This is a genomic window from Haliscomenobacter sp. (genome assembly GCF_040403615.1).
GTDB lineage: Bacteria > Bacteroidota > Bacteroidia > Chitinophagales > Saprospiraceae > Haliscomenobacter.
Genome location: NZ_JBBAKG010000034.1, coordinates 1 through 57671, shown reverse-complemented (window position 1 = coordinate 57671; position 57671 = coordinate 1). Strand labels below are relative to the sequence as shown.

General features: G+C 46.8%; 48 protein-coding genes and 1 rRNA gene (1 of these 49 running past the window's edge). 32 read left to right on the top strand and 17 right to left on the bottom strand.

All coding sequences use genetic code 11. The features are described 5' to 3' along the window. On the top strand, positions 1-190 hold the 3' portion of the coding sequence (locus ABW391_RS12985; protein WP_353482316.1) for an HAD family hydrolase. It extends 104 nt beyond the left edge of the window; only the last 190 of its 294 coding nucleotides appear in the window; its start codon lies off the left edge, out of view; its stop codon occupies positions 188-190. A 7-nt stretch (positions 191-197) separates the two neighbouring features. On the opposite strand, the gene ABW391_RS12980 is transcribed toward ABW391_RS12985, so the two are convergent. The 3 genes from ABW391_RS12980 to ABW391_RS12970 form a co-directional block, all read right to left on the bottom strand. Continuing rightward, on the bottom strand, positions 198-4535 hold the full coding sequence (locus tag ABW391_RS12980; protein ID WP_353482304.1) for a PKD domain-containing protein: 4338 nt from the start codon (positions 4533-4535) through the stop codon (positions 198-200). Positions 4536-4743: 208 nt separating this feature from the next. Continuing rightward, positions 4744-5292, bottom strand: coding sequence for an LPS export ABC transporter periplasmic protein LptC (gene lptC, locus ABW391_RS12975; protein ID WP_353482303.1), 549 nt, complete (start codon positions 5290-5292; stop codon positions 4744-4746). 36 nt (positions 5293-5328) lie between these two features. After that, entirely contained in the window at positions 5329-8325 is a 2997-nt protein-coding gene (locus ABW391_RS12970; RefSeq protein ID WP_353482302.1) for a T9SS type B sorting domain-containing protein, read from the bottom strand. A 134-nt stretch (positions 8326-8459) separates the two neighbouring features. Between ABW391_RS12970 and ABW391_RS12965 the strand changes: the two genes are divergently transcribed. The 5 genes from ABW391_RS12965 (at position 8460) to ABW391_RS12945 (ending at position 12095) form a co-directional block, all read left to right on the top strand. Next, a complete protein-coding gene (locus ABW391_RS12965) occupies positions 8460-9173 on the top strand; it encodes a CDP-alcohol phosphatidyltransferase family protein (RefSeq protein ID WP_353482301.1) in 714 nt (237 codons plus the stop codon). Continuing rightward, positions 9170-9421: a phosphoribosylformylglycinamidine synthase subunit PurS gene (gene purS, locus ABW391_RS12960; protein ID WP_353482300.1), complete on the top strand. Its 252-nt coding sequence runs from the start codon at positions 9170-9172 to the stop codon at positions 9419-9421. The genes ABW391_RS12965 and purS overlap by 4 nt, the downstream gene beginning before the upstream one ends. Before the next feature lie 97 nt (positions 9422-9518). Beyond that, positions 9519-10217 carry a 16S rRNA (cytidine(1402)-2'-O)-methyltransferase gene (gene rsmI, locus ABW391_RS12955; protein WP_353482299.1) on the top strand — a complete coding sequence of 233 codons (699 nt, stop codon included), beginning with the start codon at positions 9519-9521 and terminating at the stop codon, positions 10215-10217. Beyond that, on the top strand, positions 10207-11211 hold the full coding sequence (locus ABW391_RS12950) for a M28 family peptidase (protein WP_353482298.1): 1005 nt from the start codon (positions 10207-10209) through the stop codon (positions 11209-11211). Before rsmI ends, ABW391_RS12950 begins: the two co-directional genes overlap by 11 nt. 74 nt (positions 11212-11285) lie before the next feature. Continuing rightward, positions 11286-12095: an alpha/beta fold hydrolase gene (locus ABW391_RS12945; RefSeq protein WP_353482297.1), complete on the top strand. Its 810-nt coding sequence runs from the start codon at positions 11286-11288 to the stop codon at positions 12093-12095. On the opposite strand, the gene ABW391_RS12940 is transcribed toward ABW391_RS12945, so the two are convergent. The 3 genes from ABW391_RS12940 to ABW391_RS12930 form a co-directional block, all read right to left on the bottom strand. Further along, entirely contained in the window at positions 12079-13530 is a 1452-nt protein-coding gene (locus ABW391_RS12940; RefSeq protein ID WP_353482296.1) for an outer membrane beta-barrel protein, read from the bottom strand. The two genes, ABW391_RS12945 and ABW391_RS12940, sit on opposite strands and share 17 nt — an antisense overlap. Next, a complete protein-coding gene (locus tag ABW391_RS12935) occupies positions 13511-14086 on the bottom strand; it encodes an RNA polymerase sigma factor (RefSeq protein WP_353482295.1) in 576 nt (191 codons plus the stop codon). Before ABW391_RS12935 ends, ABW391_RS12940 begins: the two co-directional genes overlap by 20 nt. 253 nt (positions 14087-14339) lie before the next feature. Continuing rightward, complete coding sequence (locus tag ABW391_RS12930; RefSeq protein WP_353482294.1) at positions 14340-15701, bottom strand: TrpB-like pyridoxal phosphate-dependent enzyme; 1362 nt, start codon at positions 15699-15701, stop codon at positions 14340-14342. 200 nt (positions 15702-15901) lie between these two features. Between ABW391_RS12930 and ABW391_RS12925 the strand changes: the two genes are divergently transcribed. Both ABW391_RS12925 and ABW391_RS12920 read left to right on the top strand, forming a co-directional pair. Further along, complete coding sequence (locus ABW391_RS12925) at positions 15902-16174, top strand: sll1863 family stress response protein (protein ID WP_353482293.1); 273 nt, start codon at positions 15902-15904, stop codon at positions 16172-16174. A gap of 76 nt (positions 16175-16250) precedes the next feature. Continuing rightward, complete coding sequence (locus ABW391_RS12920; protein WP_353482315.1) at positions 16251-17552, top strand: M16 family metallopeptidase; 1302 nt, start codon at positions 16251-16253, stop codon at positions 17550-17552. 85 nt (positions 17553-17637) lie between these two features. Here the strand turns inward: ABW391_RS12920 and ABW391_RS12915 are convergent, their stop codons facing one another. Further along, on the bottom strand, positions 17638-18996 hold the full coding sequence (locus tag ABW391_RS12915; protein ID WP_353482292.1) for a peroxiredoxin family protein: 1359 nt from the start codon (positions 18994-18996) through the stop codon (positions 17638-17640). Positions 18997-19049: 53 nt separating this feature from the next. Between ABW391_RS12915 and ABW391_RS12910 the strand changes: the two genes are divergently transcribed. From ABW391_RS12910 to ABW391_RS12895, 4 genes are all read left to right on the top strand, one after another. Next, positions 19050-20813: a ShlB/FhaC/HecB family hemolysin secretion/activation protein gene (locus tag ABW391_RS12910; protein ID WP_353482291.1), complete on the top strand. Its 1764-nt coding sequence runs from the start codon at positions 19050-19052 to the stop codon at positions 20811-20813. A 266-nt stretch (positions 20814-21079) separates the two neighbouring features. Beyond that, entirely contained in the window at positions 21080-22336 is a 1257-nt protein-coding gene (locus ABW391_RS12905; RefSeq protein ID WP_353482290.1) for an MFS transporter, read from the top strand. 83 nt (positions 22337-22419) lie between these two features. Next, the gene (gene hemW / locus ABW391_RS12900; RefSeq protein WP_353482289.1) at positions 22420-23562 is read left to right on the top strand and encodes a radical SAM family heme chaperone HemW; all 1143 of its coding nucleotides are present in this window, start codon (positions 22420-22422) and stop codon (positions 23560-23562) included. Positions 23563-23756: 194 nt separating this feature from the next. Beyond that, the gene (locus ABW391_RS12895; RefSeq protein ID WP_353482288.1) at positions 23757-24821 is read left to right on the top strand and encodes a fatty acid desaturase; all 1065 of its coding nucleotides are present in this window, start codon (positions 23757-23759) and stop codon (positions 24819-24821) included. Positions 24822-24913: 92 nt separating this feature from the next. On the opposite strand, the gene ppgK is transcribed toward ABW391_RS12895, so the two are convergent. From ppgK to ABW391_RS12870, 5 genes are all read right to left on the bottom strand, one after another. Beyond that, the gene (ppgK, locus tag ABW391_RS12890; protein WP_353482287.1) at positions 24914-25651 is read right to left on the bottom strand and encodes a polyphosphate--glucose phosphotransferase; all 738 of its coding nucleotides are present in this window, start codon (positions 25649-25651) and stop codon (positions 24914-24916) included. Between the two features lie 67 nt (positions 25652-25718). Next, the gene (locus ABW391_RS12885) at positions 25719-26606 is read right to left on the bottom strand and encodes a peptidylprolyl isomerase (protein ID WP_353482286.1); all 888 of its coding nucleotides are present in this window, start codon (positions 26604-26606) and stop codon (positions 25719-25721) included. A 14-nt stretch (positions 26607-26620) separates the two neighbouring features. Further along, a complete protein-coding gene (locus ABW391_RS12880; RefSeq protein ID WP_353482285.1) occupies positions 26621-26986 on the bottom strand; it encodes a hypothetical protein in 366 nt (121 codons plus the stop codon). A gap of 38 nt (positions 26987-27024) precedes the next feature. Further along, entirely contained in the window at positions 27025-28269 is a 1245-nt protein-coding gene (locus tag ABW391_RS12875) for an FtsX-like permease family protein (RefSeq protein WP_353482284.1), read from the bottom strand. Positions 28270-28355: 86 nt separating this feature from the next. Further along, positions 28356-28931, bottom strand: a complete 576-nt coding sequence (locus ABW391_RS12870; RefSeq protein WP_353482283.1) for a DUF3109 family protein — start codon at positions 28929-28931, stop codon at positions 28356-28358. Between the two features lie 384 nt (positions 28932-29315). Here ABW391_RS12870 and ABW391_RS12865 point away from each other — a divergent pair, with 384 nt between their 5' ends. Together ABW391_RS12865 and gcvH are read left to right on the top strand one after the other, a co-directional pair. After that, positions 29316-30629: a citrate (Si)-synthase gene (locus tag ABW391_RS12865; RefSeq protein WP_353482282.1), complete on the top strand. Its 1314-nt coding sequence runs from the start codon at positions 29316-29318 to the stop codon at positions 30627-30629. Between the two features lie 55 nt (positions 30630-30684). Continuing rightward, positions 30685-31065 carry a glycine cleavage system protein GcvH gene (gene gcvH, locus ABW391_RS12860; RefSeq protein ID WP_353482281.1) on the top strand — a complete coding sequence of 127 codons (381 nt, stop codon included), beginning with the start codon at positions 30685-30687 and terminating at the stop codon, positions 31063-31065. A 57-nt stretch (positions 31066-31122) separates the two neighbouring features. Here gcvH and ABW391_RS12855 read toward each other — a convergent pair whose 3' ends face one another. From ABW391_RS12855 to lpxK, 5 genes are all read right to left on the bottom strand, one after another. After that, positions 31123-31944: a DUF4349 domain-containing protein gene (locus tag ABW391_RS12855; protein ID WP_353482280.1), complete on the bottom strand. Its 822-nt coding sequence runs from the start codon at positions 31942-31944 to the stop codon at positions 31123-31125. A 126-nt stretch (positions 31945-32070) separates the two neighbouring features. Next, positions 32071-32685: an RNA polymerase sigma factor gene (locus ABW391_RS12850; protein WP_353482279.1), complete on the bottom strand. Its 615-nt coding sequence runs from the start codon at positions 32683-32685 to the stop codon at positions 32071-32073. Beyond that, positions 32673-33752, bottom strand: a complete 1080-nt coding sequence (locus ABW391_RS12845) for a glycosyltransferase (RefSeq protein ID WP_353482278.1) — start codon at positions 33750-33752, stop codon at positions 32673-32675. Before ABW391_RS12845 ends, ABW391_RS12850 begins: the two co-directional genes overlap by 13 nt. 49 nt (positions 33753-33801) lie before the next feature. After that, the gene (locus ABW391_RS12840) at positions 33802-35109 is read right to left on the bottom strand and encodes a 1-acyl-sn-glycerol-3-phosphate acyltransferase (protein ID WP_353482277.1); all 1308 of its coding nucleotides are present in this window, start codon (positions 35107-35109) and stop codon (positions 33802-33804) included. A 44-nt stretch (positions 35110-35153) separates the two neighbouring features. Continuing rightward, positions 35154-36221, bottom strand: a complete 1068-nt coding sequence (lpxK, locus tag ABW391_RS12835; protein ID WP_353482276.1) for a tetraacyldisaccharide 4'-kinase — start codon at positions 36219-36221, stop codon at positions 35154-35156. A gap of 162 nt (positions 36222-36383) precedes the next feature. Here lpxK and ABW391_RS12830 point away from each other — a divergent pair, with 162 nt between their 5' ends. From ABW391_RS12830 to ABW391_RS12745, 18 genes are all read left to right on the top strand, one after another. After that, positions 36384-36788 carry a hypothetical protein gene (locus ABW391_RS12830; protein WP_353482275.1) on the top strand — a complete coding sequence of 135 codons (405 nt, stop codon included), beginning with the start codon at positions 36384-36386 and terminating at the stop codon, positions 36786-36788. Beyond that, positions 36781-37218, top strand: a complete 438-nt coding sequence (locus ABW391_RS12825) for an HNH endonuclease (protein ID WP_353482274.1) — start codon at positions 36781-36783, stop codon at positions 37216-37218. Before ABW391_RS12830 ends, ABW391_RS12825 begins: the two co-directional genes overlap by 8 nt. After that, complete coding sequence (locus ABW391_RS12820; protein WP_353482273.1) at positions 37215-38873, top strand: M1 family metallopeptidase; 1659 nt, start codon at positions 37215-37217, stop codon at positions 38871-38873. The genes ABW391_RS12825 and ABW391_RS12820 overlap by 4 nt, the downstream gene beginning before the upstream one ends. A gap of 42 nt (positions 38874-38915) precedes the next feature. Further along, on the top strand, positions 38916-39968 hold the full coding sequence (locus ABW391_RS12815; RefSeq protein ID WP_353482272.1) for a sugar phosphate isomerase/epimerase family protein: 1053 nt from the start codon (positions 38916-38918) through the stop codon (positions 39966-39968). Positions 39969-40109: 141 nt separating this feature from the next. Continuing rightward, on the top strand, positions 40110-41294 hold the full coding sequence (locus ABW391_RS12810; RefSeq protein WP_353482271.1) for an ATP-binding protein: 1185 nt from the start codon (positions 40110-40112) through the stop codon (positions 41292-41294). Between the two features lie 168 nt (positions 41295-41462). Beyond that, complete coding sequence (locus tag ABW391_RS12805; protein WP_353482270.1) at positions 41463-42038, top strand: RNA polymerase sigma factor; 576 nt, start codon at positions 41463-41465, stop codon at positions 42036-42038. Between the two features lie 11 nt (positions 42039-42049). Next, positions 42050-42349, top strand: a complete 300-nt coding sequence (locus ABW391_RS12800) for a hypothetical protein (protein ID WP_353482269.1) — start codon at positions 42050-42052, stop codon at positions 42347-42349. 2 nt (positions 42350-42351) lie between these two features. Further along, positions 42352-42807, top strand: a complete 456-nt coding sequence (locus tag ABW391_RS12795; RefSeq protein ID WP_353482268.1) for a hypothetical protein — start codon at positions 42352-42354, stop codon at positions 42805-42807. Positions 42808-43059: 252 nt separating this feature from the next. Continuing rightward, positions 43060-44457 (top strand): 3-isopropylmalate dehydratase large subunit, encoded by a 1398-nt coding sequence (leuC, locus tag ABW391_RS12790; RefSeq protein ID WP_353482267.1) that lies wholly within the window; start codon positions 43060-43062, stop codon positions 44455-44457. A 151-nt stretch (positions 44458-44608) separates the two neighbouring features. Continuing rightward, positions 44609-45202: a 3-isopropylmalate dehydratase small subunit gene (gene leuD / locus ABW391_RS12785; RefSeq protein WP_353482266.1), complete on the top strand. Its 594-nt coding sequence runs from the start codon at positions 44609-44611 to the stop codon at positions 45200-45202. Positions 45203-45349: 147 nt separating this feature from the next. Beyond that, positions 45350-46873 carry a hydroxymethylglutaryl-CoA lyase-like TIM-barrel protein gene (locus tag ABW391_RS12780; protein ID WP_353482265.1) on the top strand — a complete coding sequence of 508 codons (1524 nt, stop codon included), beginning with the start codon at positions 45350-45352 and terminating at the stop codon, positions 46871-46873. Between the two features lie 3 nt (positions 46874-46876). Continuing rightward, positions 46877-47947, top strand: a complete 1071-nt coding sequence (gene leuB, locus ABW391_RS12775) for a 3-isopropylmalate dehydrogenase (RefSeq protein ID WP_353482264.1) — start codon at positions 46877-46879, stop codon at positions 47945-47947. Between the two features lie 217 nt (positions 47948-48164). After that, a complete protein-coding gene (locus ABW391_RS12770; protein WP_353482263.1) occupies positions 48165-49262 on the top strand; it encodes a DUF4856 domain-containing protein in 1098 nt (365 codons plus the stop codon). A gap of 126 nt (positions 49263-49388) precedes the next feature. Then, on the top strand, positions 49389-50477 hold the full coding sequence (locus tag ABW391_RS12765; protein WP_353482262.1) for an imelysin family protein: 1089 nt from the start codon (positions 49389-49391) through the stop codon (positions 50475-50477). Further along, positions 50464-51810 carry an HTTM domain-containing protein gene (locus ABW391_RS12760; protein ID WP_353482261.1) on the top strand — a complete coding sequence of 449 codons (1347 nt, stop codon included), beginning with the start codon at positions 50464-50466 and terminating at the stop codon, positions 51808-51810. Before ABW391_RS12765 ends, ABW391_RS12760 begins: the two co-directional genes overlap by 14 nt. A 2-nt stretch (positions 51811-51812) precedes the next feature. Further along, positions 51813-54224 carry a TonB-dependent receptor domain-containing protein gene (locus ABW391_RS12755; protein ID WP_353482260.1) on the top strand — a complete coding sequence of 804 codons (2412 nt, stop codon included), beginning with the start codon at positions 51813-51815 and terminating at the stop codon, positions 54222-54224. Positions 54225-54374: 150 nt separating this feature from the next. Beyond that, entirely contained in the window at positions 54375-55565 is a 1191-nt protein-coding gene (locus ABW391_RS12750; RefSeq protein WP_353482259.1) for an RsmB/NOP family class I SAM-dependent RNA methyltransferase, read from the top strand. 1045 nt (positions 55566-56610) lie between these two features. Next, a 16S ribosomal RNA gene (locus ABW391_RS12745) occupies positions 56611-57671 on the top strand; the annotation flags it as partial.

Here is a 57671-nt window from a genome sequence, read left to right as displayed (position 1 = left end):
ATATGCCCTAAAGCAAAGCAAGGCTCGCCCGGGCGAAAGTATCATGATCGGAGACAATCAGGAAGCAGACATCCAGGGAGCTACTAATGCAGGCATGGATACGGTTTTTGTCAACCATATCCATGCAGTACCACAGGTGCAGTCGACCTTCATGATCCATCACCTGCAAGAGTTGGAGGAGATTTTTTAGCCCCACCTTACCGCACCAGCGTCACCTCCCCTTTGTATTGTTTTCTTCGGCCTCCCAGTTGTTCAATCTCGATCCAATAGACATACACACCAGGAATGGGCACTTGCCCATCGATGCGGCCATCCCAGCCGCTGAGGTTGTCCATGTCGAAATTGTCCCGTTGAAACACCATTTCACCCCAACGGGTGTAAATCCGGAAGGTCAAAATTTTGGTAGCGCTGAGGGGGCCGCCATAAATGGAGAAAAAGTCGTTGAGTCCATCCCCATTGGGGGAAAAAGCATTGGGAATGAACACCCCACAATCATCGGAAGTGATGGCATCAAAAAGAAACAAGGTATCGCTGCAAATCCCTTCGTACGAGGCAATCAGTTTGATGTCGTATGCGCCCGTGTCGTACACCGTACCAGGGTTTTCCAGGGTAGAGGTTTTTCCATCGCCAAAATTCCATTCCCAGCGGTTGGAATTTCGGGAGAGGTTTTGAAAAATCACCGTAAACGGCGCACAACCCGTTGAGTCGCCATTGATGGAAAAATTGGCCTCTGGTTTGGAGCGGATCAACAAGGGTTTGGTGATGGTGTTTTCACAACCATTGGGGAAGTCTTTGATCGTTAAACTGACCTTGGTGCTGAGGCCTCCTTTTTGAAAAATGTGCTGTGGAGAGTATGTGACCGAATCGATGGTGCCATCGCCAAAATCCCAGCGAAAGGCTGCCCGTTCATTGGAGCGGTTGATGAAAGTAGTTGCCTGTAGCTGGCAAGCATACCGATCCGTAGCAAAATTGACGTCGGGCAGCGGTTGTACGTAAATTTTTCGACTCAGCGAGTCGTACCCACAACCCGTCAGGGCTATCAGGGTGACGGTTAGGGTGGTATCCGGGATGCGATAAACATAGGTCGGATTCCGCTCCTGAGATGCTCCGCCATCGCCAAATTTCCAAAACACCCTGCGGGGCAATGGCGCGGAAGCATCGTTGAATTTAATGGATTTGTTGGGGCAAACGTTGAAATCATCCAGGTTGAAAAAAGCCCGCACTCCTGGCGAGGTTACAGTCAACGGGAAGGTATCATTGGAAACGCCGCAAACGTTTTTTACTTGCAATTTGATGAGGTATACAATAGTGGAGGTGTCTGCGCCATAATTTTGAACATAGATATCCCGGCAGGTGGTATCGATCACCCCGTTGTCAAAATCCCAGACGCAAGCGTCCGGAGATCCGGTAGAACGATTGGTAATGGTAGCAATCACTGGCGAACACTGATTGCTCAATGAATCCAATCCAATCCGCGCTACGGGCAAAGGGAATATAGTGATTTCATTTTGATCAGTAGTGGTGCCACACTGGTTTTTGATGCTCAGGGTGACTTTGTAGCGCAAAAAAATGCTGGTGTCGTTGGCATAAACGTAGCTGGAATCCGGCAGGTATTTCGCCAAGGAGTCACTAGTCGTTCGGCCAAAATTCCAGGAATAACTCAGTCCATTCCGCTGGGCCGCATCGGGTTTGAAAGAAACTTTAAGCGGCGGACAGCCCTCCAACGCACTGGGGGTAAACGATGCCGGCGGCGGCGGGGCAACCACCGTAAATTGCTGGCTCATGGTATCCGAACAAGCGCCGATAAACGCAATTTGCGTGATGCGCTGTTCGCCTTCCGGGATAAACTGGAAGGGCGGAGGATCCAGTGGAATAGTGCCCAACAACCAGCGCGAGCGTTCTGCTTTGGTGCCAGTTAGTTCGATTTGCACGAGGCCATTTGAACAAATATTGCCCTGGGCTTTAAATCCAGCTTGAGGACGGGTGATCCGCACATAAGCAGCGTCGGTACTGTTGCAACCTATGGCATTCAAGACGGTATATATCACTTGTATCGAGTCACGTGGCGTACTCAATTTGCGGGCATCAAAGCTGCTGCCGGTTATACAGCCAGGGCATTCTGTCGAACTCCAGGTTCCGCCCAAAGGCAAGCCTTTCAGCTGGGTAGCCGAGTTGAAACATACATCCACACCTTGGGCATCCAAACTCACTTGTTGTACGTCGATGACAACCGAATCTCGCTGGGCGCAAGTGCCTGATCCATTGCGGTAAACCATTTTGAAAGAACCCGCTTCGCTGGGGGTAAACGTGAATCCACCTGGCGTTGCATTGATAAACTTGCTGTTCTGCCAGCTTCCGCCCAGCGCCGAAACATTGATGGGGAAAACCGCAGAATTTTGACAAACCGATGTATCGCGACCAGGGATAGTGATTTTTAAGGGGCTGGGAGTGCGTACAAAAAAAGTATCTCGTTTAATTTGCGTCCCGCATACATCCGTCAAGGTCGCTTCTACGACGTATGCGGTATTGCTGGATCCCAAATCCAGGGGAAAATTTGTAGCCCTCAAACCGTTAACAGTGTACAGTGCGCCAGGAATGATCGGAGTGGGGGTGTACCGAATTAGGTTGCATTCATCGGTTTGCGTATTCAGGCTGAGCACAACTCGGGCATTCACTACAAAGGTAGCGGTGTCGCTGCGCTCGCAACTCCCATCCCCGCGTACATAAACGATGGGGAAAGTACCCGCCCTGACTGGATCAAAAGCAAACCCATTGCCCAGCTTGATCACGTTGCTGCCTTTGAAGGTACCTCCCAGGGGTAGGGCAGACAAGGTTCGAGCAGAATCTCCGGCGCAAAGTTGGGTAATCGGTAAAAGAGGTTGAGTAATGCCCACCGGCAGTGCCCCCGTTACTACGAAGGTATCTCTGGCTTCTTGTTTGCCACAGGTATTCTCAAAAGTGGCGATCACGTTGTACACATCCCGATTGGTACTCACGGTAATCGGAACCGGAAAATTATTTCGCGGATTTCCATTTAAACTGTAACGGGCATTGGCAATCAAGGGAATAGGGGTGTAACTGAAATCCAAACATTCGTCGGTTTGCGGCTTGATGCTCAGTCGAACGTTTTCTTCTACGGTTACTTTGATGGTATCCCGGCGTTCGCAATTGCCATTGCCACGCACATAAATCAGTGGAAAAACACCAGGCCCACTAGGCGTGAAACTCGTTGCGAATCCTTGCCTGCTGAGGTTGTTGCCCACCCAGTTGCCACCAATTGGTCCTGCTCTGAGTAGAATGGCGCTGGTTTTTTCACAAACGGTGGTGTCTTTGCCCGGAAAAGAAATGGCCACTGGTTCGGGTTGCAATACAAAAAAAGTATCCATCCGCATCTGGTTGCCACATTCATTGTTGAGGGTAGATTCCACAATGTAGGGTGCAGGGGTTGCCGGAAGGGTAGATGGAAAATTGGCAGCAGCTACTGAAATGCCATTGATGGTGTAAGTGGCTTTGAGGTTGAGTGGATTGGGGGTATAATTGAGCGAAATACAGCCATCCTCCTGTGGTTTAAATGGGAGGAGTGCTTCGGCAGATTTGGCTTCGATGGTCAATGTCTTGGTACTCGGTTTGTTACAGGCATTGTCTGAGGTAAGGGTAACGGTATACACGCCTGGCTCGAAAATATCAAGGCGACTGGTTGCCCTTCGGCTGCTGTTGTTCACCCAGTTGGTTCTGCCAGGTCCCGATACTGCCCAGGTGTACAGGGTGGTATTTAGGGTGCCGGTACTGGAAAGCCGTACCACGCTGCCACGCGATAAACAAACCACATACCGATCAGGCCCAACTTCAATTGCGCCCGAATCGACTCTGGCCAGTGCAAGGGGTTCGCCCAAAACTCGGATCGATTCTTCGGTAGATACGGTTCCACAGGCGTTTTTGGCGGTTAATTTTACCGTTTTATTGCCCAAATCCAGGTAAGTATATTTTGGACTGCGTTCTGTACTGGTATTGCCATCGCCAAAATCCCAGAGGTATTCCATTTTTTGATCATTGCTCGGACAGGTCTGGTTGTTGAACGCGATTTCATTGCCAGTACAAACAACATTGGTGGTATTGATCAAAATATCGGGCCGTGGAGGCATCTGGTAGGTGATGGATTTGCCTACATTTTCGAGTTCACCATTGGAATAGCCCGCAAAAACGCTAATGGGCAAAGAAAACCCGCACAAATCGCTGGTGATGCACTTGTAGGTACACTCTTTAAGGTATTTGCTGGTGTTGTATTTGTGCTTTAGGATTAAAGGTTCTCCTTTCAAAATACTAATCGGTGCGGTGCCGTCACCCCAGTCCAGGCTGATTTCTTTTAGGTCCAGGCTTTGGTTGGGGGTGATCTGAATTTCTACAATGCTGTCGGCAATGCAGCGCCGCTCAGTGCCATTGAGTACCGTGACCTGAACGGTCTTGGTTTGAGCTTGTAGTTTTATAAAAGTACACAGCAACAAACATACGCATGCAAAAAGTAGTCTAGGTGACATGATGATCCATGGGTTTTGGAGGCACGAGGGTGCGAAATGTGAATAGGGGAATGCAAGACTAAATTATTTTTTGGGTATCAGTAGCTGTAACGCAAAGAAAGCACATTTTTTTATTTCGTATAATTGGGAAGTACGGTGTTTTGGTAATTTTTTAGTTAAAAGATCGATTTGGAACAAAAAAAGGCAGGTTTATGATAGGATACGGTCTCTACTGCTTCACTTCCAGGCTTCCATCCACCGCATTGAATTTGATGTTGGTAAAATCCTGATTGGCCGTAAACCCATGACTCCGGATGGTATCCTTAGGGGTGGTGACCACCACAAAGCGGTTGGTAGAAATTTGCTGCTCGCGTTCATTCCAGGTCAATTCCGGGGATTCCAGTTTTTTCCCATCCACACTTTGCCATACCACACTATCCCGCACCAGGGTGATGCCTTTGTATTCGTATCGAACTGCATATTTTGCGGTGAGCGTCCCCGCTAAAGCACCGAAAGTATTGAAAAAATTGACCTTAATGCCTTGGATAAATTCCTGACGTGGATCATCGCTGACCAGATGGCGCAACATTACTGGCCCCCGGATGCGCACGCGTATCAAAGCTGAATCGCTGTACAACATGTCAACATCCTGAATTTTTTCAATCGCAATGTCGGACTTTGAAAATACCTCCACCGCATCCTCCTTGCCTTTGCAATTTTGCAAAAGCAGGAACGCCAATCCGAAAAGAAACAATGCCTTGCAAAATGTCTTGAGCATAATTGTAAAAGCTTATCAGGAGGCAAAAATAAACAATTACCGCACCAATGTCACATCCCCTTTGAACAACAAAATTTCATCGTCGATGAATTCAATTTCGGCAACGTAAACATAAACACCACCAGGCATAAGTTGATCTCGGTAAATGCCATTCCATCCCAGGGATTCCTGTCCCAAGGGTAGATCCTTTGCGTCGAACATTTGTTCTCCCCAGCGGTCAAAAATTTGCAATCGGCGGATTTTTCGGGCTGCAGGCCCTCCGTAAAGCGTAAAGAAATCGTTCTTCCCATCCTGGTTGGGGGTGAAAGCATTGGGAGGATAAATTGGACGATTCTTAATCACGGTTACCAACAATTCATCGGTAGCCTTACAACCTACTGGATCGGTTACTTCGATTTTAAAGCGTACCGTGCGCAAAGGCCCTGCCACTGTGGTTTGACAGGTAGAGCAGTTGACCAAATCGGCAGGTGACCATTGGTATTTGACCGATGCATTATTTGGCGAAGCAAAAAGGGTTATTTTTTGACCCAAATTAATGGATTGATCCAAACCTGCATCAACCAATAATGGGAAGGGTTGTGTAATGGTTACGTCCTGAGATGCGGTACATCCTCCGGCATCTTCAACCGCAATAGTGTATCTCGTTGCCCGTAATCCAATAAATTTGTTGTCGCTTTGAAACGAACTTCCATTGATGCCGTATTTGTAGGGTGGCCGACCGCCAGCACCCAATAAACTGATCACTCCCGTCTCCTCTCCAAAACAAATGACATTGGAAGCTTGGATGTCACCAATGGTGAGCAAGGGCGGATCTACCAGAGTAGCCAATGTATCCCGAATGCAACCTTTCGAATCAGTCAAGGTAACCCGGTAAACACCCGCAGGTACATCTGACCGAAATGGCGCAATCGAGCCGTTGTCCCACAGGTAGGTGTAATCTCCAGACCCTCCTGAACCCACAATGTCAACCGATCCATCTTTTGCACCAAAACAATTGGGATCGTTGTTGTCAATCGTCAATCCCAGGCGGGGAAAATCTTCAACAGAAAAATTGAATTCCCCTTTGCACAAATTCTGATCCCTTACAAATACCCGGTAAGTACCTGCCCGGATGTTGCGCAAGGAATTTGCTCCCCGAAAGCCTTGGCCGTCGTTCCAATCGTATTGATAAGGTCCTTTTCCATTGCCCAAATTGACCACAATGGAGCCATTGGGCAATCCAAAGCAGGTTGGACGGGTTATGGCATCAATTTTGGGATCCAGAAGCAAGGTAAGTTCACTGACTTTGAGCAAGGTGTCTTTTTCACAACCATTTTGATCGCGCCAGCGCAAGGTATAATCACCTGTAGGGATGTTTCGCAAGAAAGGGTCTGCACTCAAAGGGCTGTTGTTCCAGCTGTATCGATACGGAGCTGTTCCCCCGATAAGCTGCACGCTAAGTTCGCCATCCCGGCCTCCATTGCAGGTGGCTTGCTTTCCTTGGGCACTGATTTTAAATGGCGCAGGGCCATTGACAGTGAAAGATAGGGTCGTATCACAAGTGGCCTGATCGGTGATTTTTACAGCATAATTACCAGGGCTGAGGTTGGACAAATCTTCGGTGCGCGTGCCATTGTTCCAGGCAAAAACATAAGGGCCATAACTGTTGCTTACCCCCACATCAATCGACCCTGTTTTGGAATTGGGGCAATTTTCATCAATCGACTTGCCGTTGAGCGAAAAATGGTCGCCGCAACATTTGACCTCAACCTCTTTGATCATGGTTACCTGGCATCCGTCGGTACTGGTTACATTGAGCACGATATTTTTTTTGCCAGGTCGGTTAAACTGGGCTTTATGGGGACCTTTGCCAGATATAAGTCCACTGTTGGTGGAAGTTGCGCCAAAAAACCATTCCCACTTGGTCAATCCACCATTGAAACTGGACGCATCGGTAAAACTGATCTCCTGGCCAATACAAGCGGGGCTGATGTCGAAATTAAAATCGACTTTGGGGCCTACAAAAGTACCTGTACCTGAAAAATTGATGGTGTAACCGGAGCCAGACTGGCTAAAGTTGTTGACCACCAGCGCATACGCTTTGCCTTTTTCCATGGCTAAGGCAGATACAAAGTTGTTGTTGGTTGGATCGCAACCGCAATATTCATTTTCGCCATTTTCTCCGGTTTTGAGTCCCGTTGGGCCGGTGCACCGGATCCAGTCGCTTAGGGGTTGGCCCACGTTTTCACCTGCTGACATACACCGAATCGTCCTTTTTCCACCGCAACTATTGACTCCATTTGGCAATTCAAAAACCATAAAATCGATGTCATCGTTAGGGTTTAAGGGGTTGATGGAAAAAGCCAGGGTACCTGCCACATCACAAGTCCATTTGAACCAGTTGGATTGGGATTCAGAAGGATCGCAACCCGGTCTTCCGCACAAACCATTGATTTCATTAGGATCTCTTCCTTCCCCGCGCACAAAGGGAACGGTTATTGCCCGTTTGTCGCAGAGGATATTGCCTGTACCGCAGTCGCTACTGGGTACCTGGGTGGCGTTGAAGTTGTTGATGCACAACTGGAAAGTTCCATTGTTGTTGGAACGTGAGCTGAGTCGGATGTAATACCGCTGACCCACCACGATTCGCGAAGTAAGAATTTGGATGGTATGGCGGCTATTGGCATCTGAAGCACAGGCATTGATTTCCCTCAAACTTCCACAACTACCTGTGTACAAAGCAAATTGAGGTGAACGCAAGGTTCCTCCTGGATTGATACGGGTAGCGCCAGAAATACTGACACTTACATCAGAAGCAACCGCATCAAATGCAAACCAAATATCGTTGGGAATATTTGCCGAAGGCATACACAATGGGGTGGCCAATCCAACGGTTGGTGTAGCGCCTACCGTGGTGAATTGGGCTACTCGTGAACACCAGCCATTGACCGTATCCAACACGATGGCGTTGGCACAATCGTCATTGATTGGTCTTTGGGCATAAAGTTTACACAATGCAAAAAAGCAAAAGAATAGAATAAATGTTTGTCTCATAGCCTGTCAGTTTGGGCCTCTCAATTTAAAAAAATTACCTAGCTCCTACAAATAACGCCATAAACCAGATTTATATCACCTTAATTGGAAAGAGGATGATATTTTTGTGGTTTTAATGACAAAATTAATACTCCATGCTTCGCCATTTACCCAATGCCATTACGTTGTTGAACCTGTTTTGTGGCGCCTGCGCAAGCCTTTGTCTCCTCTACGGACGTTTGGAATGGGCCATTGGGTTGGTTGCGCTGGGTGCATTAGCCGATTTATTGGATGGGATGGTTGCCCGCTGGCTGAAGGTGCACTCCGAATTGGGCAAGCAATTGGATTCATTGGCGGACATGGTTTCTTTTGGCTTGGTGCCGGGATTGATTCTCTATGTGCTGATTGCGAATGCATTGAATGGAGAATGGCCACATGATTTGGAAATCAGGGCATTGCCCGCTTTTTTAATTACCCTGTTTTCTGCCTTGCGTTTGGGTAAATTTAACCTGGACGACCGCCAAACCGATGGGTTTCTGGGCTTGCCTACTCCGGGATGTACCCTTTTTATGATTGGCTTATTGGGATTGCATCTTGCTCCTGAAGCGCATTTCAATTTTATTTTGCAACCTGTTGCGCTTTATGCCATTACCATTCTGTTCTCAATACTGATGGTGGTAGAAATTCCCATGTTCAGTTTTAAATTCAAATCCTTACAATGGACAGGGAATGAGATAAGAATTATCTTTGCGGCGATTGCAGGATTGTTAGTGCTGGTTTGGCAAATAAAAAGCTTGTCGGCAATAGTGCTTTTGTATATCTTGACATCTTTTTTCATCTATTTCTCTAAGCGTAAACCATTGTCATGAAATTTGTTGCAGAAATTGACATTATGCCCCATAAAGAATTGCTCGACCCTCAGGGTAAAGCTGTGGCCAATAACTTGAAGAACATCGACATCCACGAGGTATCGGATGTACGCATTGGCAAACACATTACCATCAGTCTCGAAGCGGAAACGGAAGATGCTGCCCGCGAAATCGTAGACAATGCCTGCCGCAAGCTCCTAGCCAACCTGATTATGGAATCCTTTTCGTTTGAATTGAAGTCGGAATAGGTTTTGAACTTTGGGTTGTACACCATTTTCACAGCCTTGTGTACAACTGTGTGCAACCCAAAATCTGCAACCCAAAATCTAAAACCTAAAGTATAAAATGGTCATTTACCTCGTTCCCACCCCCATCGGCAATCTTGAAGACATAACCCTGCGTGCCATTCGGGTGTTGAAAGAGGTTGATCTGATTCTTGCAGAAGACACCCGAACTTCCCGTAAATTATTGGACCACCTCGGAATCACGACCCCTCTTTGGGCGCATCATGCCCACAATGAGCATACGGCTATCAGCAGCGTATTGCGAGAAATTCAGGGGGGCAAAAAAATCGCTTTGATCTCTGATGCGGGTACTCCGGGGATTTCTGATCCAGGTTTTTTGCTGGTGCGGGAATGTGTGCGCAATGGCGTTCGGGTAGAATGTTTGCCTGGAGCTACTGCCTTGATTCCGGCATTGGTTTTATCGGGTTTGCCTTGCGATCGCTTCCATTTTGAAGGTTTTTTACCACACAAGAAAGGCCGTCAAACCCGCGTTCAATACTTGGCCACGTTGCCCAATACTTTTGCTTTGTACGAATCTCCGCATCGGATTGTCAAATGCCTGGAGCAATTGATTGCTTTTTGTGGGGAAGAGCGAACTGCCTGTGTGGTACGCGAATTGAGCAAATTGCACGAAGAGGCACATCGAGGTACCTTGGCCTCCATAATTGCGTTTTTTAAACAGCATCCCGAAAAAGTGAAGGGAGAAATTGTAGTTGTTGTAGCCGGTAAAGATGACAAAAATGAAAAAGATGAAGAATAAGTTGGCCGTAATGGGTGTACTGCTGTGTGCTCTGGCTCTGGTGTTTACCTTTTGCAAAAATGAACCTAAAACACCAGTGGTTGACGAAAAACCAGTAGAAGCGGCAAAGATTCCTGCCTTCAATCGGGATTCTGCTTTTGCATTCGTAGCGGAGCAAACCGAATTTGGACCCCGTACCCCCAATTCTCCAGCCCACGAAGCGTGCAAAAACTGGCTTTCCGCTGAACTCAAAAGTTATGGACTGGAAGTCATTGAGCAAAATTTTCAAGCCAAAGCTTATACGGGTACGTTGCTCAATAGTACCAACATCATTGGTCAGTACAAACCCAATCTAAGCCGACGCATTTTGTTGGCCGCACACTGGGATTCGCGCCCAATAGCCGATGCGCCTGGATCACCTAAGGCCGACAAAACAAAACCCGTGATGGGCGCCGACGATGGCGCAAGCGGAGTCGGCATTTTGCTGGAGGTAGCACGCCAGTTGCAAGCCAATCCAGTGGATATAGGTGTAGACATCGTGTTTTTTGACGCCGAAGACTTTGGGGATTACAATTCCAATGGGGATACCTGGTGCCTTGGGTCACAGCATTGGTCAAAAAACTTGCATTACAAAAAAGACATTCGCCCGGAATACGGCATTCTGCTGGATATGGTGGGGGCTTCTGCTGCTCGTTTTGGTTTTGATGACATTTCTTATCAGCGTGCTCCAGAGGTACTTCAAAAAGTATGGGGGCTGGCCAAAGACATGGGCTATGGTCAATATTTTGTGGAAGAAGGCGTAGGAGGCATCACCGATGACCACGCCTATGTGAACTCCATAGCGGGCATCAAAATGATCGACATCATCAACAAACCTTTGGGAAGCCAATCCGGCTTCGTTGATCATTGGCATACCACCGATGATACCATTGATAAAATTGACCGTTTTACGCTAAGGGCAGTAGGGCAGGTACTCTTGGCGGTCATTTACCGGGAATACAACGGCGAATTGTAAGCTTTTTAATGGGATGGAAAGCGTTCTTTTTTAACCGTTCCTAAGAATCAGAAAAAGCGTTCTATTTTTCGGGGATGCAAAAACATGTACTTCATCTTCCTGGCGGCGATTTGCAATACCATCAATTTGGTACTGGATCTCATTTGTGGATCGCTTTCCATGGTTTTGCACGGGATGGAAGCAGCTATGCTAATTTGTCTGCCTATTTACCTGACGATGCTTGTTTGCTTGCATTTGACCTCCCCTGGCATGGAGGAACGGATTGGAAAAGAGCCGTTTTTACGCTTGAAGACCTCGTACAAGCAATCGATCAAGTCCTGGCTTTGAAACAACAAACCCGTTATACCGCAATAGGTTTTAGCTTTGGGGCACGCCTGTGCCTGGCTTTGGCTACCACGGAAGTTCCCAGATGGAAAAGATTGATCTTGTTGGCGCCAGATGTGCCTTATCGTGGCTGGTATTCTTTTTTTGATCGAATCCCACTGTGGTTCAAAAAACAAGGAGTGAAACTTTTTGCATTTGCGGCAAGCCTCCTTAAAGTTGCCAAATTTCTAAACAAATGGAACATCGTGGATGCATTCAGTTACCGTTTTTTGCGTTTGCATCTACAATCTGCGGCATCTCAAAAGAGATTGACAGGCATTTGGCTTTCTGCTGCCACATTTCCCACTTTGGACAAGGCGATTAAAAACTTGAATACACAACCTCAATTGCCCATTCAATTGATTACAGGTGAGCAGGATTCGGTGATTCCACCAGCGGCCTTTGCGCATTTGGCGCAACAAATTCCTCATTTGCAATGGACAAATATTTCTGAAACGGATCACGACCTGCTCAGTTCAACTGCACTTGGCAGATGGGCAACTACTATTCGAGAATCCTGATCCGAATTCCCGTCCACAAAGACAGCGTACTGATCCGGTCGTGACTTGGTCCAAATCCATCCGAAAAATGGCCTAAGGAATGTTGGTAAGTAGGTTGGATAAACAAACTCCAGCGATCAGACATAAAATGCTCTATCCCCAAGCCGAGGTTTCCGGTCACGTAGCCATTTTCTTTGATCGAGCCGCCGTCCAAAATTCCTTCTGACGTATTGTCAAATGGAATATTGCGCATTTCGGGTTTTTGTGGCGTAGAAGGAGAAGATGTAGTGGTGATAAAATAGGAAGCCGACGCTGCAATTTGCAAGGATGCACCCATTACTGCATACAAACGGGTACGCTTGTGCAAGAAAAAGTTATAACGGGCGTGAAAAGGAATATTGATGATGTCAAGAGAAACCTGATTGAATGAAGTTGCGGTATAACCCTGATCGAGATTGCCTCGATATTTCACAATCTGCCGAGGATTGTAGGGCTTCGCTGCGTAGATCAGCCCCGTTCCCAATTCCCAACGCCCACGTTCAGCCGAAAAAAGAATTCCACCACTGTAGCCCATGGCATAGCGATCAAATGCTTTGGTACGGTTTTCGGTACTCGGCGGAGTCATGATTCGGTTGTAATCCGGGCCACCAAACATGGCTGCACTCAAGATGGTTTTTTTGCGGAAAGGCTTGAGCGCGTTGGCCTCAAAAATACTCAAGCGACGCTCCAGAACGGCATGCGAACGCTGCTGATCCAAAGGCGCCAGTTGGTTGCCAAATACGTAGTAATTGGACATGGCCTCGGTGTGTTTTGGGTCTTCAGCGAGGGGTGCCTGATTGCCAAGTTCCGGTGTTTTGCCTTGAATTTGTGGGGTGTTCGTTGCCTCCAGCGTAGCCAAGGGAGAATTGTTCAGATGTGAAACAATTTCAACTTCGGGAGCCAGGAAAGAAAAAGCTGGCTCATTCGCATTCTGATCGAAGGCCAATTTTGACAGAATTGCTTGAGGATTGTATCTTGGTCGCGGTTGTAAAACCGTATTGGTTGAGTTGGTTGCAGCGCGTTCAGCGATGGCCTGAGTAGGCAAATTGGCCGGTTGTGGCGCAATCAGCGGTTTGTTTTCAGGATTGGAAAGCGGAAGTTGGAAGAAAAGCAACAAGACCAGCGTGAAAACCAGTGCTTCGCCAAACTTGGAGCCCAAAATGAGCTTACGCAGGTAGAGCGCCTCTTCCATGCGTTGGCGCAATTTTGCCCAATGACGAGGTACTGCACCTACATTGAAATGGCGCATTTGTAAAAACACTTCCCGATCAAACGCAGTTTCTGCGGCGTTGAGCGGTTCCAATTCCTCATCGGAAGCAATTGCTTGCTGCATCCGTTGCCAATGGTCGGCACGGAACTCAGGATTCAGGTTCTCCAGTTGTTCGCGTATGACTCGGTCAAATTGCTGCTGCTCCATGTTCATCGTAGTTGCGGGACATCAATATCTCCTTCAGTTTAAGCCTTGCCTTCACCAAATTGGATCGGGACGTACTTTCAGTAATATTCAATAGTTCGGCAATTTCCCGGTGGGAATAGCCTTCCAAAATGTACAGGTTGAAAACGGTGCGGTATGCAGGAGTGAGTTGTTGAATGGCCTCCAGGATTTCCTTTTGGCTGCACATACTTACTGCGTCCGCATCGTCGTTGCTCAATTGCGTAGCGTGATCAAGGTCTTCAGTTCGACGACGAATACTCTTTCGGTAAAAGTCTATCGCTGTATTGACCATGATCCGACGCATCCAGGCAGTAACGGATGTGCCGAGTTGGAACTTGCTGACATTTTTAAAGACCTTGATAAAGCCTTCGTGCAATATGTCCAGGGCATCTTCCTCTCCATTGGCGTAACGCAAACAAATACCCATCATTTTTCCGTAGTACTCCTCATACAAAGCTTGTTGCGCCCAGCGTTCATTCCGGACACAAGCCTGAATTAAGTCGTCTTCTTCATAGTGGGCAGGCCATGCTATTTCCATAGACCATAAAAATTTATCCAAGCTACGAAGATTATTCCAGACTGCCAATAGTCAAGCTCAATTGGTCATGAATTCGACAATCGGGAAACGTATGGAGAAGGGAGAGTGCTGCTTTTGACAATGTAATTCTTACGTCATAGATTGCGAGAAAGCCAGCTGTTTCTAGCCCATAATTTTTTAATCCCAAATTTCACAAAAAAATCCGCTCAACCATCCAACAGACAATTGAGCGGAAGATGTACAAGCTAAAAATTTATATCACCGGCGTATCCAACATCGCCAACGAATCAGCAATCTCGGCATTTGTTACCTCGTGCTTCACCAGGCGGTTGTTGAAGAAATCGTCGTAGGCCTGAAGGTCGAAGTGACCATGACCGCAGAGGTTGAACAGAATCGTGCGCGACTTGCCTTCTTCTTTGGCCGCTTGCGCTTCTGCGAATACGGTAGCCAGCGCATGATTTGCCTCTGGCGCAGGAATAATGCCCTCCGTTTTGGCAAAAAGCACGCCCGCTTCGAAACATTCCAACTGATCATGCGAGCGGGCTTCGATCAATTTGTCTTTCAGCAATTGGCTCACGATTACTCCTGCACCATGGTAGCGCAAACCACCTGCGTGAATCGGCGCAGGTATGAAGTTGTGGCCCAAGGTGTACATGGGCAGCAAGGGCGTCATGCCGATGGTATCCCCAAAGTCGTAACGAAATACGCCACGGGTCAATTTGGGGCAAGAAGAAGGTTCGCTGGCAATGCAACGGATGTTTTTGCCCTCTTCCAGGTTCATGCGCAGAAAAGGGAAGGCAATGCCTGCAAAATTGGAGCCGCCCCCAAAAGGAGCTACCACCACATCGGGCATGTCTCCGGCTTTTTTCATTTGCTCAACCGCCTCCAGGCCAATGATGGTTTGGTGCGTCAAAACGTGATTGAGTACGCTACCGAGGGCATATTTGGTGTTTTCGTCCATCGCAGCCCGTTCCACTGCTTCAGAGATTGCGATGCCCAAACTACCTGGTGAGTTGGGATCTTGTGCCAAAATCTGGCGTCCAGCCTGGGTATGGTCGGTAGGAGAGGAGTATACTTTGGCCCCCCAAGTATTCATCATCATTTTGCGGTAGGGCTTGCCATCGTAGCTCACCTTTACCATGTATACTTCACACTCAATGCCAAAGTGTTGGCAGGCAAAAGACAGGGCACTGCCCCATTGTCCAGCTCCAGTCTCGGTGGTAATGCGCTTTACGCCTTCCATCTTGTTGTAGTAGGCTTGTGCTACCGCAGTATTGGGCTTGTGGGAGCCAGCAGGACTCACGCCTTCGTATTTGTAGTAAATCTTGGCGGGGGTATCCAGCGCTTTTTCCAAAGCATAAGCCCGGTAAAGCGGGGTTGGACGCCATAGGGTGTAAATATCGCGAACCGCATCCGGGATTTGGATCCATTTTTCAGCACTAACCTCTTGTTTGATCAGCTCCATCGGGAAGAGCGGCGCCAATGCTTCCGGGCCGATTGGTTCTCTGGTGCCAGGATGTAAAGGTGGCAACGGCTTGTTCGGCATGTCGGCCACAATGTTGTACCACTTTTCTGGGATTTCTTGTTCAGTCAATAAAAATTTGCGATTTTGCATGAATCTGGTTTTTAAATTTTGAAAAAGCTCCGGAAAGTAAAGATTAATATTTTATTTGTATTCGAAGAGCCTTTCTTTTTTTGTTTGTACCGTAGTACCAACTTTTCCAAATCCAATTCTGTTACTTACAAGACTTTGAAAAAAAGTACTTTAGCGTGTCATTTGCGCTCTAATGAATTTTTAACCTCAAAAATACCACAATGGACAAGGACCAACTGAAAGAGCAGCTGAATGCTGCCAAAGACAAAGCTCAGGAAAAACTGGCTCAATTGACAGAAATGGCCAAAGACGCCGCTGCCGAAGCTAAAGAAGAAATCCAGGAGCAAATTGAATTCTTGAAAGGCGCAACCAGCAACTTGGGCGAAAAACTTGAAGAATTGGGTGCTGAAGCCAGCGAAGAGTTTGGCGAACTCAAAGAGAAAGCCATTAGCGGCATCAATGCCTTGAAAGAGCGTTTTAAGGATTGGTTTTAATTTTAGCACCTCGGCTTCGTACAGCACGGGTTGCCGGGCAAAGCCGAGGTACACCACTTTTCAACTTTTACCAGTGATTACATACCACCGTTTTGTATTGGACAATGGTTTGCGGGTGTTGGTACATGAGGATCCCAGTACACCAATGGCGGCAGTCAATGTATTGTACAACGTAGGCTCACGCGACGAGCAGCCCCACAAAACCGGATTTGCCCACCTCTTCGAACACCTCATGTTTGGGGGATCGGCCAATATTCCCGACTTTGACGACCCGCTTCAATTGGCGGGCGGCGACAATAACGCGTTCACCAACAACGATTTCACCAATTTTTATGAGGTACTCCCAGCTCAAAACCTGGAAGTGGCCTTTTGGTTGGAATCGGATCGCATGCTCAGTCTCAATTTTGACCCCCAAGTACTCGAAGTACAACGGAAAGTGGTCGTAGAAGAATTCAAAGAGACCTGCCTCAACCAGCCCTATGGCGACATGTGGCACCACCTCTCTGAAATGGCTTACGAAACCCACCCTTACCGCTGGCCCGTAATTGGGCTGGTGCCGGAGCATGTAGAGAGTGCCACGATGGACGATGTGCAGGATTTTTACTTCCATCATTACCGCCCCAACAATGCGGTACTGGCCGTATGTGGCAACGTCAAATTGAGTCAGGTCAAAAAACTGGCCAAAAAGTGGTTTGCAGATATTCCCGCTGGAGACATTCCTGCACGCGACATTTCCCGCGAGTCGCCTCAACTGCACATGAAAGAAAAGATCCAGGAAACCAATGTTCCATTGGATGCCCTGTACCTTGCTTTTCATTGCTGCGATCGGGTGCACCCTGATTTTTACATTACCGATTTGTTGTCGGATGTCCTGAGCAACGGCCCTTCTTCGCGCTTGTACCGGCGGTTGTTGAAGGAAAAACAATTGTTTTCTCAAATCGATGCCTACATCACCGGAACCCTGGATCCAGGGTTGTTCATCATCGAAGGTCGGCCTTCCGATGGCGTAAGCCTGGAGACCGCGGAAGCCGCCATTTTAGAAGAGCTACAATTGTTGCTCGATGAGCGCCTGGATGAAGACGAACTGCAAAAGTGTAAGAACCGTGCGGAAAGCGCTTTGGTTTTTTCAGAATTGAGCGCCCTGGGCAAAGCGATGAACCTGGCTTTCTTTGAGTTATTGGGCGATGCAGATCTCATCAACCGCGAACCCGAACTCTACGCCCAAATCACTGCCGAAGACATGCATCGGGTAGCCCAGCAATTGTTCAGAAAAGAAAATTGTACCAAATTGTACTATAAGGCGATACCTGGCGCCGCCGCAATGGCCGGCTTTTCAGGTGGGATGGACGATGACGACGATGATGATGATGATTATTAAAGTATTAAGGGTTGCGGACACTGAACCGGCGGCACTTCGACTTCGCTCAGTGACCGCCGGTTCAGTGTCCGCAACCCTTAATACTCTAGCGGTTCAAAACCTCTGCCAATTTCGCTTCCAAAGATGGGCCGCGTAAATCAGTGGCAACGATTTTACCCTGCGGGTCAATCAGGAAAGTTTTAGGGATGCCTTGCACCTCGTACATTTGAGCTACTTCATTTGACCAGCCTTTCAAGTCGCTGACGTGTTTCCAGGTCAACTTATCATCTTGGATGGCCTTCAGCCAGCGTTCTTTGGCATCATCCAGACTTACACTCAGGATCTCGAATCCTTTGGTTTTGTACTTGTCGTACATCATTACCACATTGGGGTTTTCGCGCCGACAAGGGCCGCACCAGCTTGCCCAGAAATCGATCAGCACATATTTGCCACGCAAATCGCTCAATTTGATGTTTTTGCCATCAGGAGTAGCCTGCGCAAAATCAGGGGCAACGGCACCTACCATCAAGCGCATGGCGCGATCCAGTTCTGCCTTAATTGAAGCCGCAGCCTGGGGATTTTTTGCGCCAAACGTTTTGACAAAAGATTGTGCGTACTCAGCATAGGCTGGGTGCTTGCGCTCCTGGAGGCCAGTCATGATGCCCGCCAAAGCCAACTGTTGCGCTTCGCCGCCACTAGGAAACTTGCCCATCGTGTTGTTGAGATACATTTTGACTTCATCCAGTGGTAAGCCTACCCCGGCCAGGGTTTGGGCGTAAGAGCGGAAATTTTCATACACCCAGGGCATGCCGTTGTAGCCAGCATCTGTGAAGTCCACAAAGTGGAAAAACTCATTGGCAAAATATTCCAGTTCGCCAGGGTAGCCTTTGGCGTTGTTGGGATAAGAAACGTAGGTATTGATGGCAGCTACGCGGCCAAAAACCGGGCTGACTTTTTTCAAAGAATCCAGAAAAGCTACTTTTTTATCATCTACAGCTTTCAATTCTGCATTGGCGGCACTCTTGGCGGCTTCACCCTGAGCGGAGGCCCATTTGCGCAGCGCCATGCCGTGCTGGGTGTTGTGGGCATTGATGCGGGCTTTTACCTTATCATAATCCTGATTGATTTTTGAATTGGCAATTTGCGTCTGGCGGATGTTTCCACAATCTCCGGTTATGGTCACTCCGGTTTCGCTACCCAACAAAATGGGGCGCTGGTTATTGGCAAACGAACCGACATAATAAAATTTCGGCTCACTTTTGGGTAGACTGAAAGTGTACTCATTGGCGTTAGTAGCCATAACCCGTTGTACCTCGCGGAAAGTTATCCCGTCGAACGCAAACAAGGCCATTGAACCCTGGCAACCCGTAACAACGCACTTGACGCTGATTTTTTCTTGAGCTTGTGCTGCAAAACTTGCCACCAGCAAGCTGAGCATCAAAAAAATGTACTTCAAAGATTTCATCACTTAAATTTGGTGTAAAATTAATCGTAAACCCTTATACAAGGTCTTAATGAATGTTTAAAGTTTTGGCACTGACGCGAATATTCTTGCTTTTATGTTGTGTCTGCGACGTAAGCCAAACCCTTTTCGCCCAAAAAAAACTGAATATTGTCAGTCCTTCCACTTTACCCAATGGAATAAATGCCGCTTCGTACACTTATACTGATAGCTTGTCGCTCAACAATAGCTTGTCGCGTTTGGTCGCTGATTTACAACAAAGAGCTTATCTCGAAGCTTCGATAGACGGCACTGGGCTGCGCGATTCGATCCTGCAAGTCTGGTTGCACCTGGGACCAGCCTATCATTGGGGCAGCTTGAAGCTGGAGGGCATTCCCTCAGAATGGGCACAAGGTGCAAATACCATTTTGCGCAGCAAAAAGTCAGTGATAGACTTGAATAAACTGGAATCTGTCAAAAAAGAGCTGGTTCAACAAGCGGCAAATGCGGGTTATCCCTTTGCCAGGGTTTGGTTGGATAGTGTAGTGGCTACGCCCGGAATTTTGGAAGGGGTATTGCGCTTGGAAAAAGGGAACCTGTACCGTTTTGATACGCTAATTTTGCGCGGGGATGCCCACATTGCTCCGGCTTATCTCCGAAAGTACCTGGGATTGCAAAACAAGCAGTTGTATGACCAATCAAAGCTGAGTCGAATTCGCGAACGCATTCAGGAATTGCCTTTTTTACAAATGAAAACTGCTCCTGAAGTTGAGTTTATCGGTTCAAGAGCACTGGTTGTGCTGGAATTGGCGCGCCAAAAAGCGAGTCGTTTTGATTTTATCATTGGGGTTTTGCCCAATAGCCAACAGACCAAAAAGCTACTGGTTACTGGTTCGTTTGAGGGAGAGTTGCAAAATCAATTTGGCCTAGGGGAACGGCTTTACGTGCGTTTTGAGCAGTTGCGGCCATCCAGTCCGCGGCTGGATTTGCAATTCAATTATCCTTTTGTGGCCAATTTGCCCATTGGTGCAGATTTCAAGCTGCATTTGTACAAGCGGGACACTGCTTTTTTGGACCTGGATCTGGATCTGGGTTTGCAATATTTATTGGAAGGGGGCAATTACCTGAAAGTTTTTTGGAACCAGCGGAGTTCGCGCCTTTTGCAATTGAATGAAAGCCAATTGCTCAAAACGAGAACCTTGCCCGCCACCCTAGACGTATCTTACGCTTCATTTGGGTTGGAATTTCGACAGCAAAAACTGGATTACCGACTCAATCCACGCCGAGGCTGGGCCTTGCTGGGGCGAGGTGGTGCGGGTACCAAACGCATTTTACCCAATAACCGCATCACCGAGCTGGGGTTTACTGAACTGTATGATACCCTGCAATTGCGCATTTTTCAATACCGCCTGCTGAGTGAGAGCGAAGCGTATTTGCCCCTGGGCAAAAACAGTACCCTCAAACTCAAAGCAAGTACCGGCTGGACAATCGCGAACCAGCCCATTTTGCAAAACGAGCAGTTTCGCATCGGAGGCAACCGCCTTTTGCGGGGTTTCAATGAAGAAATCGTTTTTGCTACCAACTATGCTGTTGGTACCATGGAGTACCGCTTGCTGTTGAACCGCAATTCGTTTTTGTATTCTTTCCTGGATTACGCCTGGATTGCCAACCACACCACCACCGTGCAGGAAGATTATCGAGCCTATGGCTTTGGCGCAGGAATTACGTTTGAAACCAAGGCGGGTTTGTTTGGCCTGAGTTTGGCTTTTGGTACTCGGACGGGTACTGCGCTTGATTTTGCAGGACCGAAGGTGCATTTTGGGTATGTGAGCTTGTTTTAAATCGGATATTTCGTTTGGAACCCTCTATTTTCTTGCAAGACATATTCTCACTTCTCACATTTCCGCGTATTTTGCCGCTTAGGGACGGGAGTTAAATAAAGTTGCAAAGTTGACTCGGCTATTTTTTGATTTGGCAAGGCTCGAGGAAGGCGCATAGCCAGCCTACGCAACTGACGAGTAACGCAGCAAAATCAAAAAAGAGCCCAGTCAGAATGTAACTTTATTTAAATTCCGTCCCTTACACCTACACAACAGTACAAAAGACCATGAGTAAACCATTGACGTCGAAAATCCTCAACTCCACCGTAATTGTAGCCGGGCTGGGTTATTTTGTAGACATCTACGATTTGCAGCTGTTCAACATCATCGGCAAAGAAAGCATCCAGAGTCCGGTGGGACTGAACGTATCCAATCCGGATCAGGTAGCCAGTTTGTTTGACAACAACCTCTTTTACTGGCAAATGGCCGGAATGTTGGTGGGTGGCTTGTTTTGGGGCGTTTATGGCGACCGTCGTGGGCGCAAATCCATTTTGTTTGGCTCCATTTTGATGTATTCGGTGGCCAACTTGTTGAATGCTTTTGTCACTACAGTTGAGCAATATCAAGCGGTACGTTTCTTGGCTGGATTGGGTTTGGCCGGAGAATTGGGTGCGGCCATCACTCTGGTATCCGAAATCATGACCAAGGAAAACCGGGGCTGGGGTACGGCCATCATCGTTACACTGGGCGCTTTGGGAGCGGTGGTAGCTGCATTGATTGCCAATTTCAAGATTGCCCTATTTGGGCTGGAAGCCTGGCAAACGGCGTACATCCTTGGCGGCGTATTGGGCTTACTCTTGCTGTTGTTGCGTTTTGGAACGTTTGAGTCTGGCATGTTTGAGCAGTTGGAAAAGAAAACATCCCGAGGGAATTTCTTTATCCTTTTTCAAGAACGCGAGCGTTTTATCAAGTACCTGCATTGCATCAGCATTGGGTTGCCGGTTTGGTTTGTACTGGGCACTTTGGTCAAACGCGCGCCCGGATATGCCGAGCACATTGGCACCACTACCCCGGTAAGCGTGGCCACTGCGGTTATGATGGCTTATTTGGGGCTTTCCATCGGGGATTTGATCAGTGGCTTCTTGAGTCAGATTTTGCGCAGTCGCCGCAAGGTGGTGCTGCTATACCTGGGCTTGTCTTTGGTGACCACGCTGGTCTATGTGTTTATTCAAAACCTGTCGGTATATGGCTTTTATGTCTTGATTTTCATCTTGGGCATCAGTACGGGGTATTGGGCCTTGTTTGTGACCATTGCTTCCGAGCAATTCGGCACCAACATTCGTGCTACCGCTACCACCACGGTTCCCAACTTTGTGCGGGGATCGGTTATCCCCATTGGCTTGAGTTTTTCATACCTGATGGGGGCAACCACGTCATTGACCACTTCCACCTTAATCATCGGTGGGGTGTGTTTTAGTTTGGCGGCATTCTCAATTTTGAGTTTGCCCGAAACCTTCGGGAAGAGTTTGGATTACCTGGAATAATAGACTTTAGGAGCAGAACGTGACTTGGCCATAACGGGGTTTCAAGCACGTTCTGTTCCTAAGTACCAATAAACTAAAAAATTGTGCCAGGAATCTACCTTCACATCCCCTTTTGCAAGCAAGCCTGCCACTACTGCAACTTTCATTTCAGCACTTCGCTGAATCAAAAAGGAGCAATGGTGGAAGCCATTGTGCGTGAACTGGAGCTTCAAAAGGATTATTTAAAAGGTGCTTCCTTGAGCAGCATTTATTTTGGCGGAGGCACGCCCTCTTTGTTGAGTGGAGCGGAGCTGGAATACATCTTTGCCAAAATCTACCAAATGCATCCCGTAAACGAAGATGCAGAGATTACCCTGGAAGCCAACCCCGATGATTTGGATGCGGCCAAATTGCAGGCATTGCGGGATACTCCTGTAAACCGACTGAGCATTGGCATTCAATCTTTTGCAGAGGAGGATTTGCGGTTTATGAATCGGGCCCACAACGCCACCGAAGCTCGGGCTTGCATTGAAAATGCCCTGAAACAAGGTTTTGAAAACCTGACCCTCGATTTGATTTACGGCTCACCTACCACTAGCCATGCGCGATGGAAAACCAATCTGGAGACCGTTTTCCAATACCCCATTCCTCACTTATCTGCTTATTGTCTGACGGTAGAGGCCAAAACTGCGTTGGATCATTTTGTGCGCAAAGGATTGGCGGCTCCAGTTGACGAAGAACACGCCAATGCGCAGTTTCAGTACCTCATGGACGCTACCCGTGAGCGGGGTTATGAGCATTACGAAATTTCAAATTTTGCAAAACCGGGTTGGCATGCGCGCCACAATTCAAGTTATTGGCAAGGGGAATCTTACTTGGGCATCGGCCCTTCGGCCCATTCTTTTGATGGTACTTCCCGGCAATGGAATGTAGCGAACAATGCCAAATACCTGAAAATATTGGGGAACACTGAGCTCCAGGATTTAGCCCAGGCGGAATTGTTTGAGCACGAAATCCTGAGCCCGGCTACCCGTTACAATGAATACATTATGACCGGATTGCGCACCATCTGGGGTTGCCAACTTGAAAAGATTGATCCTGCTTTTTGGGCTTTTTTTTTAGAAAACGTACAGCCGTTTCTGGCTAAAGGTTTGGTTCTTGAGCATGCACATACCTACCGATTGAGTGAGGCCGGTAAATTTATGGCCGATTTCATTGCTGCGGAGTTGTTTTCTGTTGAGGAATGAATGGGAAAATCTGTGGTTTGGAAGTGTAACCGAAAAGGTGGTGGACACGGCAATTAGCCCTATTTTGGTGATTCGCCAATGCTAAGCATTCGGAGGAAATGTCAATTTCTGTCCAATCTTATGTGTAAATGTCCTTGGCATATATCAATGGATAGTGTAGCTTTGATCTTTATTTTGTTAAACGATCATACCTTATGTCCAACCAACAGCAAAATGATGAGTTGCGTCAGCGACTCCAAAACTGGCCAACCCTTTTTCAAAAATACGCGCAGGCCAGTACCCAAAAAGCAGTATTTCAAATCATCAGTACTTTTTTGCCTTATCTAGGCTTGTGGGCTTTGATGTACTGGAGTACTTTTTATTCCTGGTGGATTACTTTCGGTTTGGCGGCCATCAATGCCTTGTTTTTGGTGCGCATTTTTATTATTCAACACGATTGCGGCCACCGTTCGTTTTTGCAAAACCAGCTCGCCAACAAAATAATTGGCTGGGTATGTAGCTTTTTTAGCACCATTCCTTATTCTTACTGGGCAGGGGTACACAACTATCACCACGGCCACAGCGGACAACTTGAAATTGAAATCCGCGATATCGGCGATCTAAAAGTGATGACCGTAAAAGAATTTCGGGAAGCAACACCTTTGCAGCGTTTTGGGTACCGCATTTACCGCATGCCCATCGTTACCTTTGTGATTGCTCCAATCATTTACCTCAGCTTTTACAACCGCATTCCATTGGTCAACCTGAGTGGCTGGAAAAAAATCCACACCCAATTGCACCTCAACAACCTGGCCATGTTGGCTTTCTATTTGTTGTTGGGCTGGCTACTGGGTTGGCAGCGTTTCTTCTTCATTCAGTTGAGTATTGTTTTCCTGTTTGGCATCATCGCCATGTGGTTCTTTTACGTACAACACCAGCATGAAGAGGCTTACAAAGAATGGAAAGACAAGTGGGAGTATGCACTTTCGGCCGTGAAAGGCAGCACTTACTACAAATTGCCCAGAATTATGCAATGGCTAACCGGCAATATTGGCTTTCACCACATCCACCACCTGAATTCTAAAATTCCGAATTATAACCTGGAGCGTTGCGCCAAGGACAATGCTTTTCTGGATCAATACATCACAACCGTGACCTTCTGGGAGAGTTTGAAGCTGATGCACAACAAACTTTGGTGCGAGGAAAAGAAAAGGATGATTACGTTTATTGAGTTTTATCACCGCGAGTATGTGCGTGGTTTGCAGATGCAACGGGCGTAATTACGCACAATCTTAAGTGGTTGAATCTTATTTTGAGCAATCCGATATTTTTCAAACGCGTTTGAAAAATATCGGATTTTTTTGTCTACGATTTATCTCACCGCATAAACCGCAGCACCTACAATACCCGCATTGTTCCGCAATTTAGCGGGACGAACCGGAGTATTGACTTTGAGCAAATGTCCGAAATCGGAAAACTCCTTGCTAACGCCACCGCCCAAAATAAACAAATCGGGGGTGAGCAGGCGCTCCAAATGGCGCAAATATTCACTGAATCGGTTGGCCCATTCTTCCCAGCCCAGTTTTTCTTCTTCCCGAATGCGATTGGAGCAGTAGTGCTCCGCAATACGACCATGCAAATAAAGGTGGCCAAATTCGGTATTGGGTACCAGTGTCCCGTCCACAAATTGAGCAGTGCCCAAGCCAGTACCTATCGTGATGAGCAGGACTACACCTTCCTGATTTTTGCCTTCTCCAAAAGTCAATTCCGCCAAACCAGCCGCGTCAGCATCATTCAGTGCTTTTACCGGATTGCCACAGGCAGCGCTGAATTCTTGTTCGATGTTGTGGCCAATCCAGCTTTTGTCGATGTTGGCAGCGGATTTTGCTACTCCGTGCTGAACGATAGCTGGAAAACCGCAACCGATAGGGCCCTGGTAACCAATCTTCTTGATCAAGCCTTTAAAAGCTTCGGCAATGCTACTAGGGCTGGCAGGTGCTGGCGTGTCTACTCTGACTCGATTGCCGACAATTGCTCCCGTTTCAATATCGACCAAAGCTCCTTTGATTCCTGATCCTCCGACATCTACGCCGAGTATGTGTTGAGCCATTTTTTTTGTTCGAAAGGGTTTCCTTTTTAGGTTTTTGGGGTTCATCCCAAAACCCTAAAACCCTAAATTATTTAATCACTTTTATTTTCATTTTGACATCGCTGGTGGGGCGGTCGCCTGGCAGGGTTGGCTGAGCAGTAATTTTATCTATCACCTCTAAACCCTGAATGACTTGTCCAAAAACGGTGTATTCCCGATCCAAAAATGGAGTGCCACCTACTTTCAGGTAAGCATCCCGTTGGACTTTGCTGTAACGAAAATTTCGACCCCCTTCGGTTTGATTCAATTGCCCGTCGGTCACCGGGCTGCCGTGTACGATGTAAAACTGCGAACCAGAAGAGCTCTTTTGTGGATTGTTGGTACGGGCAGCGGCCAACGCACCCTTGATGTGTACCAACGAGTCTACAAATTCGGCATCGATGGTGTAGTCTGGGCCTCCCATGCCCAGTTGCTGGCCGGGTTTAGCATTTTTGGAGTTGGGATCCCCACCCTGAATCATAAAGCCATCGATTACGCGGTGAAACAAAGTCCCATCATAATAGCCTTGTTCGGCAAGTTTTAGGAAATTATCGCGGTGCTTGGGTGTTCCATCCGATAAGCGAACCAGCATATTGCCGTAGTCCGTTTCAATCAGTACCAAACAAAACTTCGGCGCTTTGATCGAAATGTTGTCTTCGTACGTTTTTGATTTATTGCCTGTTTTGGCAGTCAATTTCACTGCATAAGTTCCTGATGCATAAAAAGTATGCTTTGGAGAGGGTTCTTCAGAGGAATTTCCGTCTCCAAAATCCCAATGGTAGCCTTCGGCAGGCTTGGGAGAAGTGTTTTTGAATTCAACTGGAGCGGGAGCTTCGCCAGCCCCGCCGTAAGTAAAAGAAGGTTTTGGTAGTGCACAAGCACTCATGGCTGCCGTCAAGAGCAGCAAAGCGTAGTTAAAACAATGGTTAGACTTCATATCAACACTTACGATTATTCCAATCCACCATTTTCGGCTTCTATTTCGCGAAAATATTGGATCACTTTGATTTTTAAAAATTCTTCTTGTGCTTCCACCCCTTTGGTTTCGATGGGTAAAACGGCATCGTAATGCGGCCATCCATCGGCGTCTCGACCCACAAAGCGATAATACCCATCGTAACTCAACAGGCGACAAATCGCGATGTGCATCAAATCCTGCTTTTCCTCTTTGGTGTATTCTTTTTTCCAACGCCCCAATTCCTGAATGCCGATAAGGAACAAAATGCCATTCAAATCAGGCAAGGCGTCTTTGCCAAAGGTTTTTTGCACCAGGTGCCTCACCCGCAACCACTCAAAATCCAATTTCCAAATGTCCATTTTTGTTGTTTTCAGCGCCGCAAAGGTAAAAAAAATACTCACTCTTCACGGATCACGGTAGGAATTTGACGCGCCCTCAAAGCTGGAGGAATGGAAGCAAGGCCACCAATGAATAAGACGGTGATACACACTACCACAAAATCAACCAGACGGATGCTGACTGGATAAGAGTCCACTGCAAAAGTGCCAGGCATGGATACGATACCAAATTGCTTTTGCAGAAAATAAATTACCAGTGCCAACACAAATCCAAGTCCTACCCCTAGACCTGTTAGTAAAAACCCTTCAACCAGGAATATGTTGCGAATGGTGTTGTCGCGAGTGCCCATGGACTTAAGGATGGAAATGTCTTTCTTCTTTTCGAGTACGATCATCCACAAGGCGCCGATCATGTTGAAGGCCACCATCAAAAGCATGAGGCTGACGATGGCAAAGCTCATCCATTTTTCCAAATGCATCAGTTTCATAAATGCTTCTTGCTGATGGTAGCGGTCTTTGATCGTGAATTCAGCGCCCAGTACTTCCGAGATGTCTTGCACCACGGTGGCTGGATTGGCGCCTTCCTTCAATTTAACCTCTAGTGCGCTGACGGCATCCGGCATATTGAGCAGCGCTCGGGCAAACTCAAGGCTGGTAATAACATACTGACCGTTGTACTCTTGCTGCACCACAAACGTGCCAGATGGATAGACAATGCCTCTGCGGAATTGTTGATCGAGCGCTCCTACTTCTTTGCGTTTGGGCATGTATACCACCAATGGAGAAATGAAATCATCGATATTGATAGCCAACTGATTGCGCATTTCCATGCTGACAACAGCCATGTCGATTTGGCCGTCGCGAAGTTGGAATTTGCCTTCTCTTACAGTCGAATCCAGCGCAGTAACTTTTATGACTGTATCGTCAACCCCTTTGAGGGTGCCAAAATCCTGTTTGCCGTCGTATTCAAAAAAAGCAACTTCTTCCAGGCTTTGGGAGACAAAAGCAACGCCGGGAATTTTTTGCAGTTTTTCCATCATCCCATCGGCAATGGTGAAGCTTTTGCCTTGGGTTGGGGTGATTTTGATGTCTGGATTGAAACTGCTGTACAAAGAGTCGATTACCTCTTCAAAACCATTGAACACGGAAAGGATCAATACCAGTGCAGCTGCCCCCACGGCCAACCCAAATACAGCAATTCCCGTGATGAGGTTGATGATGTTCGTTGATTTTTTGGCAAAGAGATACCTCCGGGCAACCCGCCAAATCAATCCCTGATTGTAAATCTTGAAAGAAAAGGGCATGTGAACTGCAAATTAGAACCCCAAAGGTAATAAAATAGGGGTAAAGATTGGATGTTAGACGCATGGTAAGAAAAAGCAAATCCAGCTCATTCTTCCAACACTTTTGCTGCTTCGCAAAGTTCTGTATAAAATGCCTCCCCGTACTTCCGAATCAGTGGTTCTTTCAGAAAAACGTATACCGGTACTTTTTCTTTCCTACCTAGCGTACACGCCGCCGAACAAATGTCCCATTTATCGTAATTCAGCGCTTCAAAACCGGGTACATCTGCTTTGACCCGGATCGGGTAAAGGTGGCAGGAAATGGGCTTGGGAAAATCCGTTACTCCCGCCCGATGGGCCAGTTCAATGCCACACTTGGCAATGCCAAAATGATCGTAAGTGAGGTATGCGCAAGCGGCATGGTCAATCAATGGGGTACCATAGCCGCCCATTTCTTCAAAATAAACGTACTTGCCTTGTTCCTCAATGGCAGCTCGGCCATCGCTAGTTAAAAAATCTTTGATGGAATCGTAAATCTCGTCAAGAATAGGCAATTCTGCCTTTTCCAAAGGCGCTCCAAAGTCCCCTTCCCAGCAGCAGGCACCTTTGCAGGCATCCAGATCACAGATGAAATGCTCCTGCACCACATCGTCACTGACCAATACATCGTTTACAATCAACATGGATAAATCCTTTTTTGAACAGCAAAACTAAAAAGAAGTAAGAAGGAATTTCAGGTTGCCTTAAAAAACCAAATTATTATTGCATTTTTACACAAACTCCGAAAAACGTGCAAACCCTTCAAGACTTGATGCGTTTTCATTTTAGCACTGATTAGGGGTAGCTAGACCGTTAACCATCTCTAATGCGAAAGGGTCTCTCCACCTACATCCAGTGTTTTTGAAAAAATAAATTACAACAGAATAGTAAATCCCTGTCAAATAGTTTTCATTTGGCGGATTGAAAGTAATATTTTTGCGCCCGGAATTACTTGCACAAAATATTTGTGAGAAATTTCAATCCCAAGAAACAAACGAATAACATTACTAACCATAACACTTACTTGAATGGATACCCTCAAGAAAAAATTCTACGAGAAATCCAGCGCACTAAAGGTCGAAATCAAATCCTTGCTCAAAGAGTACAGTGAATTGATGGTGGATGACGTAAACCTCGGTCAGATCTATGGTGGTGCCCGCGACATCAAAATGATGGTCTGGGAAACTTCCGAACTGGACTCAATGGAAGGTATCCGCTTTCGGAACATGTCGATTCCGGAGCTCAAAGAGAAACTACCAAAAGGCAAGGATGGCAAAGAGCCACTGCCCGAAGCGCTTTTTTGGCTCATGCTGGTAGGAGAGGTGCCTACTCAGGCTGAAGCAGATTGGCTTACTGAAGAATGGCGCAAGCGCGGAGCCGTTCCAGCTCACGTTTTCACTACCCTGGATTCACTGCCTGCAAATACGCACGCTATGACCCAGTTTTCGATTGCCATCATGGCCATGCAAACCGAGAGTATTTTTGCTGCCAAGTACGACGAAGGCATGAGCAAAGATGAATACTGGGACGCCACCTACGAAGACACAATGAACCTTATCGCCCGTTTGCCACAGGTAGCAGCATATATTTATCGCCGTACTTACGCTGCTGGTCAGCACATTGCACCCAGCACCACCGAAGACTGGTCTGGCAATTACGCACACATGCTGGGGTTTGAAAATGAAGACTTTAAAGCCTTGATGCGCTTGTACTTGACCATCCACGCCGATCATGAAGGAGGCAACGCTTCTGCACATACTACCCATTTGGTGGGGTCTACGCTTAGTGATCCGTACCTGACTTTTGCAGCTGGGATGAACGCTTTGGCTGGGCCACTCCACGGCCTCGCAAACCAGGAAGTGATCAAGTGGATTTTTGATATGTTGGAAGAATTGGGTACGACTGCTCCAACCAAAGAGCAAATTGCCAATTACGTGCATGCTACTTTGGCCAAAGGTCAGGTTGTACCAGGTTATGGTCATGCTGTATTGCGCCGCCCTGATCCACGTTTTATGGCTCAAATGGAGTTTGCCAAAGAATACATCAGCCACGACGATGTTGTAGAAGTGGTTTGGAAAGTATTCGATGTTGTGCCAGGCATTTTGAGTAGCCTCGGCAAAGTCAAAAACCCATGGCCCAACGTGGATGCACACTCTGGCGCCTTGTTGGTGCACTATGGCCTAAAAGAATACGGCTATTATACGGTCTTATTTGGCGTTTCTCGTGCGCTCGGTGTATTGGCTGCTTTGTGCTGGTCACGTGCATTGGGTTTCCCACTTGAACGCCCTAAATCTGTTACCACCGATTGGGTTCGTCAGTTTTTGGCTGCGCAGAAAGCCTAAAACTAAGATTTCTAATACCAAGAGAACCAAATTTATACACTCTAAAAACACAGGTATGAACTTTCCAGATAACTTGCATTATACTTCCGATCACGAATGGATTCGTACGGAAGGGGATATCGCTTTCGTGGGCATTACTGATTTTGCCCAAAGTGAATTGGGCGATATCGTTTACGTTGAGGTAGAAACCATCAATAAACAATTGGTTGCCAACGATATTTTTGGAACAATAGAAGCGGTAAAAACGGTTTCCGATTTGTTTTTACCCGTTGATGGCACCATTTTGGAACTCAACGAAAAACTCAGCGGAACGCCTGAATTGGTCAACTCTGATCCTTATGGAGAGGGTTGGATCATTAAAGTAAGCATTAGTGATCCAGCTCAACTCGATGGGTTGATGGATGCAACTGCTTACGCAAGTAGCGTTGGCGCATAAAGAATAAAAAGACACCAGGTTTGACAAAATCCTCCTGGTGTCTTTTTGCCCAACTACTTACTTTTTTGACCATCGGCGCCACACGAAAAATCCGACCACCCCAAGAAAGATCATGAATGGCCAGATGGAAGTCAGTCCAATGAAAAAATCTACCAATCCATCCCAACCATTGCGCAGGGCTTTAAGCAATCTGTTTTCCGAGACTACCTTTTCTTCTTTTATTTTTTGGTAAAAACTTATATCCAGCGTAGAATAATCCACCCGATTGGAAAGGAAACGCAAGCGTCCTTCAATCGATTCAATTTCCGCGCGCAAATCTCCAATCTGCTTTTCAATCTCCAGGATTTCGGATATTTTATTGGCCCGCTTAAGCAAGTCTTGGTAACGCTGCTCTACCTGCTTTTTGGTTTTGAGTCGTGCTTCTGCGTCTACAAATTCTTCCGTTACATCGGTAGCCTGGATGGTTTTGGTGTCAAAATGATCCACTCCTTTGGAGACCGCTGAAACCAATTGGTCGAAATTCCGAGAAGGGACTCGGATGGTAATGCTTTGTACAATCCGATCGTATTCGTTTTCCGTAAACTCATTGCTTAAATAACCAGCAGTGGCATCTGCAGCCTGACGGATGCGTTGGTAAGTTGACTTTAAGTTGGAGGTTTCAAATTTCAGCGTTCCCGTTTTGATCAGTTTGAGTTTGAAATTTGGCTCTACATTGGGTTTTTGAGCTTCACCAGGAGGAGGTGGAGGAGGAGTCGCTTCCGATTGTGGAGCTGAGGCATCCTTTGCATTCGAGGTTTCATAATAATTGGCAGGAGCTTTATCGCAAGCACTTGTGCAATAGGTAAAAAGCATCCACAACAAAAATATCGATTTGCGCATATTCAGGGTGTTTTAGTTGTCCATGAAGATGCTAAAATAAACCAAAATGGCGTGTCAGTAGATATATTAATGTAGAGACGCGGTGATTCGCGTCTCTACTACAGTATTGTTCTTTGTTCTATGGGGCTAATAGGCCGCCGCATCAGGAGTACACAAAAGGTCGTGAAGAATTTCCCTTGCCCGGTGCAATTGCGCTTTAACTGTACCAAGTGGTACGCACATTTCGGCAGCAATTTCAGCATAGGTACGGTTTTCAAAATAGCGCATTTCCACCATGACCTGGTAACGTTCATTGAGTTGCGTAATCAACGTTCGGATCAAATCGCGTTTTTGAGCGGAAATCAGACATTCTTCCGGATTGAGCGCCTTGGCGCGGATGTTTTCCGAAAAACGACCTTCAAAATCTTCACTGACTTGGGTGTCAATTGATAAGGTTTGGAGCCGACGTTTGCGTTTGTGGTCAATGCAGTGATTGATCGCAATGCGCTGTAGCCAGGTGCCAAAAGCGTAATGTGGACGATACGTGCCGAGATTGCTAAACGCTTTCCCGAATGATTCAAGAGCGAGATCTTCTGCGTCAACCCTGTTGGGTACAATTTTTTGAATGGTACGCAACAGATTGCTCTGGTGTCGTTCCATCAAAATACTGTAAGCGCGTTGGTTTCCATTTACCGCCAATTCAACCAAACTGTGATCGTCTTTGCCCCGGCGGCGGGCCTTGTGTGTTGCTAGTGTTTCCATGTTCGTGGGTTGCCGATTATCAAAACTGGCGCGAACACGATATAGTAGAACAGATAAAGTACATCCAGAAAAAGTATCCAGGGCCAGAGTGAAAGGGATTTCAAACGGCTCAAAATAGGTCGACTTACCATTGCTACTACCGTGGCTCGCGCCAGGTAAAATGCCAATACTAAGCACCATTGATCTCCTACAATACCCCAAGCCAATCCGGCAGAGTAATGCAAAAAATGACTTGCCGCAAGCGTACCCAAACCTATTTTGTGAACGGGTTTGTAGCGCGAGCTGGTCGTCAAATGGCGCGTTTTTTGATGGTAGTAGCCTCCCCAAGTCGATTTGGGGGTCGAAAAAACAAAACTTTTGGCGGCCAACATCACTGCTGTATTTCGTCCAGTCGCAGCAGCAGAGACGAACAAGTCGTCATCACCGGAAGCGATGTCCAAATGTGCGGAAAAACCGTTTTGTTGTTGGTAAAGTGATTTTGTGTAAATCAAATTACGACCAACACCCATGTAAGGTAATCCTACAATTGAAAAGGAAAAATACTGAATAGCGGTGTAAATGGCCTCAAAGCGAATGAAGTGGTTGAGTAAACCTCTTCGAGATTCATATGGACTGTAGCCCAGTCCGATAAAAACATCTTTCTCAATCACAGACTGCATTGAACGCATCCAAAGTGGGGTGGATGGATAACAGTCTGCATCACTTAAAAGAAGCAAATCGTACTTTGCTGCTGCAATACCCACCTGCAAAGCAAATTTTTTGCCTGGTGGATGCGGCTCTTTAATCGTAACAGCGTGTAATATCGAATATTTTATTTTAAACTCCAACAAAATTTTTTCACTGTTATCGCTCGAATTGTCGTTTACGACGATTACTTCAAAGGAAGGGTAGTCCTGGCTGAGGAAACGGTCAAGATATTTTTCAAAATTGTCCGCTTCGTTACATCCGCAGATGACTACTGATATAGAAGGTAGCTTCTCGTCAGGTGTTTTTGACAGGTTTGGATCAGCAACTGGATAGTAAGCTAGGCGTGAAAACAACAATAACCAAAACAACAATTGTACCAAAGTTGCACCCAGAAAGACAATTGCCAGAATTGAGGAGATCATGGGGCAATTATTGAATAAACTGTTGAAGTTGATTTCCGATCGCTTTCCGTTCTGTATTCAACTTGTCTTTGATTGGCCCTAATTTGTACATTTTGAAATAAGACAAAGCACTTTCAACGCGCCTTTTGTTTTTCAACGAAACAAGACCAGTGCCAATCATGGCAAGGATGTAGACGGAGGCTTCCACCCAGGAGCTGAAGCTTCTGATTAAATTGTATACCAGCACATAATAAATGGGCATTGCCACCAATCCCACCGACATTTCAACAGCAGATTTGTAGCCCACATGCAGGTTGAGTTTCTGTACTACCCATCTGCAAAGCGCCAATACTGGCCAATGATTGACCCAGGCAAAGCCCCAAATCGGTGAAAGCAACCCAAAATAAAAGAGCTTTTGGTTGCGCTGAGTCGCCTCAATCTGAGCCAGGTAAACTGCTCCCGAACGCAATTGAGCGGATTGTAACGCTTTTGAATAGGCTTGTACCTGAGCTACAAATCCAGCGTGGTGATCGGCATGCTCAATGGCAAAATTGCGCAAATGGGACAACAATGCTTTGCTGCGTTGAAAAAAATCAGGCAATGGCAATGGTGCATCATCCCGCAGGATTTCCTCCAAAACATGGAGGAGTTGGTCTTCTTCTTCGTCTTTGGTGTTGAGGAGCAAATCTTGCATGCGCTTTTCCAGTAGTGCAGTCAACCTACGCACTGTGCCTTGAGGATCTGCGGCATATGCTTCTTGAAAATCTTTGAGAATGATGGGTTCTCCGGCTTGAATGAGCATCTCACTGCCAAACTGGGTTTTGTCCCCAAAATAGGTGTACCCCAAAGGCAAGATGCGCAGACCCAGTTGAAAATCCTGGTGGTCTTCCGCACTTAAGCTGATGCGTGCTGTGCCAGTTTTGAGTGGCAACAAGTTGCGCTCCAGCTCATTGCCTCCATCGGGCGCGATGAACAAATGCCGGTGTTTGGAAAGGTGCTCGATGGCTTGTTTGAAGGTATCTTCATTGTTTACAGGGCCGCCATCATTGTCTTTGCGGCGCTCCAGCGGGATGCAAAACAAAAAACGTAAAATCCTGCCCACCCAATCGGGTTTAAATAAACGCGCCATAGCCAGAAAATAAATGGATTTATCGACCCAAATGGCACCATTGAGCGCATCCATCAAAGTATTGGGGTGATTGCCAATGATGATGGTTGGCCCCTGAAGTTTTAGCTTTTCCTTGCCCACAATGCTGGTGAAGGGGTAGTACACATTGACCAGCAATTTGATCAGGGCTTTTAATATGGTATAAACGATGCGCTGTAGCAAACTCACGAGAGAAAGTTTTAGGTATTGCGGAAAATTAAAGACAAGACCGCTTAAACTTTAAAATTGAGCAAATAATTTTGGATCAATTGATCAAATTTTGGCCCCTCCTCAAAAAGAAACACAACCTCAATGGGCAAAACAAAAATGGGCAGGTCTTCTCCCTGAATGTATTCCCGGTGTGCTTCCAGGCGCATGGCGTCTTTTTCGGTGGTAACAATGATTTTATTGGGCGAATCCAGGCGCAAAAACTGACCCCGAATGTCGTAAAGATCTTCAGTTGAAAAATTGTGGTGATCGGCGTATTCCTGGCTGGTTACCGTAGCGACTTTGGGCTCCAGGTACGACAGCAAGTAATCTGTTCCAGCAATGGCACTGAGCAATTGCACATCGGTGTCTTTGTCCAATACCTTTATATACGACTGATTGAACATGTAGTACGGGTTGCCGTAAACATACTGGGTGAAAAACACTTGCTGATGAGCAAAAGGCGCCAATTTTTCAATCATTAGATTTTTTTGCTCCAGCGTCAAATCCGCTGGACACTTGCTCACAATCAGCACATCGGCCCTGCGGTAGGCCGAGCGCCACTCGCGCAAGCGCCCAGAAGGCAACAAAAAGTCTTTGAAAAATGGCCGCCCGTATTCCGTCAGCATGATATTCAACCCGGGCGTAACTGCCCGATGCTGAAAGGCATCATCCATTAGAATGGCCTGAATTTCGGGATGCCGACCCACCATCTGGGGGATGCCATAAGCCCTGTTTTCACATACCGTAACGGTTACATCCGGGAATTTGCGGCGGAATTGCAAGGGTTCGTCTCCTACTTCGCTGGCGTTGTGCTCGGCGAGTACATCCAGATAGCCTGTGGTGTTGCGTTTGTACCCCCTGCTTAAAGTGGCCACTTCAATGTAATGGTGCAAAAGCCGCAACAAGTATTCGATGTGTGGCGTTTTTCCGGCCCCACCTACGGAAAGATTTCCAACCGAGATGACGGGTAGGTTGAATTTAACCGAACGGATCAGTCCTGCATTGTACATCCCATTGCGCAGGCTGATGCCAATGCCGTAGATTAATGCCAGCGGGGAAAGCAGAAGTTTGACGATGATGTTGTCGAGCATTTGCAGTAGTTTCTTTCAAGTTGAAGAGGTGCGCGAATTCAAAGTTAGCACGTTTAGCTACTGAAACACCGCCTTCTCCTGTTTTGGTTGTTCTTTTGGATAAAAAACGTATTTTTGTAGAGAACGGTTTCCATCAATTTTTTTTGATAAAATAATAGAAACATGTCAGATGTACAGATTCAACCACCCAAAGCCAGTCCAGAGCAAATTCTTGCGGAGATGGGGCAGCTTGCATTGGAGGAGTTGGAACAAGTTGTTCATAAAGGACGATTTATGATTGCGGAAAGAAAAGCTCCTCACTTGTCAAAGCGGGAGTCAGAGCTTTTTCTGGAAATAAATAAGGGTCTTGACGAAGGGTTTTACCATCGGTATAATGAACTAAAGCAGAAGTTAGAGGATGAAGCAATGACTTCCGCCGAAAATGAAGAATTTATTGGATTCACTGAAATTGTTGAAGAAAGAAATGTGGTGCGTTTGTCGTGTTTAGCAGAATTGGCTGAAATTCGCAAAACAACACTTCCAGAATTGATGACTCAATTGGGACTTTCTAATCATTATAATGGCTAGAGTTTATATCAGTAAATTACTACGGAATCTTGTTTTTGCACGTGCTGAGTATCGATGTGAATATTGTAAGAGTTTATCAGAATATTCCAATCAACCATTTGCAATTGAGCATATTATCCCTTTGGCTAAAGAGGGGACAACAGAACAAGAAAATCTCGCATTGTCGTGTGATGGATGTAACGGGCATAAATATGATAAAATCTCGGGCATTGATCCATATGATGAAAAAGAAGTTCTACTTTTCCATCCCAGAAAAAACAAATGGGAAGATCACTTTGAATGGAGTGAAGAATACACACATATGATTGGAAAAACGCCAACAGGACGCGCTACCATTCAAACCCTTAAACTAAACCGCTCCGGTTTAATCAACAGCAGGAAAATTTTCGTCTTGGCTGGCTTACACCCACCACCAAATTCAACACAATGAAATTTTTGAAAAACATCTGGGCCGGCCTTTTTATGCTCGGCAATACCCTTGTTTGCGCCCAAACCGCCATTCTCGATTCAGGCGGGCCACTCACTCCTGAGCAGGCTGCTTACGATGTGAGCTTTTACGACCTCAACGTCAAAATCACACCCGACACACGTGAATTGGAAGGCCAGGTTGTCGTGCGCGCCAAGGTAGTACAACCAATGAACCAATTGGTACTGGATCTGGATACCTTGCTGACCATCCGCGAAGTATGGGATTTGTCCAATCCCCAAAAACCAGTTGCGGCAACGTATACCCGGAAAGTAGGGAAAATCTGGATCGACTTGGGCTTCACCCGTCAGTCCGGCGAGCAAATTCAGGTACGCGTACTGTATGGGGGCAAGCCCCGCACCGCAATACGCGCACCCTGGGATGGTGGCTTCACCTGGTCAACCACCAAATCTGGTGCGCACTGGATCGCCACTACCTGCCAAAGCGAAGGCGCCGATCTTTGGTGGCCTTGTAAAGACCACGTTTCAGACGAACCCGATTCTATGGCCCTCCACGTCAATGTTCCCGAGCCCTTGGTTGCGGCCTGCAATGGCAAATTGCTCAGTACCAGCAAACACAAAGACGGAACCCAGACTTTTCACTGGTACATTTCTACCCCCATCAACATCTACAACGTTGCCCTCAATATTGCGCCATACCGCGCCATTGAAGGGCAATACAAAAGCGTAGCTGGCGAAAGCTTCCCCATGGTTTTTTATGTACTCCCTGAAGACTACGATAAAGGCAGAAAGCTCTTTACCGAAATCTACGACCACATGAAATTCTACGAAAAACTGCTCGGTCCATATCCGTTCCGCGCCGACAAATATGGGGTAGTACAAACGCCTCACCTCGGCATGGAGCACCAGAGCATCATTGCCTATGGCGCCAATTTTAGCAATGGCAGCATGACCGGAGGCAAAGACTGGGGTTTTGACGCCCTCCATCACCACGAATTCGGCCACGAATGGTGGGGCAACCTGGTGACCAATTACGACTGGAAAGACATGTGGATTCACGAGGGTTTTTGTACCTATATGCAAGCCCTGTATATGGAAGAGCTCAAGGGCATCAAAGGATACCACGAGTACATGGACGGATCGCGCCGCTTTCAGAACAATTTGGCGGTAGCCCCATTGACCTCCCAAACGTCCAAGCAAATTTACCGGGCGCCCATTTATGCCAAAGGAGCCTGGGTTTTGCATGCCTTGCGGGCTGTTATTGGCAAAGAAGCCTTGTTGCGTTCCTTGCGCCGCCTATGTTATGCCAACGCCAAAGCAGAAGACATCAAGGATGGACGTCAGTGCCATTTCGTTACCACCCTTGATTTTCAATTGATTTGTGAAGCAGAAAGTGGCAAATCACTGGGATGGTTTTTTGATGTGTATTTGCGGCAACCCTTCTTGCCCAAGCTCGTATCCAGGGTGGAAGGCCAACAAATTAGCCTGCATTGGGAAACGCCCCAAAACTTGCCCTTTACTTTCCCCGTCGAAGTAAAAATTAATGGAAAAATTCAGCGTATTGATTTGGGTAAAGAAACCATTACCTTATCTTTCAACCCCGGAGATAAACCCGAAGTTGACCCGGATCGCTGGGGTTTGTACGATATTGCAAAATAGGGTGTTAGGTTAAACCTTAAGACCCTAAAACCTATAACAAACATGAAAACCATTCAAGGACCCGCCATTTTCCTGGCGCAGTTCATGGGCGATGAAGCCCCATTCAACAGTTTGGACAGCGTGTGCCAGTGGGCCGCTGGCCTTGGCTACGAAGGCGTTCAAATTCCAACCTGGGATGCGCGTTTGATTGACCTCAAAACCGCTGCCGAAAGCAAAGCGTATTGCGACGATTTGATTGGCAAAATCGATGATCATGGCTTGTCCATCACCGAATTGTCTACCCATTTGCAGGGACAATTGGTGGCAGTACACCCTGCATACGATGCCATGTTTGACGGGTTTGCGCCAGCAGAAGTGCATGGCAACCCCAAAGCCCGTACCGAATGGGCCGTTCAGCAATTGAAATGGGGCGCGCAAGCCAGCAAAAACCTGGGACTGAAATCGCATGTAACCTTTTCTGGTGCATTGCTTTGGCCATTCCTTTACCCATGGCCGCAGCGCCCTGCGGGCTTGGTCGAAACTGGGTTCAAAGAATTGGCAGCGCGTTGGAAACCGATTTTGGATGTATTTGACGAGTGTGGTGTAGATGCTTGTTATGAGCTGCACCCTGGCGAAGACCTTCACGATGGCGCTACTTTTGAAATGTTTGTAGATTACCTGGATGGGCATCCACGTGCCAATATCAACTACGATCCAAGCCACTTTGTATTGCAGTGCCTGGATTACCTAGCATTCATCGATTTGTACCACGATCGGATCAAAGCTTTCCACGTTAAAGATGCGGAATTCAACCCAACTGGCTCACAAGGCGTATACAGCGGATTCCAGGGATGGGTCAATCGCGCTGGACGCTTCCGCTCTTTGGGTGATGGTCAGGTCGATTTCAGTAGCATCTTCAGCAAACTGTCTCAGTACGATTACGATGGCTGGGCAGTATTGGAATGGGAATGCTGCATCAAAAGCCCTGAGCAAGGTGCCGAAGAAGGTGCCCAGTTCATCGCCGATCATATCATCGAAGTAACCGAAAAAGCTTTCGACGACTTTGCAGGTGGCGGATCTGATGAGGCTTTCAACAGAAAAGTGTTGGGGCTTTGAGTTGAAATTATGGATCAAAAATAAGAAGGGCTGGTTCTGAATAAGCGCTAGCCTTTCTTTTTTCAAAAAAAGGACATGTTTTTACATTTTGCGAGCTATATCTCGTATTTTTACGAGTCGTAGCTCGCAAAATGTAAAAATATGTTCGAACGAAAAGAATTAAAAACGCTGTTAAGTCGTCTTGGAGAACCCCGAAATTTCATTCAAGTCATTGTTGGTCCCCGCCAGGTCGGAAAAACAACCTTGATTCGACAACTGATTCCTAAACTTGAAATCCCGGTATTCTTTTTCTCAGCAGACGATATTGTGGCCGCTGATCGCACCTGGCTTAGAGGAATTTGGGAGGCTGGTCGTCAGCGACTTAAAGCCAGTTCCGCTAACGAAGGTATTCTCATCATTGACGAAATTCAAAAAATCAACAACTGGAGCGAAACCATAAAAGCAGAATGGGATCGAGATACTTTTGACAATATTGAATTGAAAGTGGTACTCTTAGGTTCTGCACGGTTGCGTATCCAGCAGGGGCTTAGCGAATCTTTGGCAGGCAGATTTGAAGTTATTCCCATGTTGCAGTGGAGCTTCAAAGAAATGGAAGCTGCTTTTGGATATTCAGCTGAACAATACGTTTGGTTTGGAGGCTATCCGGGTGCTGCAATTATGTATCAAGACGAAACTAGGTGGATAGATTATATGAAAGATTCGATTCTTGAAACCACCTTATCCAGAGATATTCTGATGCTAAGTCGGGTTGAAAAACCTGCATTGTTGCGCCGTTTATTGGAATTAGGCAGTAGATATAGTGGACAAATTTTGTCTTACACCAAGATATTAGGGCAATTACAAGATTCTGGAAATGTGGCCACCTTGGCGCACTACAACGAATTGTTGAATACAGCAGGCTTATTGGGGAGTATTCAGAATTTTCATCAGCACGTTGCACGAAGCAAAGCTTCATTGCCAAAATGGCAAGTTCATGATCCTTCTTTATTGAGTATCCAGATTGGAAATTCGTTTCGAAACATTCGTCAAGAACCTGAAAATTGGGGACAATGGGTTGAGAATGCTGTAGGAACTCACCTTCTACACGCAGCCACCAAACGGGAATGCCAATTGTGGTATTGGCGAGATCGCAATCAGGAAGTAGATTTCGTCATCGAACGAAATGGGAAGATAATCGGCCTTGAAGTAAAAAGCAATAATACCGCTTTTACCAAAGGCATGGATTCCTTTAATCAATTATATGCGCCACATAAGATGTTCTTGATCGGTGAACGCGGATTACCCTGGCAAGAGTTTTTGAAAATCGAAATTTCGGATTTATTTTGATTTTACCCAAAAAAGTTGACTATGGTGCGCAGGGTTATTCTTACCTGCTCGTCTAACCAACCGTAACGCATTTGCTTGGGAACGATGAAGAAATAAATGGGGTAGTTATTTTTTCATCGTTCCCTATATCCCTATCGAACATCCGCTAACAAGTAAATCTATTTTCAATTGGCCAACGACAATGCAATGACCAACAGTGCCGAAGGAATCGCGATTTCCTTTCAAGACTGTTTTGATGCCCACAAAGATCGGGTATTCAACACGGCATTGTCGATGCTGCAAAATTGGGAAGAGGCCGAAGAAGTAACCCAGGATGTGTTTTTGGCAGTGTACGAAGCCCTCGCCAGTTTTCGGGGACAAGCTGCGCTGACCACCTGGCTGTACCGCATCACCGTCAACAAAGTCCTGGATCGTTTGAAAGCCCGCAAGGCCCAAAAACGCGCAGGTTTTACCATCTCACTGTGGAAACAGAAAGGTGCCGAAGAAACCGTGTTTGAAATTCCCGACTTTTTGCACCCTGGCGTATTGCTGGAACAACAGGAGTCGAGCAAAATCTTGTTCAAAGCCATTGCCCAACTGCCAGAAAACCAACAAAGTGCTTTTGTGATGGCCAAAGTAGAACAACTCAGCTATGCCGAAATCGCTGCCATTCTGAATGTGACGGTTCCGGCTGTTGAATCTTTGCTGGTACGTGCCAAACAAAAACTTCGGGAGCTTTTGAAAAATTTTTACGAAAACCGTTAACCGTATTCACTGTGGAAAACATTGACATTCAAGCCAATATTAATGCTGCGCTCAACAGCCTGGAAGGCATCCAGAGAGCGGAAGCTGATGCAGCTTTGCTCCAAAAAATTGAAGCACGGATTGCTGCCAACCGGGAAGGGCGTCAGGTACAGCAAGTGCAAATTCGCCGCCTTGCCATTAGACTTGCCGCCGCCGCTGCGGTAATGCTGGTACTCAATTTTGTGGTTTGGCTCAACGTCAGTAAACATAGGCAAAACGATACATTCCAGCAATTTTCAGAAACCTATTTCGGTAGTCAATTAAATTATTAAAAATGAATGCCATAAGAATAATGGGCGTCGCCCTGCTGGGCTTGCTCATCCTCAATGTAGTCAGTTTAGGGCTACTTTGGCGCATCACTGGCCCTCAAGGTGGATCTCAAGCAGCCGAATTCCTGATGCACGAACTGAAATTTGATGCCACCCAACGCAAAGCGTATTGGGAGCTGATTCACCAGCACCGGGATCAAATGCAGAAGTTGGAATTTGAGCGAATTCAATCCCGTAACCAACTTTATGACAACCTCGGCAAAGGCGACACTACCCAATTTGGTGTCTTGCGACAGATCCAGGGAAAGACCGAATTGATCACTTTTAGACATTTTCAAGCTGTACGCAATCTGGGCACGCCACAGCAACAGCAGCGTTTTGACCACATCATTAAGGAAGTGCTGCGCAAAATGGAGCACAGTCAGCAACCAGCGCAGCGCCCTCGGAATAAACCGAACTAATTTTTTACCACAATTACGAAGCCCGCACGGCAGTTCTCGTACACAATATCTCCAAAATAGGCTGCAGTGAAAAATGCCCAAAAACCAGCATTGGCAGGGTTTTTAGCCCAATCCTTATGGAATGATTTTTAGAAAAAACCATTCCCGTTTTCCAGCATCCATTTTTTTAAGGATTTTGCAACAGCCAAGTTATTCTGCCAAAACTTCATAATTTTGCTGACCATTTTGCGAAATCTTTAAAATCCTCAAAAATTGGCTGGTAAAACGATATTCGATAAAATCTGGGACGCCCACGTAGTTGAACAGATTGAAGATGGCCCAAGTGTGGTGTACATCGACCAACACTTGATCCATGAAGTAACCAGTCCGCAAGCGTTTGCCGGACTAGATGCGCGCGGACTCAAGGTATTCCGCACCAATCGCACCGTGGCAACACCCGACCACAACGTGCCCACAATTAACCAGGACAAGCCCATCCGGGATGAGCTTTCCCGCTTTCAAGTGGACAAACTGACGGAAAACTGCCTGAATCATGGCGTTACCCTGTATGGACTCAATCACCCTTACCAAGGAATTGTACACGTTGTAGGGCCACAATTGGGCATCACTCAACCGGGTATGACCATTGTATGTGGCGACAGCCATACCTCTACCCACGGTGCTTTTGGCAGTGTGGCATTTGGTATTGGTACTTCCGAAGTGGAAATGGTATTGGCCACTCAATGCCTGATGCAATCCAAAGCCAAGCGCATGCGCATTACGGTAAATGGCGAGCTGGGTCCTGGAGTTGGTGCCAAAGACATTATTCTCTACATTATTTCCAAAATCACCGCCAGCGGTGGTACAGGCTATTTTGTAGAATACGCAGGCTCTGCATTCCGCAACCTGAGCATGGAAGGCCGCATGACCGTTTGCAACATGAGCATCGAAATGGGTGCCCGTGGTGGCCTGATCGCTCCAGACGAAACAACCTTTGAATACATCCGTGGCCGCGAATTTGCTCCCCAAGGGGCTGATTTTGATGCCGCAGTTGAAAAGTGGAAAGAGCTGTACACCGACGCAGATGCAGTATTTGAAGCAGAGTTGCACTACGATGCTGCGGACATCGAGCCGATGATCACCTATGGCACCAACCCTGGCATGGGCATCAAGATCACCGAGAATGTTCCTGCGTTGGAAGAAGTAGAAGAATCCAACCGTACCAGCTTTTCCAAGTCACTCGAATACATGGGATTGGTTCCGGGTGAACGTCTTTTGGGCAAAAATGTCGATTACGTATTTGTTGGCAGTTGTACCAATGGCCGCATCGAAGACTTGCGGGCAGTAGCTGAATTTGTCAAGGGCAAGCAAAAAGCCGACAACATCACCGCCTGGATCGTACCTGGCTCCAAGCAAGTGGAAAAACAAGCTCAGGAAGAAGGTTTGGTGGCCATCTTTGAAGCAGCTGGCTTCCAACTGCGCCAACCCGGCTGTTCCGCATGTTTGGGCATGAACGAAGACAAGATACCAAAGGGTAAATACGCGGTTTCTACTTCCAACCGCAACTTTGAAGGCCGTCAAGGCCCCGGCGCCCGTACCATGTTGGCCAGCCCCATTACGGCAGCAGCAGTGGCGGTAACCGGAAAAATCGTTGATCCACGGGATCTGTAGGGTCAACCCTACGTGGTTGACCCCTTGTGAGGGGACAACCACATAGGGTTGACCACCCAGGGACAACCACATAGGGTTGACCACCCAGGGGACAACCACATAGGGTTGTCCTTACGATTTTCATTCATTTCACAATTTTGTCATTAGCATTATGGCACGCGAAAAATTCCATTTGGTACACTCATCAGCTGTACCCGTTCATATAGAAAACGTCGACACCGACCAGATCATCCCAGCCCGCTTTTTGAAAGCAACCACTCGGGACGGCTTCGGTGAAAACTTGTTCCGCGATTGGCGTTACGATTCCAACAACCAGCCCATTGCGGATTTTGTACTCAACAATTCGCTGTATAGCGGCGATATTTTGGTGAGTGGCAAAAACTTTGGTTGTGGCTCCAGTCGAGAACATGCTGCCTGGGCCATTACTGATTTTGGATTCAAGGTCGTAGTAAGCAGCTTTTTTGCCGATATTTTCAAGAACAACGCATTGAACAATGGCCTTTTGCCCGTTCAGGTATCGGATGAGTTCTTGGCTCAAATTTTTTCAGCAATTGAAGCCGATCACCAAGCCAAGTTCACCGTAGATCTGGAGGCTCAAACCTTCACCATCGATGCAACAGGCAACGCATTCACTTTTGAAATTAACACTTACAAAAAAGAATGCATGCTGAATGGCTACGATGACATCGATTATCTTTTGAACATAAAGGAGAAGATCGAAGAATTCGAGAAAAAGAGAGCATAGTTCTGGCTGATAGCTATCAGCCGTCAGCTATCAGCAATCTGCTGTCAGCCGTCAGCCATCAGCAACCAATTATGCTGTCAGCTGAAAGCTGATAGCTGACAACTGATAGCTGACAGCTGACAGCCGTCAGCTGATAGCAGAAAAAAAATGGGACGGAAGATCGAAATCATGGACACCACCCTCCGCGATGGTGAACAAACCTCCGGCGTATCGTTTACCGATCAGGAGAAACTGAAAATAGCGCGCTTGCTATTGGAAGAACTGAAGGTCGACCGCATTGAAATTGCATCTGCGCACGTTTCAGAAGGCGAGTTTACGGCGGTTCAAAAGATCATGGATTGGGCCAAAGAGAAAGGCTACATTGATCGAATTGAAATCCTGGGCTTTGTAGATGGCGACCGTTCCCTTAACTGGATGCAAGAAACCGGCGCACGAGTACTCAACCTGCTCACCAAAGGCTCCGAACGCCATTGTATCCAACAATTGCGCAAAACCAAAGAAGAACACCTCGCCGATATCCTGGATGTGTTGGTGCGGGCAGAAAAAATTGGCATTCGTTCCAATGTTTACCTCGAAGACTGGTCCAATGGCATGCGTACCTCTCCTGAGTACGTTTATTTCTTGCTCGATGGTTTGAGCAAAGCTCCTGTCCATCGCATCCTGCTTCCAGACACCTTAGGTATTCTCAATCCTGACGAAACCTTCACCTATTGTGCTGATGTGCAGCAACGTTTTCCTCAATTGAGTTTTGATTTTCACGCGCACAATGACTATGATTTGGCTACCGCTAATGTCATGGCCGCAGTAAAAGCAGGAGTAGCCGGCATTCACGTCACCCTCAATGGATTGGGCGAACGTGCCGGCAATGTCTCTCTGTCCAGTGTAGTTGGTGTATTGAAAGACCATTTGCACTGCGAAGTTTCTGTGGATGAAAAAAAGCTGTACTCCGTGAGCAAACTCGTGGAGTCTTATTCTGGTGTACGGATTCCTACGAACAAACCCATCATCGGCGAGTTTGTGTTTACCCAAACCAGTGGTATCCACGCCGATGGCGATCAAAAAGGAAACCTCTACCACAATGACCTGAGTCCTGAGCGCTTCAACCGCAAGCACTCTTATGCTTTGGGTAAAATGGCAGGCAAATCCAGCATTCGCAAAAACCTGGAGGAGCTGGGCATCGAACTCGATCAGGAATCCATGCGTTTGGTAACCAAGGCCGTCAATGAATTGGGCGACCGCAAAGAAGTGGTCACACAGGAAGATCTTCCTTACATCATCGCCGATGTTTTGGACAAACAAACCCTTGCTCAGCGGGTGCGCATCAAAAACTATGCACTCTCGGTTGCCGCAGGCTTACGCTCTGTAGCTACCCTGAGCATTGAAATTGACAACAAAACTTACGAACGTACCGCCGACGGCGATGGCCAATACGATGCGTTCATGAGTGCATTGCGTCAAATTTATCAAAGCCTGGGCAAAAACTTGCCGCGCTTAATCGACTACGTAGTCACTATTCCTCCGGGAGGAAAAACCGACGCCTTGTGTCAAACCGCCATCACCTGGCAACAGGATGAGTTGCGTCCCTTCAAAACCAGTGGCCTCGATTCTGATCAGGCCATTGCGGCAATAAAGGCGACGATAAAAATGTTGAACCTTATCGAAAATCAATAAGCAATGAAATTCACTATCGCAAAACTTCCTGGCGACGGCATTGGCCCCGAAGTTGTGGCACAGGCAGTAAAAGTACTGGAAGCAGTTGGCCGCAAGTTTGGTCATGAATTTGACTTCAAATTTGGCATCACGGGTGCTCACGCCATCGACGAAGTAGGGGAGCCTTACCCTGAATCAACCCACGAAATCTGTATGAACTCCGACGCCGTTCTTTTCGGTGCCATCGGTGATCCAAAATACGACAACGACCCCAAGGCAAAGGTGCGCCCTGAGCAAGGCTTGTTGGCCATGCGCAAAAAACTGGGTCTGTACGCCAATATTCGCCCCATCAATACTTTTCAATCCCTGATACACAAGTCGCCTTTGCGTCCTGATCTAGTTGAAGGTGCCGATTTTGTGGTGATCCGCGAATTGACAGGAGGAATCTACTTCGGTGAGCCTCGTGGCCGTAGTGAAAACGGAGAAAAAGCTTACGATACCTGCGTATACAGCAAAGATGAAGTTACGCGTATTGCCAAACTCGGTTTTGAATACGCGCGCATGCGCGACAAACGCATGACCGTGGTTGACAAAGCCAACGTACTGGCCACTTCCCGCTTGTGGAGAGAAACCGTGCAAGGCATGGTAGCCGATTATGCAGATGTGGAAGTAGACTACATGTTTGTCGACAATGCTGCGATGCAAATCATCCAGTGGCCCAAGAAGTTTGACGTGATGCTCACTGAAAACATGTTTGGCGACATTCTTTCTGATGAAGCCAGCGTAATCACCGGATCTTTGGGCTTGCTGCCTTCCGCATCGGTTGGTATCCATACTTCTGTATTTGAGCCCATCCACGGATCGTATCCACAAGCTGCTGGCAAAGACATCGCCAATCCAATTGGAACGGTGCTTTCTGCCGCTTTGTTGTTGGAACTAGGACTCAAATTGCCCGCAGAAGCCAAAGCAGTACGCGATGCAGTTGATGCTTCTTTGGCTGCTGATGCCGTTACCGAAGATATTGCTACAGATAAATCCAAAGCCTTCAAAACCTCGCAGGTAGGTGATTGGTTGGCAGAATATATTGTGAAGTAAACAAGTAATGCGAATAATGGGTATTACGTTTGCAAACGCAAGCCCATCCAAAGAAGTCAATCAATTCACGTTGGTTGGCTTTTTTTTTGCACCAAATTTAAATTATATTTAGTCTAAATAAACAAACGTCGTAAGATTGTCATTTCTTAGATTTAGTCTTAATAAAGGCAGTAATTTTAAAAATGATCTCCTATTTTTGCAAAAAAAACCTGATGTTATGAAAAACACAATGCTTTTCTGTGCTCTTGGCGCTTGTTTGTTTTTGACTTCCTGTAAAAACGACGAGGACGAAATCCTGGAGTACACTGTTCCCACTACCTATATTTTTGACAATGTGGAGTACAAAGAATCCGCTGCACGCATCAGCATGTGGCTGGGTTATACCACTTACTTGGGCCGCTCTACCCGCAAGGTATTGAGTCAGGACACAGTGAACTACCTGTGGAACAACAGCAACGCTGCTTATACCGCAGATATGGCGAACAATATTCCTTATCCGCACACCGAAATCAACAAATTGACCTTTAACCTAGCCAGCAAAAGTGCGGATGTCAGCACCTTCAAAGCCTATGCTGATTCGATGGTGGCGGTAAGCAAGTTCTACAATCGTCCAGGTGCCAAAGGGATTGCAGGCAAAATTGGCAGCCGCTTGTTCAATTACACTGGCCTTGAGTTCAACCAGGCGGTGGCCAAAGGTCTAATGGGTGGCTTGAGCTTGTACAACATCAATGCCATTTTGGACAAAATCCCTTCCGACGACAACAAAACTGTAATAACTGGCCAAGGCACTGCCATGCAACACAACTGGGATTTGGCCTTTGGTTACGTCGGAATTCCTGCCAATTATGATACCACTACAGCCTACACTTCGGCCATGCCAGATCGGCCCCTGGCATTGGGTAGCTACTTCGCAGAGCGGGGCAAGTACCTCAAGTCGGGTGGTATTGTGTTTGAAGCTTTCCGCAAAGGTAGAGCAGCTATTGTGGCCAAAGATTACAAAACCCGTGATGCCGCCATTGCCACCATCAAGGAGTATTTGGAAAAAACCATGGCTGCTTCGGCCTATTACTACATGCTCACTCCTCAAACCCAATCTGCACTCGACGCAAAATTCCACAGCCTTTCCGAAGGTTATGGCTTCATCATTGCCTTAAAATACCGAGATGCCAGCAGCAAATTGACTGCCGCAAACTATCAGACCTTACTGGACATCATCAAGACTAATTTTTATACCCTGGCTGAAGATCCCAGCAATACCAAACTGAAGCAAGCGCAAACCATCTTGACCGAGGCTTACGGCAAATTGCAGCTTTAAGCAGCTGCAAATAGCGGTTAGTGTGCAGCACATAAGTACAAAAACACCATTTATTGGGTTTTGGTGCTTATGGTTAAAATTAAACCAGTAGTTGAACATTTTTTAATTTGCTCCAATTTTATACTGATGAAAAAAGGTTTTCAGCTCAAACTTGCAGGGCTTGTGTTAATGTCCGCCCTGATCGCATTTGCCTGCAGCAAAGAAGGGAATGACAATGAAGACAATCCGGGAAGCACGGACACTTTTAAATCGGCGATGCTGGTCAATTACGCCGATAACCTGATTGTTCCGGCTTATACCGACTTGAACAACAAATTGGGCGCATTGACCACCAGCGTCAATGCATTTTTGGCCGCCCCTTCCGAACTCACACTGGCAGCAACCCGCGAACCTTTCAAAGCAGCCTACATTGGTTTTGAAGGTATATCAGTTCTTTATTTTGGGCCCGCCTCGGCTCAAATGCTAAACAGTTACACCAATACTTTCCCTACCGTGCCAGCAAGAATTGAAAAGGGCATCGAAACGGGCAACTATAACTTTACTATCCCGCAAAACTCGGATAGCATTCAGGGTTTTCCGGCTTTGGATTACCTCTTATATGCACCGAATGCAGTGAGTAAGTTTTCCGGTGCAGGTGCAGCCAAACGCAAAAAATATGTACAAGATGTATTGGGCCGCATGAAAACCTTGGTCGAAAACACCCTGAGTCAGTGGAATGGCCCTTACCACCGTATTTTTATTACTTCCTTAAAAACCGATGTGGGTAGCTCCATCGGCAGCCTCGTAAACCAGTTTGCTTACGAGATAGATGCTTTAAAAGGGCCGCGCATTGGTTGGCCTTTTGGCAAACAATCCAACGGAATTGTGTTTGCCGATAAATGTGAAGGCTATTACGCTGGCATTTCCGCCGAATTGGCCATCGCCAACCTGAGCAGCTTAAAAAATTATTACACGGGTGGAAGTGGCGATGGCATTGCCGATTACCTCGTGCTGCTGAAAAAACAGGATTTGAACAACGCCGTATTGGCACAGTTTGACATAGCTTTAACGGCGTTGAACGCCATTCCCAAGCCCCTGTCGGCGGCTTTTGTCAACAATCCTGTGCTCGTGGAAGGGGCCTACAAGCAGGTGCAAAAATTGTTGACTCTGATCAAAACAGACGTAGCTTCGGCTACTGCGGTACAAATAACCTATCAGGATAATGACGGTGACTGATCAACAGAGCCTTTACCGCCCGGTTTCCATCGCGCCATTGATTACCTTCAGGATCACCTTCGGGGTCTTGATGATGTTTAGTCTGCTTCGTTTTTGGTGGCGGGGTTGGATCACCAGCATTTATATCGAACCCCAATTTCATTTTACTTACCCGGGGTTTGATTGGGTACAACCTTTGGGCAATTTAGGTATGCACCTATTATTTGCCACGATCATCATCAGCACCGTACTGATTATACTTGGCTGTTTTTATCGCATCGCCATGCTTTTCTTTTTCCTGGCCTTCACGTATGTTGAATTGATAGATGCCTCGGCCTACCTCAACCACTATTATTTCATTAGCCTCGTGGCTTTTATCATGGTGTTTTTGCCCGCCAATGGAGCCTATTCGCTGGATGTTTATTGGCGAATTACCCCGCAAAAGCCTCTGGTTCCTGCCTGGACTATCGATATCCTGCGCTTTCAACTGTCGATCGTATACATATTTGCCGGGCTGGCCAAAATCAATCCTGATTGGTTGATCCATGCCGAGCCCATGAAAACCTGGCTTCCGGCCAAAAGCCACCTGCCCATTGTAGGCCCCTGGATGTACGAAACCTGGGTGGCTTATCTCTTTTCCTGGTTTGGGGCGGTGTACGACTTGTTTATCGTCTTTTTTCTATTGAATAAAAAAACACGGCTCATCGCTTACGGCTTTGTGTTGGTCTTCCACTTGGCAACAGCGCTTTTTTTTCCGGGCATCGGGATGTTTCCTTATGTGATGATTAGCGCCAGTCTGATTTTTTTCTCCGCAGAATTTCATGCCAAACTACAGTCCTTTTTGCCTGGAGTTAAACTTCAAGCTACGGCAACTCAGCAGGGAACAACCCCAGTTTTTGCCCGCAATAAAATTCTCTCCCTAGCTATTGTCCTGTATGTATTCCTGCAATTGGTGATTCCCTTGCGGTTTTTGCTGTACCCTGGGCATTTGTTTTGGACGGAGGAGGGGTATCGGTTTTCCTGGCGGGTGATGTTGATGGAAAAATCGGGAACGGCCTATTTTACTGTAAAGGATAAGAGTGGTACGCAGTTTTATGAAGTGGACAACAAAAAATTCCTGACGCCACTGCAGGAAAAAATGATGAGCACCCAGCCGGATATGATTTTGCAATATGCCCATCACCTGGCCAAAAGTTATCAAAAAACCGGATTGGAAGATCCCCAAGTATACGCCGAAGTGTATGTGTCCTTGAATGGAGACCGCTCCAAACCCTTTATTGATTCATCCGTCAACCTGGCAGCACAAAAGCTGAGTTGGAAACCTATTCCCTGGATTTTGCCCTACAAAAAATAAAAATGATGCTGTTAAAAACCGTATTGCTGGGTTTATGCTCCTGTGTTGTTTTGCCTTTGTTTGCCCAAACCCAGTCCATGATCAGCGGCACCATTCGCTCAGGTTCAGAAGCAGTGGCCGGTGCCTCCGTGGTACTTTTGCCACTCAATACAGTAGAAATCAGCAACGACAACGGTTTTTTTCGCTTTGCAAAACTGGATCCCGGTTCTTACGAAATAGCAGTAAGCTCTGTAGGTTTTAAATCCTACCGCCAGCGCATTGTGCTCCAGGAGCAAAGCATCGGCAATCTTGACATCAACCTCGAACCCAGCGTTGTCGACATCCAGGAAATTGTGATTTCGGATCAAAAAGACGAAAACGTTTCGGGTAAGTTATACGATGTATCGGGCACAGCCATTTATGCCAGTAAAAAAACCGAGTTGATCAATGTCAAAAGCCTCAATGCCAACCTGGCTACCAACAATACACGCCAGATTTATGCGCGGGTACCGGGTTTGAACATCTGGGAATACGACCGAGGCGGCTTGCAACTCGGCATTGGTGGTCGGGGATTGAGCCCCAATCGCTCTTCCAATTTCAACATCCGGCAAAACGGCTACGACATCAGCGCCGATGCCCTAGGCTATCCCGAAAGTTATTACACCCCTTCCGCTGAAGCGCTGAGCAAAATCGAAATCATTCGTGGAGCAGCAAGTTTGCAATACGGCCCTCAATTTGGAGGTCTGGTAAATTTTGTGATGAAAGAAGGCCCCGAAAGCAAACCCCTCGAAATCACTTCCCGGCAAACCCTCGGCTCCTATGGTTTTTTTAATTCGTTCAACAGCATCGGTGGCACCGTAGCTAAAAACAAACTCAACTACTACAGCTTTTACCAGTACAAACGTGGCGATGATTGGCGACCCAATAGCCATTATGACCAGCACAATGCGTACATCCATTTGGCCTATGCGCTCAGTGAAAAACTAAAAATAAGCGGGGAATACACCTTGATGAAATACCTGGCTCAGCAGCCTGGTGGGCTTACCGATGCACAGTTTGAGCAAGATGCTGCGGTGTCGGTCCGGTCACGAAACTGGTTTCAGGTAGACTGGAATTTGTTCAACCTCACGTTGGATTTTACACTTAGCCCCCGCACCAAACTCAATTGGCGCACCTACACACTCCAAGGATCACGTGAAGCATTGGGCGTATTGACCTACATCAATCGACCCGACGTGGGTGGAGTGCGCGACTACATGGCCGATCAATACAACAATTTGGGATCGGAGCTCAGGTTGATTCACCAATACCCTTTGTGGAAGCAACAATCCAGTACTTTTTTGATCGGTACCCGGGTATACAAAGGGCTGACTCAGCGGAGACAAGGCGATGGCAACACTGGTTCTGGCCCCGATTTTGTATTTGCCGGGCCGGAGCCGAACAAGTCCAACTTTCGTTTCCCAGGTAGCAACGTTGCCGTTTTTGCTGAGAATATTTTCCGCATCAACCAGCATTGGAGCATTACTCCCGGAGCTCGTTTTGAATACATCAACACCAAAGCCGAAGGTTACTACTACAAGCAAAACATCTTCATTGCCGACGATAAAATAGCGGAGACCAAAGAAAATCCGCGCTCATTCATGCTCTTGGGCGTTGGGAGCTCCTGGAAATTCGGCAATGGAACCGAATTGTACGCCAACATCTCTCAAAACTACCGCTCGATCAATTTTAACGACCTCCGCATCGTCAATACCAATGCCCGGGTAGACGCTAATTTGAAAGATGAAACGGGGTACAACATCGATTTTGGTTTTCGCGGCACCTACAAAAACTGGCTTTATGCCGATGTGAGTTTTTTCTACCTGAAATACAATGACCGCATTGGTTCCATCTTTGTACGAGATACCAGTTTTATGACTTACCGTTTGCGCACCAATGTATCGGACAGCCGAAACCTCGGCTTGGAATTCTTGTTGGACGGGGATGTGTTGAAGGCCCTGAGCAAAGGAATGGCCAAGTACAAGCTGAATCTTTACACCAGTTTGTCGCTGATCGATGCACGTTACGTGAATACCAAAAACACAGCGATTGCCAATAAACTGGTGGAAAATGTACCTCCTGTGCTGTTTCGTACTGGTCTTTCTTTTGGCAATCCAAAGTTCAATTTCACCTATCAGTTTGCTTATCAAACCAAGCAGTACTCCGATGCCACCAATACTGAAGAAACGCCCACGGCAGTAGATGGGGCTATCCCGGCTTTTGCGGTAATGGATCTCAGCCTTAGTTACAATTGGAGGGTATTTACGATCTACACGGGTGTGAACAATCTGGCTGATGCAAAATATTTTACCCGTCGCGCCGATGGTTACCCCGGCCCTGGCATTATACCTGCCGATAAGCGGAATGTGTATGTGACCTTGCAGTTTAAACTTTGATGATTTTTTGGGTAAAAAATGGAGTCAAATATTGATCTTTGTCCCATCACGCATAAAAAAAGGGAGACTCGTTTGTTTCCTTCCATAGCAGGCCTCCAGAAAGAGGCGGATAACTCCAAAAAAACTCCTACCTCATTAAAACGTTTGATTTTGCGCATTTCAAATGAACAAGTATCCGCTATTTGTACTGCAGCGGCCCAGGTGTTGCAGGAATCTCGCTTTGCCGATCAGGCCGTCGAGCGGCAATTTAAGGATCACCAACATTGGACCATTGCCGAACAAGGCTTTGTAGCCGAGCAGATCTACTCCTTAATTCGTTATTATCGCCTCCTTTGTATTGTAAGTGGGAAAACTCCAGTTACAATTGAGGATTGGGAGTATTTACTCGGTGCTTCTTTGATTTTACAGAAGCACTCGGCTGGAGCGCAATTTCAATTCCTTTCCAAGGAGAAAATCCTTGCTGCCTACCATAATATAGGTGATCAACGCGCCCTGCGGGAATCGATCCCGGATTGGCTGGATGCATTGGGTCAAGCCGAATTAGGAGATAAATGGGCGGCTACCATTCATGCCCTGAACGAACTGCCCCATTTGTTGCTGCGGGTCAATCGACTCAAAACGGATTTACCTGCGCTTCAGCAACAATTGCAACAATTCAATATTCTTGGCACACCTATCGCTGACGACGCCTTTTTAATCCAGCAGCGGGGCAAACTCTACAGCACCCCAGCTTTCCAAAATGGTTGGTTTGAAGTCCAGGATTATTCTTCACAACAAGTCGCTCCATTTTTACAAGTCGAACCCGGTATGCGGGTCATCGATGCTTGCGCAGGAAACGGTGGCAAAGCATTACACCTGGCCGCTCTGATGCAAAACAAAGGCCAGATCATCGCCTTGGATACCGATGCCAAAAAACTAGAACAACTTCGACTGCGCGCTCGACGGGCTGGGGTCAATATTATTGAAACCCGGGTGATCGAATCAACAAAAACCATCAAACGCTTGGCTCAATCCGCAGATCGTTTGCTCTTGGATGTTCCTTGCTCGGGTTTGGGTGTTCTGCGCCGCAATCCTGACGCCCGTTGGCGATTGAATAGCGAGCAGTTGAACAGCATGAAGCTGCTTCAGCAGCAACTTTTAGAGACGTATACCAAGATGTGTCGCCCGGGTGGAAAATTGGTTTATGCGACTTGCAGTATTCTGCCCTCTGAAAATCACTTGCAAATAGAAAAATTCCTGGATAGCGGAAGGACGAGCTTTAGAGTAGAGGCGAGCAAAACCATTCTGCCTCAAGATGAAGGCTTCGATGGTTTCTTTATGTCCCGCTTGATTCCCACATGATACCCCCCGAATATGGGGTTGACTTCAAACCAACAGAATCTTACCTTTGATTTGTTTTACAATTAATTGGTACATCAAGGTAGTTAAATAATAGGGGGCCGCTTTTCGGCCCCTTTCTTTTTTGCTTACAACGATCTTCTCATCCTGCTTTTTTGAGGTTTTTCATGATAACACAGAAAAATTAACTTCCCGATTTTGGGTTTTGAATAGGAAGTCGAACGTTTCATTTCAAGTGAGCTTCCTGTTCAAAAGCGGCTAAAAAAATCGGGAAGCAATTTTTTGCGTCATACTAAGTAAAAAAAAACCTGGGTTTTTAAGCCAGCCCCTTGCGCTTTTCCCTAGAAACCCTTAACTTTATTTTCCTTGTTTAAATCACCACAAATTAACTTTCAAGGATTTAAGTATGCGAACAGAAAAAACGTGAAAACTTTTTCTGTAAAAGCTTGTGCATGCCAACTTGAAAAAATACCTTTGCGCTCCGCTTTGAAAGCAAGGCGAAAGGAGAATGGGGATGAGTAGGAATGACAGCCAGCAGATCGGCTAAAAAGAAACTCAAAAAAAGTTCTTCAATAATTAGGAGTTTAGGAATCAAATGGTGTACATTTGCATCCGCTTTGAAAAGCAGGGCAAGAAAGTAGAAAGGAAAGGAATTGAAACGCGAAAAAAAGTCTTGAAAAAAGATGAAAAAAGTTTTGCGAATCGCCACTGAGTATTTACCTTTGCTGCCCCGCAGATAACCTGAATAAAAGGGTTATTAGGAAGGGAAAAAGGTTGAAACCAAAGGGTTTTGACGAAAAAAGTTGCCAATTCAACAGAATTGAAAATACGGTTGAGAGATGCTTAAATGAGGAAGGTTGCAGAGCCTGAAGTTTAGGGATAAGGAGACCAAAGAGTTCATTGACACAATGGGAATTGAGGTAAGGAAAAAATTACTTTTTTAGAAACCACAAGCGGAACCTTGAAGATCAATTTTTAATTTGGTTTTTGGTTCAGACATCCAAGCAAATCGATCGTATAATTTCTTCGGAAGTTTACAAAAGATATTACTATGGAGAGTTTGATCCTGGCTCAGGATGAACGCTAGCGGGAGGCTTAATACATGCAAGTCGAGCGGTAAGGTTTTCGGACCCTAGAGCGGCGAACGGGTGAGTAACGCGTACGAAACCTACCTTTAAGAGAGGAATAGCCCTGGGAAACTGGGAGTAATACCTCATAGTATTCATTAACCGCATGGTTTTTGGATTAAAGCTACGGCGCTTAAAGATGGTCGTGCGTCTGATTAGCTAGTTGGTAGGGTAACGGCCTACCAAGGCTACGATCAGTAGGGGGCGTGAGAGCGTGGCCCCCCACACGGGTACTGAGACACGGACCCGACTCCTACGGGAGGCAGCAGTAAGGAATATTGGGCAATGGACGCAAGTCTGACCCAGCCATCCCGCGTGCAGGACGAATGCCCTATGGGTTGTAAACTGCTTTTGTTTGGGAAGAAATGTATTCTTTTAAGAGTATTTGACGGTACCAGACGAATAAGCACCGGCTAACTCCGTGCCAGCAGCCGCGGTAATACGGAGGGTGCAAGCGTTATCCGGAATCACTGGGTTTAAAGGGTGCGTAGGCGGTTTGATAAGTCAGAGGTGAAAGCTAGCAGCTTAACTGTTAAATTGCCTTTGATACTGTCAGACTTGAATCAGGTTGAGGTAGGCGGAATGTGACATGTAGCGGTGAAATGCATAGATATGTCATAGAACACCAATTGCGTAGGCAGCTTGCTGGGCTTGAATTGACGCTGAGGCACGAAAGCGTGGGGATCAAACAGGATTAGATACCCTGGTAGTCCACGCCCTAAACGATGTTAACTCGATATTTATTCTTCGGAGTGAGTGTCCAAGCGAAAGCGTTAAGTTAACCACCTGGGGAGTACGTTCGCAAGAATGAAACTCAAAGGAATTGACGGGGGTCCGCACAAGCGGTGGAGCATGTGGTTTAATTCGATGATACGCGAGGAACCTTACCTAGGCTAGAATGCGAGTGCTGATAGGTGAAAGCCTATTTTCCTTCGGGACACAAAGCAAGGTGCTGCATGGCTGTCGTCAGCTCGTGCCGTGA

Coding starts and splice junctions, on each gene's coding strand:
- ABW391_RS12980 (WP_353482304.1), bottom strand. CDS start 4,535: ATGTCACCTAGACTACTTTTTGCATGCGTATGTTTGTTGCTGTGTACT.
- lptC (WP_353482303.1), bottom strand. CDS start 5,292: ATGCTCAAGACATTTTGCAAGGCATTGTTTCTTTTCGGATTGGCGTTC.
- ABW391_RS12970 (WP_353482302.1), bottom strand. CDS start 8,325: ATGAGACAAACATTTATTCTATTCTTTTGCTTTTTTGCATTGTGTAAA.
- ABW391_RS12965 (WP_353482301.1), top strand. CDS start 8,460: ATGCTTCGCCATTTACCCAATGCCATTACGTTGTTGAACCTGTTTTGT.
- purS (WP_353482300.1), top strand. CDS start 9,170: ATGAAATTTGTTGCAGAAATTGACATTATGCCCCATAAAGAATTGCTC.
- rsmI (WP_353482299.1), top strand. CDS start 9,519: ATGGTCATTTACCTCGTTCCCACCCCCATCGGCAATCTTGAAGACATA.
- ABW391_RS12950 (WP_353482298.1), top strand. CDS start 10,207: ATGAAGAATAAGTTGGCCGTAATGGGTGTACTGCTGTGTGCTCTGGCT.
- ABW391_RS12945 (WP_353482297.1), top strand. CDS start 11,286: ATGCAAAAACATGTACTTCATCTTCCTGGCGGCGATTTGCAATACCAT.
- ABW391_RS12940 (WP_353482296.1), bottom strand. CDS start 13,530: ATGGAGCAGCAGCAATTTGACCGAGTCATACGCGAACAACTGGAGAAC.
- ABW391_RS12935 (WP_353482295.1), bottom strand. CDS start 14,086: ATGGAAATAGCATGGCCTGCCCACTATGAAGAAGACGACTTAATTCAG.
- ABW391_RS12930 (WP_353482294.1), bottom strand. CDS start 15,701: ATGCAAAATCGCAAATTTTTATTGACTGAACAAGAAATCCCAGAAAAG.
- ABW391_RS12925 (WP_353482293.1), top strand. CDS start 15,902: ATGGACAAGGACCAACTGAAAGAGCAGCTGAATGCTGCCAAAGACAAA.
- ABW391_RS12915 (WP_353482292.1), bottom strand. CDS start 18,996: ATGAAATCTTTGAAGTACATTTTTTTGATGCTCAGCTTGCTGGTGGCA.
- ABW391_RS12910 (WP_353482291.1), top strand. CDS start 19,050: ATGTTTAAAGTTTTGGCACTGACGCGAATATTCTTGCTTTTATGTTGT.
- ABW391_RS12905 (WP_353482290.1), top strand. CDS start 21,080: ATGAGTAAACCATTGACGTCGAAAATCCTCAACTCCACCGTAATTGTA.
- ABW391_RS12895 (WP_353482288.1), top strand. CDS start 23,757: ATGTCCAACCAACAGCAAAATGATGAGTTGCGTCAGCGACTCCAAAAC.
- ppgK (WP_353482287.1), bottom strand. CDS start 25,651: ATGGCTCAACACATACTCGGCGTAGATGTCGGAGGATCAGGAATCAAA.
- ABW391_RS12885 (WP_353482286.1), bottom strand. CDS start 26,606: ATGAAGTCTAACCATTGTTTTAACTACGCTTTGCTGCTCTTGACGGCA.
- ABW391_RS12880 (WP_353482285.1), bottom strand. CDS start 26,986: ATGGACATTTGGAAATTGGATTTTGAGTGGTTGCGGGTGAGGCACCTG.
- ABW391_RS12875 (WP_353482284.1), bottom strand. CDS start 28,269: ATGCCCTTTTCTTTCAAGATTTACAATCAGGGATTGATTTGGCGGGTT.
- ABW391_RS12870 (WP_353482283.1), bottom strand. CDS start 28,931: ATGTTGATTGTAAACGATGTATTGGTCAGTGACGATGTGGTGCAGGAG.
- ABW391_RS12865 (WP_353482282.1), top strand. CDS start 29,316: ATGGATACCCTCAAGAAAAAATTCTACGAGAAATCCAGCGCACTAAAG.
- gcvH (WP_353482281.1), top strand. CDS start 30,685: ATGAACTTTCCAGATAACTTGCATTATACTTCCGATCACGAATGGATT.
- ABW391_RS12855 (WP_353482280.1), bottom strand. CDS start 31,944: ATGCGCAAATCGATATTTTTGTTGTGGATGCTTTTTACCTATTGCACA.
- ABW391_RS12850 (WP_353482279.1), bottom strand. CDS start 32,685: ATGGAAACACTAGCAACACACAAGGCCCGCCGCCGGGGCAAAGACGAT.
- lpxK (WP_353482276.1), bottom strand. CDS start 36,221: ATGCTCGACAACATCATCGTCAAACTTCTGCTTTCCCCGCTGGCATTA.
- ABW391_RS12830 (WP_353482275.1), top strand. CDS start 36,384: ATGTCAGATGTACAGATTCAACCACCCAAAGCCAGTCCAGAGCAAATT.
- ABW391_RS12825 (WP_353482274.1), top strand. CDS start 36,781: ATGGCTAGAGTTTATATCAGTAAATTACTACGGAATCTTGTTTTTGCA.
- ABW391_RS12820 (WP_353482273.1), top strand. CDS start 37,215: ATGAAATTTTTGAAAAACATCTGGGCCGGCCTTTTTATGCTCGGCAAT.
- ABW391_RS12815 (WP_353482272.1), top strand. CDS start 38,916: ATGAAAACCATTCAAGGACCCGCCATTTTCCTGGCGCAGTTCATGGGC.
- ABW391_RS12810 (WP_353482271.1), top strand. CDS start 40,110: ATGTTCGAACGAAAAGAATTAAAAACGCTGTTAAGTCGTCTTGGAGAA.
- ABW391_RS12795 (WP_353482268.1), top strand. CDS start 42,352: ATGAATGCCATAAGAATAATGGGCGTCGCCCTGCTGGGCTTGCTCATC.
- leuD (WP_353482266.1), top strand. CDS start 44,609: ATGGCACGCGAAAAATTCCATTTGGTACACTCATCAGCTGTACCCGTT.
- ABW391_RS12780 (WP_353482265.1), top strand. CDS start 45,350: ATGGGACGGAAGATCGAAATCATGGACACCACCCTCCGCGATGGTGAA.
- leuB (WP_353482264.1), top strand. CDS start 46,877: ATGAAATTCACTATCGCAAAACTTCCTGGCGACGGCATTGGCCCCGAA.
- ABW391_RS12770 (WP_353482263.1), top strand. CDS start 48,165: ATGAAAAACACAATGCTTTTCTGTGCTCTTGGCGCTTGTTTGTTTTTG.
- ABW391_RS12765 (WP_353482262.1), top strand. CDS start 49,389: ATGAAAAAAGGTTTTCAGCTCAAACTTGCAGGGCTTGTGTTAATGTCC.
- ABW391_RS12760 (WP_353482261.1), top strand. CDS start 50,464: ATGACGGTGACTGATCAACAGAGCCTTTACCGCCCGGTTTCCATCGCG.
- ABW391_RS12755 (WP_353482260.1), top strand. CDS start 51,813: ATGATGCTGTTAAAAACCGTATTGCTGGGTTTATGCTCCTGTGTTGTT.